We start from the raw sequence: 54,123 nt of genomic DNA, 5'->3' as shown, positions 1-54,123 counted from the left end.
CCTGCTGGCGTTCACCGCTTTCCCGGTCGGGCACTGGAAGAAGATTTGGTCGACCAATCCGCTGGAACGGCTGAACAAGGAGATCAAGCGGCGCACCGACGTGGTCGGGGTCTTTCCCAACCCCGAAGCCCTGATGCGGCTGGCCGGCGCGGTGCTGGTGGAGGCCCACGACGAATGGCAGGTCTCCGACCGCCGCTACCTCGCCGAGGGCTCCATGGCCCTCCTCAACCGCCTCAAGCAGTCCGCCGAGGAGGTGGCGCAGCCGGCCCTGATCGCGTCATAGTCCGACCGCAGAAGCTCTCCGCGGCCGCGAGCTACACCACGCCCGGGGACATCACCGAAGGGTCCGCCGCAGTTCGCGACCGTGTGACCAGTGCAGGTCAGAGGCGTGTGGCATTCGCCGGCGTCCAGCCCGACGCGCCACCGTTCGGAGCGTTGCTGTACCGGTTGCCGCATGCCCCCCGCACTCGGGCGTGTTGTCCACCTCAGCGTCGCTCCGACCCCGACCTGTCCTTCACGGACGTGGTCCGCCCCAGCCGGCCCAGGCTGCGTTGAGAGGAGTTCCACACCTGCGGCCGGAGCCTCCCCAGTTCTTCTCCAGCCAGTCCCCTGAATCGCCGCGAGCGTGGCCACATGTGCCAGCGCCGAGCAAGCCCTCAACCCTGCGAGGTGATCTCGGCTTTGTCCACTGACGCTGGCAGACCTTGAACCAGCTGGTCAAAGCGGGAGTGAATCAAGGGGCGGGTTCGGTCGACCACGGCTGTCGACGGCAGTATTGGACGAGTAAGGAATGCACGGGCGGGGCAGGTGGACGGCGTCCCAGGACAGGCACAAGATGGTCCTCAGCGGCCTCACGACGTCGCCGGTGACGGACAGGGCGACCGCCCGTCCCCGCCTGCCTGACTGTCGAGTACGTGTTCGAGGACGCGCTCGCCGACCTCGAGCTGGATGTGGGTGAGGTACGTCGCCGAGCGGGGCCACCGTCCAGGCCGGCGGCTCGAGGCCGCGAGAAGCAGCTGAGGACGGCGGAGGCTCGCCAGGTCGGTCAGCCGACGCGCAGACAGTCACCGACCGCGACGGTCCCCGGCTCCAGCACCTCGCAGTACCGGCCGAAGGTCGCTCCGACTCCGAGCTCGGATTCCCGGCGGCCGCGGTAGGCCGTGATCAGGCGGAGCGTCTGCAGATCGACAGCACCGGAAGCAGGGTCGCGCGTGGTCGCCGCACAGCGCTTCACCGGGCCACCGCCCCGCAGCACCGCGCCGCCGATCCGCAGCAGCGTGCCACCCCACGAGTCCTCCAGGTGCGGCGTCCCGCCGGAGAACTCGATCAGCATCCGGAAGCGCCGGGGATCGACCGAGGCCAGGCCCGACCGGCGGGCGAGCTCGGCGACGGAACTGCTGCCGAGGATCGTCGCGGGGTGCACGTCGTAGGCGGACTGCCGGGCCCGCACCAGGCGGACCCGTCTGCCGAGCAGATCGGAGAAGAAGGTGCTCCACTGCGGGCCCGCCACGACATCGGCGACGATGCTGCGCAGGCCCCACATGTCGACGTCGACGGCGCCGGCGGAGTCGACGGTGCCAGCGCACAGCACCTCGTCGCCGCGGACGACCTCGAGGCGTCGGCTGTCCGGGTCGAACCGCGCCGCCAGGGGCAGCAGCTCGGCGTTGGCGGTGCAGCTCTGGAGCCGCCCCTCCTCGTCGACCAGGAAGAACTGCCGGTCGCCGACGGCACCGTGCGTCGTCAGCTCGATCGAGGAGGGATGGTCCAGCGCAAGCCCCTTGATCGGCGTGGTCGACAGACGGACGACGCTCAGTGCGGCCGGCATGCCGGCACCCTTCCACGCACGCGCCGCTGTGCGCTCGGAACGGGCCAGTGGGGTCCGACCATGGGCAGACCCGAAGACGCCAGGGGCGGCTGCGTGCACCCGGTCGACCGGGTGGTGTCCATCCTGCACGTGCTTCCTCGACGCCTGGGATGTTGCCGGCACCGCCGTACTGCACGGCCAGCTTGCCGCCGCTGCGGAGCAGGCCATGCAGGTACGGCCACAGGCGCGCGTGGTCCGGAACCCAGTGCAGCGTCGCGGTGGAGAACAGCACGTCGGCCGGCTCCGGCCAGGTGAAGTGGTGCAGGTCGGCCACGACCACCTCCCTCCGATCGCCGAGGCGGTCCTTCGTGGCGCGCGCCATGGCCGGCGAGGCATCGACGGCGATGACCCGTCCGCGCGGCACCCGGGCAACCAGCCGTTCGGTGATGAGCCCGGCACCGCACCCGAGGTCGACGACCGTCTCGTCGCCCGTCAGCTCCAGCCGGGCCAGTACCTCCTCCGCCCAGGATTGCTGCGGTGTGGACAGCCGCACGTACGCTGCGGCGTCCCAGCCGATCGTCCGCGCACCTCGCTCGTCCCTGTGCTCCTCCATGCCACGTTCCTCCTGACGTCGCGCCGGACCAGCTGAGCCGGTCACGAGGCCGGCCCGGGCCGCCCGGTGCGGTGGTCGTGGCCCGACCCGCCGGTGGAGAACCCACATCGCGTCGGCGCGACCTACATGTAGCCCGCCGGGGACGAGGACCGCCTCTGGCCGCCGCCCACCTCCCGCGAGTCGGGCGAGTACGGCGACGGCGTCCCGTCGTCCGCTGCCCGGACACCGCGCCCGCGATGGTGTGCGTTCCGCCGCTGGGCCGCCGGCGGCTACGCCGCTGAGGCCCGCCGGATCCTGCGCGGCCATGACCTCGCCTGCCGGTGCCCGCTCGACCAGCCCTGTCACGCCGACGTCCTGCTCGAGTTGGCCAACCGATGACCGCCGGCGACTCGAGGCTCGCAAGAGGCAGCCGAGGACGCCGGAGCCCGTCGTCAACCCGGCCTACCAGTCCGGCACCCGCTGACCGGACACAGTGAGCTCAGTTACCGGCGGCCCGGAACTGCTCCACGACGGCTGCCCTGATGCGCCCGCGGGCGTTGACCTCGATGCCCTGCCCGGCCGCCCACGCGCGCACAGCCGCCGGGTCGTAGCCCGAGTGAGCGGGCTTCGGCGCTTGCGCGCTGCGGCGCCCAATGCCCGACACCTTTCGCGCTGCGTTGATGTACCGCGAGAGCGCCTGCCGCATCTCAGCGGCATTCTCATCCGACAGGTCGATCTCGTATCCGGTCTTGTTCAGGGCGAACTTGACCGTGGTGGTGGCCAGGTCGCCGGTCAGGTCGTCGACCAGTACAACCTCAGTCTTGGTAGCCATGGAGCCGAGGGTTCGAATAAGTCACCATATCGTCAACAGGAACAGCACCATGATGAGTGACACGAGTCAGTAACACACGATGTTCACTTGGGAGTTGGAGGAGAAACCCACCGACTGCTGCGCAGGACTGAAGACCGACGAAGGCCGCACCCAGGCCGCCTTACTCCGAGGGTCATCAATCGGACGCTGGACTACACGTTCTATGGCAGGTGTCATGGTCGTCGGCCTGCTCATCGTGGCGGTCGCTCGGGCGGCTGCTGAAATCGGCAGTGACCAGGCGGGTCATGCACAGCGCCAGCCGCCAGCTGACCGCCGCCCAGCGCGCCTGGACTTGCCGCTCGCGGCCATCCGCGCCCCGCCGTGGCCAATCCTGATGCACGACGCCGCCCGGCATCCGGAGACGGAAGAGGCCGACCCGGTCACCATCTCATGGCCGTCCCCTCACCCGCCGTTGACGAAGGGATCGACGGGCACGAGGCGGCCGACTGCAGCCTGGATCACCTCCGCCGCGTCGAGGGCGCGGTCGTCGCGGAACGGTGCGGCCATGCACTGCACGCCGATCGGCATGCCGTCGACCAGGCCGCCGGGAGTGGCTGCGGCGGGCAGGCCCAGCAGATTGGCCGGCATGACCGGCCGAAGCAGCTCGATGGTGGCGACCGCGTTCTGCTCGGACTCGGCGTCCCATCCGTGCCGGAAGGCCGGCCGGGTCCAGACCGGGGAGAGGATCACCGGGTACTCCACGAAGAAGTCCCCCCACGCGCGCGCCAGCCGGCGGCGGCGGACGAAGGTGTCGACGTAGGCCTCCAGGTCCAGGCGCGGCTCGCTGTCCAGAACCGCGGTGAGGAAGCGCTGCGCGGTCTCCCCCATGACCTGCGAGAGCACCGGCTGCAGGGCGCGAAGCTCGGTGAAGAGGAACGAGTGCCACAGCTCGACGGCGGTCTCGTAGTCCGGCGGGGTCACCTCGGCGACCTCGTAGCCGGCGGCGGCCAGGTGCGCGCCGGCCTGCCGGACGACCTCGGACACGCGGGCGTCCGTGCTGCCCCCGGGCGGCTCGGGCAGCATCGCCACCCGCACCGGGCCACCGGAGCCGGGGAGGGCGAGCGGTGCGGGCACCGACGCCGGATCCCGCCGGTCCGGCCCGTTCATGATCTCCAGGCCCAGGCGCACGTCGGCGATGTCGCGGGCCATCGGACCGTTGACGGCCATCAACTGGAACGACAGCGGCCCGTCCTCGGGCGGGATCACGGTGGCGTGCGGTACCCGGCCGGTCGTGGGCTTGAGCGAGGAGACCCCGCAGCAGTGCGCCGGGTTACGCAGCGACCCGCCGATGTCGTTGCCGGCGCCGAGCGGGGACATGCCCGAGGCGAGCGCCGAGGCCTCGCCACCGGACGAGCCACCCGCGGTGAGATCCGGGTGCCACGGGTTGCGGGTCAGACCCCACAGGCTGCAGTCGGTCGAGATGCGCAGGCCCATGTCGGGCAGATTCGTGCGCCCGATGACGATCGCTCCTGCGGCACGCAGCCGCTCCACGAGCGGTGCATCCACCGGCGCCACCGCCTCCCGCAGCGCGACCACGCCGTTGGTGGTGGGAGTCCCCGCGACGTCGATGTTCTCCTTGATCGTCACCGGCACCCCATGCAACGGCCCGAGCTCGCCGTCGCCGGTGGCCTTCCGCTGATCGGCGAGCTTGGCCGCCTCCAGCGCCTGGTCGGCGAGGACCAGCACCACGGCGTTGAGCTCGGGGTTGACCGCCTCGATCCGCTCGAGATGCGCCTCCACGACCTCCACAGAGGAGACCTGGCCGCTGCGGATCAACTCCGCGAGCTCGCTCGCAGTCCTGCGCCACAACGCGTCCGCCATGTCGCCTCCCTGTGTCGCGGTGCGCGGACCGTACTGCTCCCCTGTCCACCGGGAAAGGCTCGGATCACCGACCTGCGGAAGACCTCTCGGCACGGATGTCAGCGGGCAACGGGAGAAGGACGCGCGCAGGTCGCCGGGCCCGACGACCCGCAGCCGTGACTGGCCGACGCCGACCAGCTCCGCCTGCTGCTGCGGTGTTCGCCGCGGCCGGCGGCCGGCATTGGGTGTCGCGAACGGCGGCGTCGAGCTGGCCTTTCAAGCTGGCCATGTGGGTTCGATTCCCGTCACCCGCTCCACGCATGACCGCAGTCCAACCCGCCTGTCAGGCCCTCCGGACGACTACTGGAGGACCGCCCGGAAGGCCCGTTCCAGGCCCCTGCAGACCCCTGTCTTCCGCTCCATCAGTCATGAACTGGTCACGCGGGGCGGCCCATACGGGCAGGCCGCTGCCCTCGTGCACCTCTCCCGGGGCCGCGTGACCACGAATTGGTCGCGCGGTGAGCTCCCGGCGTGCCGAGTTGCGATCAGCCGAGCGACCCTCGGCAGGAGACCGGCGTGCCGACGCCGAGCTTCGCGCCCGCGCCGCCGACCGTGCGCTCCTGTCGGCACACGACCGGGCAGCAGCCGACGCCTGGTTTCCCCCCCCAGCTGACCGCGAACGACCCGGCCACCGTCACCGTCGCTGTCTCGGCCGTGCGTTGCGCCTTCGGCGAGCTGAACTGATGGTGGCGGTTGCTGGACGCCGGCTTCGCCGAGGACGGCGGCGCGCTGCCCCAGCGGCTGACCGCACTCCGCGACGCCAACGGACTGAACCTTGCCGACACACCGCTGCGGGCGCTCGACGTCATCGTGTGGATGCGTCCCGACGGCTCGAGCATCAAGACCGCGGCTGCGCCGGACGCAGTGGGCACAGACACCTACTGCCGTATCAGGCGATGTTCGACCGGACAGCGCCGCAGGCCAAAGGTCTGTTCGAGACCTGACTGGTCAACGCGCACGACGTCGAGCACCTGCCCGGGCGGCCCAAGACCGACCGGCTCGATGCCATCTGGCTGTGCAAGGTCGCCGAGCGGCAGATGCTGCGGCCGAGCGTTGTCCCACCGCCGGCGATCCGGCAGTTGCGCGACTGACCGGACCGAGGTCGCGCGGCTCCGTGGACTCGGCGGTCGCGCGGCTCCGTGGACTCGGCGGTCGCGCGGGAGTGGTGCAACGGCAGCCACACCAGACTTCGGCTCTGGTGCCTGTGTGCGTGCGGATTCGACTCCCGCCTACCGACCGACGCGGCGAGGGCTGGCGCCGGAGTCCCGGGGTTCCTGGTGGTCCGCCGCGGCGCGGTGACGCCGCTGTGACGGCCCGGTGATGCAGCGCCCGGGACCCTGGCCGGGCCGAACCCGCCCTGCTCGACCTCCGGTCGCCGGGTCGGCCGTCGCCAGAAGGGATCGCGCCGTGACCGTCCCCCTCCGCTTCCGCCAGGTCAACGACTACGCGTGGGCCCACCGTTTCCTGTCCGGCTTCCCCAACTTCCACGAGGCGAACTACGGCCAGGGCGTCGTGCGCGGCACCTTCCTGCTCGGCGGCGACGTGGCGGAGTGGCGCGACATCCGGGCGGCCGACCTGGGCAACCCGCCTCCGGACGACGTCGGCGCCCGGTTCCGCGCCACCAACGACTGGGCAGCACGCAACGGCTACGTCAGCGGGTTCCCGAACTTCCACCAGGCCAACTACGGAGCGGGCACGGTCTACGGAAGCATCCTCATCCGCCGGGGCGGCGCCGAGTGGCGCGACGTGCCGGCCGCCCAGCTGGGTAACCCGCCGGCCGGGGACGTCCCGGCGCGCTTCCGTGCCACCAACGACTGGGCGGTGCGCAACGGCTTCGCCGCGGGCTTCCCGAACTTCCACCAGGCGAACTACGGGGCGGGGATCGTCTACGGCACCATCCTCTTCCGGCCGGGGAGCATCCAGTGGCGTGACGTCTTCGCCTACGTCACCGACATCTACAGCCGCTTCCGCTTCGACCCGGCCATCACGGCGGCCCAGCGGCAGCGGTTGTTCGAGCGACACAGCTTCGCGCTGACCAGGCACGCGAGCTGCGGGAACCTCACGCCATCGGAACGGGCCAACCTCCTGTCGGCCTACGGGCGCGAGATCTGGCACGGCATCAACACCGACCCCAGCGCCAACGCGTCGGCGCAGGTCGGCGGCTCCCAGATCTGGGTGAACTTCACCAACCTGTTCCCGCAGAACGACAACGAGGTCGCCCAGACCCTGATCCACGAGATGATGCACTGCGCCGGGTACTCGCACCCGGTCCGCCGGGACCCGCCGAACCCCACCCCCGACGTCCCCGGCGACAACGGGCCGTACTACGGCACCCCGCCGCTGCGGTCCGAGTTCTGCATCGCCGGGTTCCAGAGCGACCGCACGCTCGCGCTGGGCCAGGACACCATCAGCGCGGCCCGGCCGCGCGCCTGCACCCCCGACGGCGACGTCTTCACGGTCGCCAGCGAGGTGAGCCCGTCCATCCAGCACTTCTCGGACCGGCCCGAGGACGAGGGACCGGCAGAGGGCTATGCGACCGAGGCTGCCGCCGAGGGTGCCGGGGACGGTCACCCGGCCGAGATGCCGTCGCCTCGGGCCGCCTCCGCCGCACCCGGGGACGGCGAACCCCTCCGGGTCCGCGTGCGGGAGCTCGCGCGCCAACTCGAGCAGCTGACCGACCCGGGCTGATCCCGGCGCCCGTCCCGGACGGCGCGGAGGACCTCCCGGTCCACACGGCGGGGGCCTCCGCGTCGTCGGCGCCGCGAGCGCTGCCACCAGCGTTCTCCCAGCGGCCTCGGGGCAAGGGCCCATCGGGCGAGGGTCCACTCGGTCGTGCACGCGGAGGAGCGCAGACGGCACCCAGCCGGACCGGTGCGACACCGCCGGGGAACGCAGTCCTCGTTGGCACCGTCTGACGTGAATCGCGAACTGTGAGTTCGTGTCCAACTGCAGGGTCTGTGCACCGATGGTCCCGACTGAGCCGCGCTGGGCTCCGCTTCAGGGCCGCTCAGGTCGAACCGGATTCCACCGTGCTCCGTAAGGCCCGTGGCGCCTTCGTCACGTGGGACACCCTCGCGTGCTACATCCACCGACTGGGCCCTCCGCTCCGTCGAGGACCGAGTGCTGCGACCATCCTCAGGCGAGCCAGCCCCGGATACGGGCAGGCTCGCGGTAGCACCGTCCTCGGCGCTGAAACTCCTCTCGTGCGACCGTCCCGGCCGCCACCGGGGGGTGCCTGATCTCTCGGGCTTGAGACGACCGCCCACGCTTGAAGGCGGGCCCGGAGCGAGAGGAGAACAACCAGGATCAAGGGCCACACAGGTCTCAGACCTCGAGTCCGTGACCGGTTGTGACGGGATACTAGAGGCTCGTCTTCGAAGCCGTGGGCCGTGCGTCCCTCGGATGTCGAAGCGCTCGTCTCCATCAAACGGGACGCCGGCCTGTCTCCGTCGACGGTCCGGACCATCTACACCGTCCTGCGGGCGGCGCTGGACATCGCCTCGCGTGACGGACTGATCCGCAGCAACCCCGCAGCAGCAGTGAGACGGCCCGGCGTCGAGCGCAAGGACGCGCCTCACCTGACCGCGAAGCAAGCGCAGGCGCTCCTCGAGGCGATCCGGGGCGACCGGCCGGAGACCTTGCTCCGATCGATTGATGCTCGCCACCGGGATGCGCCGCGGGGAGGCGCTGGCCGCCCTGCACTGGCCGGACGTCGACCTCGACGCCGGGCTGCTGAGGGTCCGCTGGACCCGCTCCCGGACGTCCCTGGGACTGCAGCTCGACGAGCCCAAGACCGACAAGTCCCGCAGGACCGTGCCCCTCCCCCGCTCGGCGATCGAGACGCTCCGGGCCCACCGGACCCGACAACTGGAGGAACACCGCACGGCCGCCGGAGCCTGGCAGGAGCACGGGCTGGTCTTCACCACCGAGATCGGGACACCGCTGGAGCCCCGCAACGTGCTGGGGCGCTTCGAGGTCCTCGCGGAGCGAGCCGGCCTGCGCGGCGTCACCCTGCACACCCTCCGGCACTTCGCCGCGAGCTTCCTGCTGGCGGCCGCCAGTCACACCAAGGTCGTCCAGGAGCACCTGGGCCACTCGTCCTACGCGATCACCGCCGACATCTACGGCCACGTCGGGCTGGCGCAACGGCGCGAGGCCGCCGACCGGCTCGACCAGGCGCTCCGCTGGTGACCGTTGCTGTCCCTCGGGCCGCGTTGCTGTACGCGTTGCTGTAGTCATGAAAGAGGCGGGCCGGTCTTCTCGACCGACCCGCCTCTCACCTGCGGTTTCACTGTCGGGCTGACAGGATTTGAACCTGCGACCCCTTGACCCCCAGTCAAGTGCGCTACCAAGCTGCGCTACAGCCCGAGCGCCAGGCGGCTCGCACCGCCCGGACGCTTGCGTAGAGCAGGTTACCGCACCCGGGATCGCGTCCCGACCGGTGGTCAGCTGCCGGCCGCCACCGGGTCCCGGTCGCCGGCCAGCACCGCGCGCAGCCGCTCGGCCACCGCGTCGACGTCGTGAGGCGGGCCGTAGCCGGCGTCGAGGAAGCTGCCGTGGTCGCCGGGGAACTCGACCGCCGCCGTCCCCAACCGCTCGGCCAGGGCGAGACCGCCCCGGTGCGCCAGCTGCCCGGCCGAGCCGACGCCGACGGCGGCCACGATCCGGGTGGACGCGCGGCGCAGCGCCTCGACGTCGTGCTCGTACGAGGTGCAGGTCAGCAGGTTCTGCGCGAGGAGCACGTCGTCCCGCGAGCCGTCGTCCTCGGCCGGGAGACCGAAGGCGGCCGGATCCGGAGCCGGCTGGGCGGTGTAGTCGTCGGTCACCGGCCCCGAGTGCATGACCAGCCGGATGAACTCCGCCATCCCGGCGCCGAACCCGGCGCGCACGTACGTGTCGTGCACGTGCCGGTTCGCGGCCAGCGCGGGCTCGCGGTCGGGCAGCAGCTGCACCGCGGGCGGCTCGTGCGCCACCAGGGTGCGCACCTGCTCGGGGTGGCGGGCGACGAGCACCAGCGCGTTCACCGCTCCCCCACTGCTGGCGAACACGTCGACCGGCCCGGCGTCCAGCGCGTCGACGAGCCGGGACAGGTCGTCGGCGTGCTCCTCGGGCGTGGACTCGACCGCGCCGTCGGTGCGCCGGCTGCGGTCGGCCCCGCGCGGGTCGTAGGTGACGACGGTGCGGTCGGGGAAGCGCGCGGCCAGCGAGGCGAAGCCCGAGGCGGCCATCGGGGAGCCGATGAGCAGCAGCGGCGGCTCCGAGGCCGACGAGCCGGGCCGGACGTCGTAGGTGAGGACGGCGCCCTGCGTCTCCAGGGTGTGCGTCTGCGGTGCGGTCATGCCAGGGAGACCGCCGTCGACGGCCGGACTCATCGGTGCGGGGCGTCGAGGTCGACCACCCGCCACCGGGCGTCCAGCGCGGCCGTGTCGTGCGTCACCAGCAGGACGGTGCGGGGGTCGCGGGCGAGCCGGTCCAGGACGCGGGCCGACAGCGCGGTGTCGAGGTGCGCGGTCGGCTCGTCCAGCAGCAGCACGTCGGCCCGGCTGAGCAGCGCCCGGGCGAGCGAGACGCGGGCGCGCTCGCCGGCCGACAGCCGCTCCCCCGCCTCCCCCAGCCAGCCGTGCAGCCCGGGGTCCGCGAGCAGGCCGGCCAGCCCGACGTCGGCCAGGACGGCGGTCAGCTCCTCGTCGGGAGCGTCGTGCCGGCCGAGGCGGAGGTTGCCGGCCAGGGTGCCGCCGAGCACCTGGGGTGCCTGGGCCGACCAGGCCAGCCGGGACCGGACGCCGTCGAGGGCCAGGTCGCGCAGGTCGGTGCCGCCCAGGGTGACCCGCCCGGTGTCGGGGTCCCGCGCGCGCAGGGCGAGGGCGAGGACGCTGCTCTTGCCCGCGCCGCTGCGCCCGGTCAGCGCCACCTTGGCGCCGTCCGGCACGGCGAGGTCGAGGCCCGCGACCGCGGCCTCCGCGGCGCCGGGGTAGCGCAGGCCGACGCCCTCGAGGCGCAGCCCGGACCCGGCGGGCAGCGGCCGCGGCGCCTCCGGGTCGGTCACCGCGGGACGCAGCGCGCCCAGGGCCCGCACCCGCTCGGCGGCGGCCCGCACCCCGCCCGCGGCGCTCCACGCCGCACCGAGCCCGCCCACCGCCTCGAAGGCCCCGAGCACCCCGAGTGCGCAGGCCGCGAGGAGCAGCGGGCCGGTCGTCCCCGCGGCGACGTCGGCCCCGACCAGCCAGAGCGCCGCCACGAGCCCCAGGCCCGGCACGCCCTCCCGGCACGCGGTCGTCACCGCGGTGAGCCGCGCCCTGGCCCGTTCGGCCTCCTCCTGCCGCAGGAGGGCCTCGTCCAGCGCGCGCAGGGCCGTGGCCCCGCCGTCGCCGCTGAGGTGGTCGGGCAGGCCGCGGACCAGGTCCAGCGTGTCGGCCGCGACGTCGGCGTCGGCCAGCGCCGCGGCCACCGCCGCCCGCCGTCCGGCGCGGGCCGCGGCGGCCGGGACGGCCACCCCCAGCACCAGCAGGAGGACGGCCAGGACGCCGGCCGTGGCCGGTGACACCAGCGCGGTCAGCCCCACCGCCGCCCCGCCGGCGAGCACGGCGACCCCCGCGGGCACCAGCAGCCGCGCGACGACGCCCTGCAGCTCGTCGACGTCCGTGCGCACCCGGGACAGCAGCTCGCCGCCCCGGGCGCCGGTGAGCGCGGCCGGCGCGAGGGGTGTCAGCCGCTCGAGCAGCCGGCCGCGCACCCGCGCGACCACCCGCAGGCTGACGTCGTGGGTGACCAGCCGCTCGGCGTAGCGCAGCGCGGCCCGGGCGACGCCGAACAGGCGCACCCCGGTGATGAGCGGCATGAGGACCAGCAGCGTCGAGGGCCGCTGCGCCGCGCCGGTGATCAGCGCCCCCGACGTGGCCAGCAGCGCCGCGCCGGACAGCACGGTCAGCGCCCCCAGGACGACGGCGAGCGCCGCCCGCGGGCCCCCGGCCAGCGCGAGGACCTCCCTCATCGCGGCACCGCCGCACCGCGGACTCCGCCGTCGACCACCGCGCCGTCCTCGATCACCACGACCCGGTCGTGCAGTGCCAGCGGCGCGGTCCGGTGCGTGACGGTGACGACGGTGCGCCCGGCCGCGAGCTCGTCGAGGGCGGCCAGCACCGCGGCCTCGGTGGCCTCGTCGAGCTGGCCGGTGGGCTCGTCGAGCACGAGCAGCGCCGCGTCCCGGACGAACGCGCGGGCCAGCGCCAACCGCACCCGCTCCCCGCCGGAGAGCCGGGCGGCGTCCTCGCCCAGCGGTGTCCTCACGCCCTCCGGCAGCCGGCGGACGACGTCGAGCAGCCCCGCCCGGGCCAGCGCCTCCTCGACGTCGGCGTCGGGAGCGCCGGGCCGCCCGAGCCGCACGTTGTCCGCGACGCTGCCCGGCAGCAGCCACGGGCGCTCGGGCACGTAGGCGACCCGGGCCCGCCAGCTGTCGGGGTCGATCTCGGCCAGGCGGACGCCGCCCACCAGCACGCTGCCCTCGTCGGGGACGGCGAAGCCGAGCAGCAGCCGGACCAGGCTGCTCTTGCCCGCACCGCTCGGCCCGACGAGCGCGGTCCGGGACAGCGGCGGCAGGTCGAGGTGGACGCCGTCGAGGGCGGCCCGCTCGCCGTACCGCAGGGTGACCCCGCGCAGCTCGACGTGGGGCACCCCCGCCGGCGCCGGCCGGGTGCCGCGGTGGGGCGCGGGCGCGTCCAGCAGCGCGAACACCCGCTCGGCGGCCGGCGCCCCCTCGAGGCCGGCGTGCCGGTCGGCCCCCAGGGCGCGCAGCGGCGCGAAGAACTCCGGCGTCAGGAGCAGCACGAGCAGGGCGCGCTGCAGGGTCAGCTCGCCCTCGAACAGCCGCACGCCGACGGTGACCGCGACCAGGGCCGTGCACAGCACCGCGCCGAACTCCAGCACGAAGCCGTTGAGGAACGCCGTCCGCAGCAGCCGCAGCGTGCTCCGCCGGTGGGCCTCGCTGACGTCGGCGAGCCAGCGGGCGCTGCCCCGCGCGCGGCCGTAGGCCACCAGCGTGGGCAGCACCCGCAGCGTGTCGACCAGCGCGGCGCCGAGCCGGGCCAGCGTCTCCCACTGCGCCCGCGACGCGCGGGCGGCCAGGGTGCCGGTCAGCCACAGGAACAGCAGCACCAGCGGGCCGGTCAGGAGCAGGAGGGCGCCGGCGGCCGGGTCGAGCACCAGCACCGTCGCGGCCACCAGCGGCGGGACGACGGCCGCGGTCACGGCGCCGGGCAGCAGCCGCCCGACCACGCCGTCGAGCCTGCCGACGCCCTCGGTGACCGTGGTGACCAGCTCGCCCGCCCGCTCGCCGGCCACGGCGGCGGGGCCGAGGACGGGCAGCCTGCGCAGCAGCGTGGCCCGCAGCGTCCGCCGCACCCGAGCGGAGGTCCGGGCCGCCGCCCGGTCGCGCACGCCGGCCACGGCGGCGCGGGCGCCCCAGGCCGCCAGGACCCCGGCCAGCAGCCCGGCCAGGGTGCCGGGTGTCCGGCCGTCCTCGACGACCGCCGTCACGAAGGCCGCGACCAGCGCCCACTGCACGACCAGCAGCGCCCAGGTCAGCAGCCCGAGCACCCCGCAGACGACCGCCAGCCGCCGGGGGGCGGGCAGGCTCAGCAGGCGGGCTGCGGGGCCGCGAGCCATCAGTACCCGTGGGTGAGGGCGCCCTCGTCGGGGCGGACCCGCTCCCGGAAGACGTAGTAGTTCCAGGTCTGGTAGCCGATGATCAGCGGCAGGAAGATCCCGCCGACCCACGTCATCAGCACCAGCGTGTAGTGCTGGCTGGCCGTCTCCTGCAGCGTGAGGCCGAAGCCCGGGTCGAGCGTCGAGGGCAGCACCTCGCCCCGGGTGAACAGCGCGATGAACACCGTGACGGTGGCGAACAGGACGGTCAGGCCGCTCATGGTGAACGCCAGGGTGTCCCGGCGGCGCGACAGCGCCAGCCAGATGCTGGCCAGCGTCAGGAAGGCCGCGACCGGGAACACCCAGGACGCGAACCCGAAGTCCTCGAACAGGTCCTCGGTCACGTAGCCCATGACGACGAACGCCACGATCGCCACCGTCGCCAGCGCTCCCCACCGCAGCGCCGCCGTGCGCGCCCGGTCGTAGAGGACGGTGTCCTTGTGCAGGCGCAGCAGCAGGAAGTTGGCGCCGTGGAGCATGAACAGCAGCAGCGTGGTGACGCCGCCGACGATCGAGAACGGCGTGAACATCTCGGCGAAGCCGCCCTGCACCCGCCCCTCGGCGTTCACCGGCAGCCCCTCGATGATCTTGGCCATGATCACGCCCCACAGGAACGACGGGACGACGCTGCCGCCGAAGGACATCCAGTCCCAGAAGGAGCGCCACCGCTCGCTGTCGACCTGGTTGCGGTACTCGAAGGAGACCCCGCGCAGCAGCAGGGCCAGCAGGATGAGCACGAAAAGCGGGTACATGCCGCTGAACACCGCGCCGTACCAGACCGGGAAGGTCGAGAACATCAGCCCGGCCGCGGCGATCACCCAGACCTCGTTGCCGTCCCAGAACGGCCCGATGGTGCCGGTGAGCGCCCGCTCCTCCGCCTCGGTCCGCGCCAGCGTCGGCCGCAGGATGTCGACGCCGAAGTCGAAGCCCTCCAGGAAGAAGTAGAGGGTGAAGGCCAGCGCGATGAGCCAGAACCACAGCGTGACCAGGTCCACCGTCAGTCCCTCTTCTCGTACCCCTGGAACCCGACGCCCTCGTAGTCCGGCGCCGGGGCGGCGACCAGCTGGGCCTCGGGCTTGCGGTGGATGCCGGCCCGCGCGGTCACCGTCAGCAGGTAGACGTCCAGCCCGATGAGCGCCAGGTACACCGCCCACAGCCCGATCAGCCCCGCGAGCACCTCGCCGGCGGAGTTGGGGCTCACCCCCTCCTGGACGGTGAGCAGGCCGTAGACCATGAACGGCTGGCGGCCCATCTCGGTGACCATCCAGCCGGTGAAGTTGGCGATCCAGGGCAGCGGGATGAACAGCACCAGCGCCCGCAGGAACCAGCGGGTGGTGTCCAGTCGCTGCCGTCGCCGCCACCAGAGGAACAACCCCAGGAACGCCGTCGCCAGCAGCAGCGAGCCGATGGCCACCATGATCCGGAAGGACCAGTACACCCACGCGACCGGCGGGATGTAGTCGCCCTCGCCGTAGAGCTCCTGGTACTCCTCGTTGAGCGGGATGAGCCCCTCGTAGCGGCCCTCCAGGCTGTTGTAGGCCAGCACCGACCCGACGAACGGGATCTCCACGTTGAACGTGTTCTGCTGCCCCTCCTGGTCGATGACCGCCACCAGCGACCACGGGGCCGGCGAGTCGGAGGTCTCCCACTGGGCCTCCATGGCCGCGAACTTCATCGGCTGGTCCTCGCGCGCGACCTGGGCCTCGGTGTGCCCGCTGACGATCGAGAACACGGTGCCGATGGCGGCGAAGACCAGCCCGAGCCGCAGCGACCGGGAGTAGACGTCGGTGTCCTGCCGGCGCAGCAGGTGGAAGGCGCTGATGCCGAGCACGAAGAAGGCGGCGACGACCCAGGCGCTGCCCTGCACGTGCGCGAAGTAGAGCCAGGCCTTGTAGTTGAAGACGACCTCGGAGAAGGAGGTGAGCCGCGCCTGGCCGTCGACCACCTCGTAGCCGACCGGGTGGTGCATCCAGGCGTTGGCCAGCACGATCCAGAACGCGCTGATCTGCGTGCCGATCGCGACCAGCCAGATGCTGGCCAGCCGCATCCACGGCTTGAGCCGGTCCTTGCCGAACCACCACAGCCCGATGAAGGTGCTCTCGAGGAAGAACGCCATCAGCACCTCGAGCGCCAGCGGGACGCCGAAGATGTTGCCGACGAAGTCGGAGTACTCGCTCCAGTTCATCCCGAACTGGAACTCCTGGACGATCCCGGTGACCACGCCCACGGCGAAGTTGATGAGGAAGAGGTGACCGAAGAAGTTCGTCATCTTCCCGTAGAGCTCGCGCCGGTCCTCGCGGACGAAGGCGATCGTCTCCATCACCGCGATCAGGAACGCCAGCCCCACGGTGAGCGAGACGAAGAAGAAGTGGAAGATGCTGGTCGAGGCGAACTGGAACCGCGAGAGCTCCACGACGTCCACGCGCACCACCTCGGTCCGGGACCGGGAAGGGGGGAGGCGCGGGGCTGACGCCTCGGCACCGGCGACCGGGGCCACAGACTCGCACGCGACCGGCCGCGTGGCACCCCCAGCGGGCGCCCGGCTCCGGCCGGGCGGAGCCCGCCCGGCCGCTGGTCAGCCGCGCGGCCGCTCGCGGCCCTCGCGGACCCGGACCGAGATCTCGATGGGCGTCCCGTGGAAGCCGAAGCGCTCGCGCAGCTTGCGCTCCAGGAACCGCCGGTAGCCGGCCTCGAGGAACCCGGTGGAGAAGACGACGAACCGCGGCGGGCGGACGTCGGCCTGCGTGACGTACTTGATCTTCGGGGCGCGGCCACCACGGGCCGGTGGCGGGGTCTCCTGCACCAGCGCGCGGACGTAGGTGTTCAGCTCCGCCGTCGGCACCCGGGTCTCCCAGGAGTCCAGCGCCTGGCGCAGGTGCTGGGCGAGCTTGTCCACGCCGCGGCCGGTCTTCGCCGAGACGTTCACCCGCGACGCCCACCTCACCCGGGCCAGGTCGCGCTCGACCTCCCGCTCCAGCTGCAGGCGGCGGTCCTCGTCGAGGACGTCCCACTTGTTGAAGGCGATGACCAGCGCGCGGCCGGCCTCGATCACCTGGGTGATGACCCGCTGGTCCTGCTCGCTGACCACCTCGTCGGCGGCCAGCAGGACGACGGCGACCTCGGCGGCCTGGATGGCGGCCTCGGTGCGCAGGCTGGCGTAGTACTCCATGCCGCTGGCGGTGTTGACCTTGCGGCGCAGGCCCGCGGTGTCGACGAACCGCCACTCCTCGCCGCCGAGGGTGACGATCGAGTCGACCGGGTCGACGGTGGTGCCGGCGACCGAGTCCACGACCGAGCGCTCGTCGCGCGCCAGCCGGTTGAGCAGGCTGGACTTGCCGACGTTGGGGCGGCCGACCAGCGCCACCCGGCGCGGGCCCTCCTCCTCCTCCTGCTCCCGCGGGGCCTCGGGCAGCGCGTCGAGCACGAGGTCGAGCAGGTCGCCGCTGGCCCGGCCGTGCAGGGCGCTGACCGGCTGGGGCTCGCCCAGGCCGAGCGACCACAGCTCCGCGGCGCCTGCCTCGCTGCGCTCGTCGTCGACCTTGTTGGCCACCAGGACCACCGGCCGGTCGCTGCGGCGCAGGATCCGCGCGGCGGCCAGGTCGGTGTCGGTGGCGCCCACCTGGCTGTCGACGACGAAGACGATGACGTCGGCGGTCTTCATCGCGTACTCGGCCTGGCGGGTGATCGACGCGCCCAGCCCGCTGGCCTTGGGGTCCCAGCCGCCGGTGTCGACGACGGTGAAGCGCTTGCCGTTCCACAGCGCCTCGTAGGCGATGCGGTCGCGGGTGACGCCCGGGGTGTCCTGCACGACGGCGGCGCGGCGGCCCAGGAACCGGTTGACCAGCGTGGACTTGCCGACGTTCGGCCGGCCGACGATCGCGACGACCGGCAGCGGACCGGTCTGCTCGGTCATCGCGCGACCCCCACCGTCGAGAGCGCGAGCTCCACCACCCGGTCGACGACGCCCTCGCGGTCCAGGTGCGTGCTGTCGACGACGACGGCGTCCTCGGCCGGGCGCAGCGGGCTGTCGGCGCGGCTGCTGTCGTACTCGTCGCGGCGGCGCAGGTCGGCGGCGAGCTCGGCGATCTCGTCGGGCGTGGTGAGGCCGAGCTGGGCGGCCCGTCGCTGGGCGCGGGCCTCGGGCGCGGCGGTCAGGTAGACCTTCAGGGTCGCGTCGGGCAGGACGACGGTGCCGATGTCGCGGCCCTCGACGACGACCGCGTCGGCCGCCGCCACCAGCGCACGCTGCTGGTCGACCAGCCGGCGGCGCACCGCGGGCACCGCCGAGACCGCCGACACCGCGCGGGTGACCTCCGGGCCGCGGATGCGCACGGCGACGTCCACGCCGTCGACCTGCACCAGCTCGGTGTCGGCCGCCGTCCCGACCTCGACCGCGGCCGCGGCGACGGCGGCGGCCACGGCCTCGGCGTCCTCCGGGTCCACGCCGGCGTCGAGGACGGCGACGGTGGCGGCGCGGTACATCGCGCCGGTGTCCAGGTAGGCCGCGCCCAGCCGCGCGGCGACCGCGCGCGCGACGCTCGACTTGCCCGTCCCCGACGGCCCGTCCAGCGCGACCTGGCCGGTGAAGTCCGCGCTCACTGGGCGATGTCCCGCCGCAGCGCCACGGCCCCGCGCAGGTACACGTGCTGCACCTCGGCGCGCGGCCGGTCGGTCTCCACGTGGGCCATCAGCCGCAGCACCCGCGGCAGCGCGTGCGGCACGCCGATCTCGGTGGCGCACATCAGCGGCACGTCACCGAAGCCGAGCTCGCGGGCGGCCAGCGCCGGGAACTCCGAGACGAGGTCGGGGGTGGCGGTGAACAGGATGCTGATGACGTCGTCGTGCTGCAGCTGGTTGCGCTCCATGACCGCGGTGACCAGCTCGCGGGTCGCGTCGAGGACCAGCTCCCGCTCGTCGGCGTCCACCTGCGTCGCGCCCCGGATGGCTCGGACGGCCACTACCACTCTCCTCGATCGGTGCGGGGCGACGGGTCGCCGTGCCCCTCGGTCGAGTCTAGGTACCCCCTCCGGACCGTCCTCCGCCGTCCCGGGTCGGTCGAGGACGTCGGCGTCAGCCGAGCCGCTCGGCGGTGAGGTCGCGGACCTCGGCGTAGCGCTCGCGGACGGCGGGCACGGGGTCGGCCTCGTGGACCTCGGTGGCGGCGCTCGGCCAGACCGGCGGAGTGTCGCTGCCGGCGAGCACCCAGGCGGCCTGCCGGGCCGCGCCGTCGGCCACGTACTCCCCCGGCGGCGGGACCAGCACCGGCACCCCGAGGACGGCGGGGGCGATCCGGCGGACCGCCTCGGAGCGGGCGCCGCCGCCGACGAGGAACACCCGCCGCACCGGCGTCCCCCCGGCGGCCACGGCCGCGAGCCCGTCGGCGAGCCCGCACAGCAGGCCCTCGACGGCGGCCCGGGCCAGGTGCGCCGGCTCGGCGGTGGCCAGGGTGAGGCCGTGCAGCGCCCCCGTGGCGTGGGGCTTGTTCGGTGTCCGCTCACCCTCCAGGTAGGGCACGAGCACCAGGCCGCCGGCCCCGGGCGGCGCGGACAGCGCCAGCCGGGACAGCTCCGCGTGGTCGACCCCGAGCAGCCGGGCCGTCGCGTCCAGCACCCGGGCGGCGTTCAGGGTGGTGACCAGCGGGAGGAAGTACCCGGTGGCGTCGGCGAACCCGGCGACGGTGCCGGTCGGGTCGGTCATCGGCGTGGTCGAGACGATGGAGACCACCCCCGAGGTGCCGACGGAGACGACCACGTCGCCGGGCTCGGCGGCCAGGCCGAGGGCCGCGGCGGCGTTGTCCCCCGTGCCCGGCCCGAGCACCGCTCCCCCGTCGGCGACCAGGTCACCGGCGGCGACCGTGCCGGCCGGCTCGGCCGGGCCGAGCACGCGCGGGACGACGGGGGTGCGGCCGAAGGCCCGCTCGAGCAGGTCGAGGCGGTACTCGCCGGTGAGGGGCGACCAGTAGCCGGTGCCGCTGGCGTCCCCGCGGTCGGTGACGAGGGCGTCCACGCCGGGCGCCCCCGCCAGCTCCCAGGTCAGCCAGTCGTGCGGCAGGCACACCGCCGCCGTGCGCGCGGCGTTCCCCGGCTCGTGCTGCGCCAGCCAGCGCAGCTTGGTGACCGTGAACGACGCGACCGGCACCAGGCCGACGGCGTCGGCCCACGCCTGCCCGCCGCCCAGCTCCGCGGTGAGCTCCCGCGCGGCACCGGCCGAGCGGGTGTCGTTCCACAGCAGCGCCGGGCGGACCACCGCGCCGTCCTCGTCGAGGCAGACCATCCCGTGCTGCTGCCCGCCGACCGCGACGGCGGCGACGTCGCCGAGGCCGCCGGCCCCCTCGATCGCCGCCTGCAGCGCGGTCCGCCAGGCGGCCGGGTCGACCTCCGTGCCGTCGGGGTGCGGCGCCCGGCCCTCCCGCACGAGGGCGCCCGTCTCGGCGTCCCGGACCACGACCTTGCACGACTGGGTCGACGAGTCGACCCCGGCCACCAGCGTCATGACGGAGTGCCTACCGGACTCAGCGGGCGCCGAGCACGTGCTCGAGCATCAGCTGGTCGAGGCGGACCACGCCGGCACCGCGCTGCGCGACGGTCTCGGCGTCGAAGTCCTCGAACGCCGAGCGGTCGGCCAGCAGGTCCTCGAACGTCTCACCCTCGGCCAGCGTCGGTCGGCGCAGCTCGGGCACCCGCGCGGCAGCCAGCGCCTCCTGCACCTCCGGGTCGGCGCGGAAGGCCGCGGCCCGCTCCTTGAGCAGCAGGTAGGTCCGCATGTTGGCCGCAGCCGACCGCCAGACGCCGTCCATGTCCTCCGTGCGCATCGGCTTGTAGTCGAAGTGCCGGGGACCGTCGTAGGCGCGGCCGCCCTGCGGGCCGCCGTTCTCCAGCAGGTCCACGGTGCTGAACGCCTGCAGCAGGTCGCCGTGGCCGAACACCAGGTCCTGGTCGAACTTGGGCCCGTGCTGGCCGTTGAGGTCGATGTGGAAGAGCTTGCCCAGCCAGATCGCCTCGGCGATGCCGTGGGTGTAGTTCAGGTTCGACATCTGCTCGTGGCCGACCTCGGGGTTGATCCCGACCAGGTGGGCGTGCTCGAGCTTGTCGATGAAGGCGATGGCGTGCCCGATGGTGGGCAGGAAGATGTCGCCGCGCGGCTCGTTGGGCTTGGGCTCCAGGGCGAAGCGCAGGCCGTAGCCGCGGGCCTCGGAGTAGGCCGCGAGGGTGTCGATGGCCTCGGCGTAGCGGTCCAGCGCGGCGATCAGGTCCTTGGCGATGTCGACCTCGGTGCCCTCGCGGCCGCCCCACAGCACGTAGGTCTGCGCGCCCAGCTCCGCGGCCAGGTCCATGTTGCGCATGACCTTGCGCATCGCGAAGCGGCGGACCTCGCGGTCGTTGGCGGTGAGCCCACCCTCCTTGAACACCGGGTGGGTGAACAGGTTGGTCGTCACCATCGGCACGACCAGGCCGGTCTCGTCCACAGCGGCGCGGAAGCGCTTGATGTGCCTGTCCCGCGCGGCGGTGTCGCTGCCGAAGGGGATCACGTCGTCGTCGTGGAAGGTGACGCCGTAGGCGCCGAGCTCGGCCAGCCGGTGCACGCTCTCCACCACGTCCACGGCGGGGCGGGTGGCGTCGCCGAACGGGTCGCGGGCCGGCCAGCCGACCGTCCAGAGGCCGAAGGTGAACCGGTCGTCCTTGGTGGGCTGCAGCGAGCTCATGCCATCTCCCTCGATCGGATTTGTTCTGCCGTAGAACATAAAGCAGTCGGGCGGCTAACCTCAAGGGGTGCGGACGACGGAGCAGACCGGGGCGCGGCAGTCGACGCTGCGCAGCTCCAACCTCGCCCTCGTGCTGCGCACCGTGTGTGCCGCGGATGGGCCGCTGTCCCGTGCTGACGTCGCCGCCCGCACCGGGACGACGCGGGCGACCGCCGCCCGCCTGGTCGACGAGCTCGTCGCCGGCGGGCTGCTCGACGAGGGCGAGCGGCTGGCGCCCCCACGGCGCGGCCGCCCCGCGACCCCGCTGCTGCCGGGCGCCCGGATCGGCGCGCTGGGTCTGCAGGTCGACGCCGGGCTGCTGGCCGCGCGGGTGCTCGACCTGCGCGGCCGGGCCGTCGCCGAGCACGTGGAGGACGCCGACCTGGTGGGCAGCGACCCGGCGCGCACGCTGGCCCGGCTGGGCGGGCTGACCACGGCGCTGCTGGACGGTCCCGCCGGGGAGCTGCGGCTGGCGGGGGCCGGGCTGGCGCTGCCCGGACTGGTGGACGGCGAGGTGCTGCTGCGCGCGCCGAACCTCGGCTGGTCCGACGTCCCCGCCGTCGACCTGCTGGCCGCGCACCTGCCCGGCGGGCTGCGTCCGGTGCTGGGCAACGAGGCCGACCTGGCCGCGCGCACCGTGGCCGAGGCCGCCCCCGGGCGGCCTGGCCCGCTGCGCGACTTCCTCTACGTCTCCGGGCAGATCGGCATCGGCGGCGCCGCCGTCCTCGGCGGGCGGGTGCTGACCGGCAGCGCCGGCTGGGCCGGCGAGGTGGGGCACGTCTGCGTGGACCCCGACGGGCCGACGTGCCGTTGCGGCTCGACCGGCTGCCTGGAGCAGTACGCCGGGCGGCACGCGCTGCTCGCCGCCGCCGGGCTGCCGCGGGGCACGCCGCCGGCGGAGGTCGTCGCCCGCGCCGGGGACGCCGACGTGCAGCGCGCACTCGACGCCGCGGCCGGCGCGCTCGGCGTGGCGCTGGCCGGCGTGCTCAACGTGCTCGACCTGCCGGCCGTCGTCCTCGGGGGGCACCTGGCCGCGCTGGCCGAGCCGCTGCGCCCGCGGCTGGAGGAGCTGCTGGGCCGGCGGGTGCTCTCGGCGCGGTGGCGCCGTCCGGTGGTCGAGGCCGTTCCCGGTACGCCGGCCGCGGGCGCGACCGGTGCGGCGCTGCGGGCGCTGGACGGCGTGCTCGACGACCCGGTGCGCTGGGTCCCCTAGAGACCCACGGCCTCCTCGAGGGCGCCGACCTCGGCGCGGGTGAGCCGGCGGATCGACCCGCTGCGCATGCGCTCGAGCTTGACCGGTCCGACGGCGGTGCGGGTCAGCCGGGACACCGGCAGCCCGACGTGCGCCAGCAGCCGCCGCACGATGTGCTTGCGCCCCTCGTGCAGCACCACCTCGACGACCGACTGCCCGGCGTGGGTGTCGACGACGCGGAAGGAGTCGACCTTCACCGGGCCGTCCTCGAGCTCCACGCCGCTGCGCAGCCGGCGGGCCAGGTCGCGCGGGATCGAGCCGGACACCTGCGCCAGGTAGGTCTTCTTGACCTCGTACGAGGGGTGCGCCAGCCGGTGGGCCAGCTCGCCGTCGTTGGTGACCAGCAGCAGGCCCTCGGTGTCCTGGTCCAGCCGGCCGACGTGCACCAGGCCGGGCGCGAGGTCGCCGACCATGTCGCCGACGGTCGGGCGGTTGCGGTCGTCGCTCATCGCCGTGATGACGCCGGCGGGCTTGTTCAGCGCGTACGTGACCCGGTCGTCGCGCAGCTCGATGCGGACGCCGTCGACGGCGATCTTGTCCCGCTCCGGGTCGACCCGCATGCCCTGCACGGTGACCGTCGTGCCGTTCACGCTGATCCGGCCCTGGTCGACCATGTTCTCCACGACCCGGCGCGAGCCGACCCCGGCGCGGGCCAGGACCTTCTGCAGCCGCTCCCCCTCCGCCGCGGCGTCGCTGCGGGCGCGGCCGCGGTCACCGGGGTGGACGGGGGCGAGTTCCATGTCCTCCGACCAGCCCTCGCCGGGGCCGGAGGTGGTGTCGTCGTGCGGGGCGGTGTCCATCCGCTCCAGTCTCCCACCCGGCGTCCCGTCGTCCCCGGATGGGCGGACGTCGCCCCGCAGGGTCGCCGCGCCGGGCCGCTGAGCCCGACTCCCGCGCCGCTCCTGCTGCTCGCGCGCGGTTGCAGCAGCGCGAGGACGCGGGGGGCCGCGCGAGAGTGCCCGGATCGCCGGAGTTCCTCGTGGATCGCCGGTCCTGCAGCGCCGGCAACCCACGAGCAACGCCCGCAATGGGCGCCGGACTGCCTCAGGCGTCGGGGTGCTCGTCCAGCACGGCCGACGGGTCGGGCAGCAGCGGCCCCAGCTCGGGCAGCTCGTCGAGGCTCTCCAGGCCCAGCCGCTCGAGGAACAGCGGGGTGGTCGCGTACAGCCCGCCGCCGCTGTCGGGGTCGGTGCCGACCTCGGACACCAGGCCGCGGGAGATGAGCGTGCGCATGACGCCGTCCACACCGACGCCGCGGATCGCCGACACCCGCGCGCGGGTCACCGGCTGGCGGTAGGCGATGACCGCGAGGGTCTCCAGCGCCGCCTGGGTGAGCCGGCTGCGCTGCCCGTCGACGAGGTAGCGCTCGACGACGCCGGCGTGCTCCTCGCGGGTGTAGAGCCGCCAGCCCTCGCCCACCCGGCGCAGCGTGATGCCGGCGCCGCGGCGGTCGTAGTCCTCGGCGAGCTCGGCCAGCAGGGTCCGCACCCGCGGCACGGGGCAGCGCAGCGCGCCGGCCAGCGTGACCTCGTCGACCGGGGTGTCGACGACGAAGAGCAGCGCCTCCAGCCCACCGCGCAGCGCGGCCGGGTCGAGGTCGGGCTCCGGCGCGTCCTCGGGCTCCGGTCCGTGTTCCGGCTCGCGCGGCGGGACGGCGGCGACAGGCGGGGCCAGGGGCGCCGGTTCCTCGACCGGGGCGGGCTCGGCCACGGGTGCCGGCCGCTCGGCGACCCGGGCGGCCAGCTCCGCGGCGACGGCGTCCCACGTGGCGGGGTCGGCGCCGTCGCGCTGCTCGGCCTCCTCACGGGTGGCGGCCAGCTCGGCGGCCAGCGCGTCCCACGAGATTGGCGGGCGGTCCTCCGTCACGTGCCCTCCTCGCTGACGCTCGTCGGCCACGTGCCGAGCGGTGCTGTGCTCCTGCGTGACCTCGCGGGCTCGGTCACGCGTACTCCCCGTCGACGAGGAGGTCGGGCCCGGCGTCCGCGCCGCCGACCCAGCGCACGTGCAGCTCACCGAGCGGGGTGAGCTGCTCGAACACCACCCGCTGCTGGCGGTAGAGCTCCAGCAGGGCGAGGAACCGGGCCACCACCTCGAGGGTGTGCTCGCAGTCGGCGGTCAGCGCCCGGAAGCTCGCCGTCCCGGCCTCGAGGAGCTGGTTGCGCACCAGCAGGAGCTGCTCGGAGACGCTCACCGGAGGTGCGTGCAGGTGCGAGACGCCGACCGTCGGCGGCACCTTCGGGGTCAGCGCCCTGGTGGCCAGCGCCGCGAACTGCTCGGGGGTGACGCCGAGCAGGACCTCGGGCAGCAGGTCGGCGAAGCGGGGCTCGAGCGCGACGTCGCGGGGGTACCGGCGGACGGCGTCGGCCTCCCGCTCGCGCAGGAAGGCGGCGGCCTGCTTGTAGGCGCGGTACTGCAGCAGCCGGGCGAAGAGCAGGTCGCGGGCCTCGAGCAGCTCGAGGTCCTCGTCGTCCTCCACCTCGGCGGCCGGCAGCAGCCGGGCGGCCTTGAGGTCGAGCAGGGTGGCGGCGACGACGAGGAACTCGCTGGCCTGGTCGAGGTCGAGCTCGTCGCCGAGCGCGTTCAGGTGCGCGATGAACTCGTCGGTCACCTGCGACAGGGCGATCTCGGTGATGTCGAGCTTGTGCTTGCCGATCAGCTGGAGCAGCAGGTCGAACGGGCCCTCGAAGTTCGTCAGCCGGACGGTGAACCGCCCACCGCCGACCTCCGGCGCGCTCGTCGCTGTCACACGTTCAGCTTAGGAGCGGTCACCGACGGTGCCGGACACCGCGGTCCTCTACTTCTTCAGCCGCTGGACCAGGACCGAGTCCTCGCCGCGCTCGGCGAGGTCGGCCAGCAGCACGCTGATCGCCTCGCGGACGATCCGACCCCGGTCCGCGGCCACCCCGTGCTGGCCGCGCAACGTCAGCCGGGCGCTCTCCAGCGCCAGCAGCTCCTCGGCGGAGATGTAGACGGTGATCTTCTCGTCGTGCTTGACGCGCTCGCTGCGCTGCGCCTTGCCGCGGGTGGGCCGGACCGGCGTCACGGTCGGCGCGGGCTGGCGGAAGGACGCCAGAGGGTCGGCGTCGTCGGCACCACCGGGGACCAACGTCAGCGGCGTGGCCGGTGCAGCCGGCTCGGCCGGGTCCCCGCCCCGGCGGGCGGCCCCGCCGCGCAGCGCCGGCGAGCTCACCGTGGCACTGATGCTGGGCAGCTCGGTGACCTCCGGCGCCGGGGCGGCGTCGGTGCGGCGGAACAGCTCCGCCGCGCCCGGCAGGGTCGGACGGCGCGTCACGCCGCCACCTCGCCGGCGCTCGGCGCCTGCGTGCCGCGGCGCGCTGTGCTCATCGGTGAGCTCGCGAGCTCGCTCACAGTGCCAGGACCTCCTTGGCCAGGTCGCGGTAGGCCGACGCGCCCGAGGACGTCGGCGCCCAGGTGGTGATCGGCTGACCGGCGACCGTGGTCTCCGGGAAGCGCACGGTCCGCTGGATGACGGTCTGGAACACCGTGTCGCCGAAGGCCTCGACCACCCGGCTGAACACCTCGCGGCAGTGCACGGTGCGCGCGTCGTACATCGTGGCGAGGATCCCGGAGATTTCCAGCTCGGGGTTGAGCCGCTCCTTGACCTTCTCGATGGTGTCGACCAGCAGGGCCACGCCGCGCAGCGAGAAGAACTCGCACTCCAGCGGGATGACCACGCCCTGCGCGGCGGTCAGCGCGTTGACCGTCAGCAGGCCCAGCGAGGGCTGGCAGTCGATGAGGATGTAGTCGTACTCGTCGCGGACGTCGGCCAGCACCCGCAGCAGCGTCTGCTCGCGCGCCACCTCGCTGACCAGCTGCACCTCGGCGGCCGACAGGTCGATGTTGCTGGGCACCAGGTCCAGGCCGGGGATGTCGGTGGACACCCGCACGTCCTTGAGCGAGGTGCGCCGCTCCATGAGCGCGTTGTAGACCGTCCGGTCGAGGTTCTGCGCCGGGACGCCGAGGCCCACCGACAGCGCACCCTGCGGGTCGAGGTCGATGAGCAGCACCTTGCGGCCGTACTCGACCAGCGCGGCACCCAGGTTGATGGTCGACGTCGTCTTGCCGACGCCGCCCTTCTGGTTGCACATCGCGATGATCCGCGCGGGGCCGTGCTGCGTCAGGGGCTTGGGGTCCGGCAGCCGGCGCATGCGCGCGCGGGCCGGGTCCAGCCGCGGGGCCGCGGCACCCATCTCGGGCTCGGGGTCGGTCGGGAGCGCGAAGGCCTGGCCGGCCGCGTCCCCTCGGATCGCCATCGCTGTCGTGTCCTCCACCTCGTGCCCGTTCCGGCTCTCGCCGGGTGCGGTCAGCCGTTCTGCCGCGCGGGATGTACCGACGGTAAGGAGATAGACACGAACGACCGAGGAGGCACGCCGCACGTCGTGTCGACTTGGCGACCCATGCCAACACAGACGTCGCGTCCGGCCGAAACCGCTGGCAGAAGACGCCGAGGAAGTCCCCGGGCATCTGTCAGGTGAACGCCCGCGGGTGGCTGCTGGCGTACACCTCGCGCAGCCGGTCGACGGTGACGAGGGTGTAGACCTGCGTGGTGGTCACCGAGGCGTGGCCGAGCAGCTCCTGGACGACGCGGACGTCGGCGCCGCCGTCGAGCAGGTGGGTGGCGAAGGAGTGCCGCAGCGTGTGCGGCGACACCTCCGCCGTGAGGCCGGCCCGCTCCGCCGCCGTCCGCAGGATGGCCCAGGCGCTCTGCCGCGACAGCGTGCCGCCCCGCGCGTTGAGGAAGAGCGCGCCGCCGCGCACGCCGGTGCGGCCGGCCGCGGCCAGCGCCGGACGGGCGCGCACCAGGTAGTCCTCGACCGCCGCGAGCGCGTAGGACCCCACCGGCACGATCCGCTGCTTGCCGCCCTTGCCGGCCAGCCGCACCACCGACTGGCCGCGGTCGAGGTCGTCGACGGCCAGCCCGACCGCCTCGGAGATCCGGGCCCCGGTGCCGTACAGCAGCTCGAGCAGCGCCCGGTCGCGCAGCCCACGCGGCCCCTCCAGCGCGGCGGCGGCCTCGATCAGCGCGACCACCGACTCGACCGGGATCGCCTTGGGCAGCCGCCGCGCGGGCGCCGGCGGGCGCACCTCGTGGGCGACGTCGTCGGGCACCAGCCCGTCGAGCAGCGCGAACCGGTGCAGCCCCCGGACGGCGACCACCGCGCGCGCCGCCGACGTGGCCGACAGCGGCGGGTGGTCGTCGTCCCCCTGCCGGAGAGCGGCGAGGAACCCGGCGACGTCGGACTCGGCCACCTCACCGAGCCCGCGCACGCCGGCGGCGTCGAGGAACTCGGTGTAGCGGCGCAGGTCGCGGCGGTAGGCCGAGACGGTGTTGGCCGACAGCCCGCGCTCGACGGTGAGGTGGTCGAGGTAGCCGGCCACCACCCGCTCGACCGGGGACCTCGTGGCGGTGGCCGTCAGCGGAGCACCTCCTCGAGGGGGACGGCGGTCATCCCGTGCGCCTCGGCGACCTCGGGCAGCACCACCTGCCCGGAGACGACGTTGACGCCGTGCGCCAGCGCCGGGTCCGAGTGGACGGCGGCCGCGGTGCCCTCGTTGGCCAGCGCCATGACGTAGGGCAGCGTCACGTTGGTCAGCGCGTGCGTCGAGGTGTTGGGCACCGCGCCGGGCATGTTGGCCACGCAGTAGAAGACCGAGTCGTGCACGCGGAACGTCGGGTCGTCGTGCGTGGTGGGGCGGGTGTCTTCGAAGCAGCCGCCCTGGTCGACGGCGATGTCCACGAGCACCGACCCGGGCTTCATCCGCGACACCAGCTCGTTGCTGACCAGGGTGGGCGCCTTCGCGCCGGGCACCAGCACCGCCCCGACGACCAGGTCGGCGTCGAGGACGGCCCGCTCGACCTCGTAGGCGTTGGAGGCCACCGTCTGCAGGTGCCCCTGGTAGATGCGGTCGGCGGCGCGCAGCTTGTCGATGTCCCGGTCCAGGACGACGACCTCGGCCTGCATGCCCAGGGCGATCGCGGCGGCGTTCATGCCCGACACCCCGGCGCCGATGACGACCACCTTGGCCGCGTAGACGCCGGAGACGCCGCCGAGCAGCACGCCGCGGCCGCCGTGCGCGCGCTCCAGGCTGTGCGCGCCGACCTGCGGCGCCATCCGCCCGGCGACCTCCGACATCGGGGCCAGCAGCGGCAGCGCGCCGCCGGCGGTCTGCACCGTCTCGTAGGCGATCGCGGTGGTGCCGGAGGTGACCAGCGCGTCGGTGCACTCCTTGGACGCCGCCAGGTGCAGGTAGGTGAACAGCGTCTGCCCGGCGCGGAGCCGGGAGTACTCCTCGGCGACCGGCTCCTTGACCTTGAGCAGCAGGTCGGCGTCGGCCCAGACGTCGTCGGCGTCGGCCACGATCGTCGCCCCGGCGCCGGTGTAGTCGCCGTCCGGGATGGACGAGCCCTCCCCCGCGCCCCGCTCGACGAGCACCGTGTGCCCGGCCCGCACCAGCTCGGTCACCCCCGCAGGGGTGAGCGCCACCCGGTACTCCCGGTTCTTGACCTCTCGGGGAACCCCGACCCGCATCGTCCGCTCTCCTGGTCCCGGTGGGACGTCCCGAGGGTGACGGGCGCCGCACCGCGTCGTGGGCCCACCCGATCGGGGCGCGCCTCGCGCGGAGTCTAAGCAGGTGGAGGACCCCTGGGGATCACCCCGCGGTGGTGGCGAACCCGCAGGCGGTGACGGCGGCGCTGCAGACGTCCTCGTCCTGCTGTCCGGTGCCGCCGCTGGCGCCGAGCGCCCCGACCAGCTGCCCGTCGGCGTAGACCGGGACGGCGCCCGGCTGCGGCGTGAAGCGGCCCCCGGTCATCGTGGTCAGCGCGGTGGAGAAGTTCGGCAGGCTGTCCATCTTGGCCTTCTGGCCGGCGCTGGGCATGCCGTAGGCCGCCGCGGTCCAGGCCTTGCCCTGGGCGACGTCGGTGGAGATCCACGGTGCGCCGTCGGTGCGCAGCAGGGCCACGAGGTGGCCGCCGGCGTCCATGACGGCGAAGGACATGGGCACGCCGACCCGGGCGCACTCCTCCCGGGCGGCGGAGAGGAGGGCCAGGGCCTGGTCGGAGGTCAGCACGGGGTCAGCCTGCCAGCGCCCCCGGGGTCTGCGCCTGCGGGGAGGGCGGCCGGGGCGGAAGGTGGTCGGGTCCCCCGTCCGGCAGGAGGAGTGCCCGTGCCCCTGTACGCCCCGTCCCCCGCACTGCGCGGTCGCCAGCTGGCCGCCGACGTCGGGCTGCTGGCCTGGCTGGTGCTCTGGGTGCTGCTGGCCCGGACGGTGCACGGCGCGGTGCTGGCCCTGGCCGAGCCCGGCCGCGCCGTCGAGGACCTCGGCGCGTCGGTGGCCGGCAGCATGTCCTCGGCCGCGCAGGCCGCCGAGGACGTCCCCGTGGTCGGCGACGAGCTGGCCGCGCCGTTCGAGGCCCTGGGCTCGGCCGGCGGGTCGGTCGGCGGCGCGGGGCAGGCCGCGCAGGACGCCGTGGGCACGCTGGCCGCGGTGCTCGCTGTCGTCCTCGTCGTCCTCCCGGTGGGCTGGCTGCTGCTGCGCTGGCTGTCCTGGCGGCTGAGCTGGGTGCGGGCGGCCGGCGCGGCCCGGCGGCTGGCCACCGCCGACCCCGCGGTGCTCGCGGCGCGGGCGCTGGCCACCGCGCCGCTGGGCCGGCTCGCCGACCTGCCGCCCGGCACCGCCGACGCGTGGCGCGCCGGCGACCCGGCCGCGACCCGCGCGCTGGCCGCCGTGGAGCTCGCCCGCCTGGGGCTGCCCGCGGACACCCTCGAGCGGGACGAGCGCCGGTTGGGGTTGAGGTGACGCCTGGGACTGCCGATGACCGGGAGGACACCAGGAGGTACCGCGTGGCACGACGGGCACGACGACGGGGACGCGGGACCGGCACGGTCGCCGCGGTGGCGGCGGTCGGGCTGATCGCGCTCAGCGGGCCGGTCACCGAGGTCGCCGCGACGGTGACCGCCTCCCGGACGGCGCTGCCCGCGGTCCCGGCGCCCGCGGCGGCGCTCCCCCGCCCGGTCACCGTCGTCGCCCCGCCCCCGGCCGCGCCGGCCGCCGTTCCGCCGGTGAGCGGAGTGGACGTCCCGCGTCCCCGGCAGGTCGAGGTGCGGGTGCGCCCCGGTGTCCCCCACGGCGTTCTGCCCGACACCGACCCGCCGCCCTCGTCGTGCGGCGGCTACGCCAATCCCCGGCAGATCCTCCCCGGCGTGGTGCCCGGCGTCGCGTCGGCCACGGTGAGCTGGCAGGCCGACGGGCACACCGAGGTGCGGCGGTACCGGGTGCAGGCGGTCAGCCAGCGGCTGGTGCCCGGCCTGCAGCCCGAGCCGCCGTCGTCGATCGCGCCCCAGCCCGCCGACTGCGTGCCGGTCACGGTGGCGTTCGCCGGGCTGACGTCCGGCGTCCCCTACGTGTTCTGGCTCGAGGAGGAGGTGCCCGACACGTTCGGCGTGCTGCGCTGGGTCCAGGTGGGCACGTCGCAGCCGGTGACCATCGGCTGAGAGGACCACAGCGGCCCCGTCCCGGGTCCCGCCGCGAGCGTGCGAGCGGTGGGGAGGACGGGGTCCTCCCCCTACGTGGCGTCGGCGGGGCGCAGCCGCGGCGCGGTCGCCCGGGCCTGCGCCGCGGCGAGCACGCCGATGACCGCCGAGGAGTTGCGGATCCCGCCCGAGAACACCCGCTGCACCGCCTCGTCCAGCGGCACCCGCTCCACGGTCATGTCGAGCTCCTCGTGCTCGACGACGAAGCCCTCCGGCCGGTCGACGGCCGAGAGCCCCTCGGCGAGGTAGATGAGGATCTGCTCGTCGCAGAAGCCCGGCGTCGAGTAGTTGTTCGCCAGCAGCGACCAGCGTTCGGCCGCCAGGCCCGCCTCCTCGGCGAGCTCGCGCTTCGCGGTGGCCAGCGGGGCCTCGCCGTCGGCGTCGCGCAGGCCGGCGGGCAGCTCCCAGAGGTAGCCGCGGACCGGGTGCCGGTACTGGCGGACCATCACGACCCGTCCCTCGTCGTCCACCGCGGCGACGCACACGGCGCCGATGTGCCGGACGATCTCCCGCACGCTGTCCCCGCCGCCGGGCATCGCGACGGTCTCCTGGACGAGGGTGATGATGCGGCCCTCGTGCACGGTCTCGGTGGCGAGGACCTCGTACTCCCCCGGCCGGGCGGGCTCCACCATCAGATCCCGACCTTCTCGTCCTCGTCCAGCGGCACGGGCAGCCGCGCGGACTCGGAGAAGTCGATCGCTGCCTGCACGAACGCCGCGAACAGCGGGTGCGGCCGGGTCGGGCGGCTCTTGAGCTCCGGGTGGGCCTGGGTGCCGACGAAGAACGGGTGGACCTCGCGCGGCAGCTCGGCGAACTCGACCAGCAGGCCGTCGGGCGAGGTGCCCGAGAAGACCAGCCCGGCCTCCCCGATCCGGTCGCGGTAGGCGTTGGCCACCTCGTAGCGGTGCCGGTGCCGCTCGGTGATCTCCGTGGAGCCGTAGGCCTGCGCGACGACCGAGCCCTTCTGCAGGGACGCCGGGTAGCTGCCCAGCCGCATCGTGCCGCCCATGTCCCCCCGGCCCGCGACGACGTCGACCTGGCTGGCCATCGTCGCGATGACCGCGTCGGGGGTGTCCGGGTCGAACTCGGCGGAGTTGGCCTCGGGCAGCCCGGCCAGGTTGCGCGCGGCCTCGATGACCATGCACTGCAGGCCCAGGCACAGGCCCAGCAGCGGGATGCCGTTGACCCGGGCGTGCCGGATCGCGCCGAGCTTGCCGTCGATGCCGCGCACGCCGAACCCGCCCGGGATGCAGATGCCGTCGACACCGGCCAGCGCGCGCTCGGCGCCCTCCGGGGTCTGGCAGTCGTCGGAGGGCACCCAGCGGATCTCCACCCGGCTGCGGTGGGCGAACCCGCCGGCCCGCAGCGCCTCGGTGACCGACAGGTAGGCGTCGGGCAGGTCGATGTACTTGCCGACCAGCGCGATCGTCACCGTCTGCTTCGGCGCGTGGACCCGGTCGAGCAGGTCGCCCCACACGGTCCAGTCGACGTCCCGGAACGGCAGGCCCAGCCGGCGGACGACGTAGGCGTCCAGGCCCTCGCGGTGCAGCACCTTGGGGATGTCGTAGATCGACGGCGCGTCGGGGCAGGAGATGACGCCCTCGGCGTCGACGTCGCACATCAGGCTGATCTTGCGCTTGAGGCCGGTGCCGATCTCCCGGTCCGAGCGGCACACCAGCGCGTCGGGCTGGATGCCGATGTTGCGCAGCGCGGCCACCGAGTGCTGCGTCGGCTTGGTCTTCAGCTCCCCGGACGGCGCGATGTAGGGCACCAGCGAGATGTGCAGGAAGAAGCAGTTGTCCCGGCCGATCTCGTGGCGCACCTGGCGGGCGGCCTCCAGGAAGGGCAGCGACTCGATGTCGCCGACGGTGCCGCCGACCTCGGTGATGACGACGTCCACCCGCTCGGGACCCTCGGCCGCGGCCATGATCCGCGACTTGATCTCGTTGGTGATGTGCGGGATGACCTGCACGGTGTCACCGAGGTACTCGCCGCGCCGCTCCTTGGCGATCACGTCCGAGTAGACCTGGCCGGTGGTCACGTTCGACCGGCCGGTGAGGTCGGTGTCGAGGAACCGCTCGTAGTGCCCGATGTCCAGGTCGGTCTCGGCGCCGTCCTCGGTGACGAACACCTCGCCGTGCTGGAACGGGTTCATCGTCCCGGGGTCGACGTTGAGGTAGGGGTCCAGCTTCTGCATGGTGACCCGCAGGCCTCGGCTGGACAGCAACGCCCCGAGGGAGCTGGCCGTCAGGCCCTTGCCGAGGGAGGAGACGACCCCGCCGGTGACGAAGACGAACTTCGTCGGCTGGGAGTTGTGGAGCAGAGTCCTCGCCCCGAAGTCATGCAGCTCGTAGTCATGGTCACGCGTTCCATGCGGTCGATCCACGGGAGACCACCGTAACACGATCGGCCCCCTCCCCCGCCGGGCCCGCGGCCGTGCCGTCGGCTCCCGTCGCGCCTCCCCCGCCCGGGTCCCGCGGACCCGCCGCGAGCCACACCAGCAGCGGCACCAGCAGGGACGCCGCCGTCGCCGGCAGGGCCACCCCGGAGTCGTTGGCCGCCGCTCCCAGCGCCAGGCTGAGCGCGATGGCCAGCAGCCCGGCCCGCAGCACCGCGCGGTCGCCCGGCGGCAGCAGGTCGCGGCGGCCGCGCAGCAGCCCGGGCCCGCGCAGCGGCCCCGGCAGCCGGCGCTGCAGCCACCTCCCCCACCGTCCCGCCGCCGGGCGCACCAGCCAGACGGCGGCGACCAGCGCGCCCGGCAGCAGCCAGGCCAGCGGGCTGCCGAACAGGATGCCCAGGTTGGCCTCCGCCTTGCGGGTCACCACCGTCCACGCCTCGCCGGTGAGCAACTGCTCGACGAAGCGGCCCAGGTGGCTGCGCTCGGCGGGCGGCCGCAGCCAGTCGACGTAGGCCAGCGAGCCGACCGCCGCCACGGCCAGCGCCAGCACCGCCGCCATCCGGGCCACCGTCACGCGGGTGCCGGTCAGCAGCATCGCCAGCAGCAGGAAACCGGGCAGCGCCGCCAGCACCCCGCCGAAGTCGCGGCCCAGCGCCGGCGACCCGACGACCAGCACCGTGAGCGCCCCGGCGCCGAGCACGACGGCCGCGGTGACCGCCCGCGCCCGGCCCGCGGGGGCCCGGCGGGCGGCGGCGGTGGCGAGGAGGGCGGTGAGCAGCAGCGCGCTGACCGCGAGCAGGCCGAAGCCGAGGTTGCCGTAGCCGGTGAACCGGCCGGCCACGATCGGGTCGTAGCCGAGCAGCCCGTTGAGCTCGAGGGTGGACCCGGTCAGGACGTCGCCGACGAGGGTGCCCAGCGTGACCGCCAGGACGACGACCGGCGGGCCCAGCGGGCGCCGCCGCCAGGGCCCGAGCGCGGCGATCGCCAGCACCGCCAGCGCGGCGAGCAGCACGCTCCCGGCCAGCGCCAGGCGCGGCACGCCGGCGCGCTCCCAGGGCAGCAGCCCGGCGAGGTAGCTGGCGACCGGCACCGCGGCGGCCCCGAGGGCCACCGGGCGCAGCGCGCGACGCAGCCGCTCCCCGCCCGGGCGTGGTGCCCGGTCGCGGCGCCGTCCCCCGGCCGCGAGCAGGCCCAGGCCGACGACGGCGGCGTCGAGCAGCACGAGGGCCCAGAAGAACGTGCCCGTGCTGCGGTAGTGGACGGAGGCGGCGGTGTTGGCCTGCTCGAGCGCCTCGATCGCCTCGGCGAGCGGCGGCCGCTCGCCGTCGGCCTGCAGCGCCTGCCCGTTCATCGACGCAGGCCGCTCCAGGCCCAGGGCGGCGAGGGCGGTGGGCGCGACGTCGATCAGCTGCACGAACGGCGCCCGCCCGGTGCTCGCCGAGGTCAGCCAGCGCGGCTCGCCGAACCCCGGCCCGGAGGCGATGCCGACGTGCAGCTGCGCCCGCCCGTCGTTGACCTCGGAGACGCCCTGGACCAGCAGCAGCGTCTCCCCCGGCGCCGCGGCCACGGCCTCGACCAACCGGCCGAGCGCGGCGTCGATGGCGGCGAGCGCGGCGGCGCGGGGCCGCGGCTCGGTGCCGGTGTCGCTGCCCTCGAGCCCCGGCTCCCCGGCGTCCACCAGGTCGTCGAGGCCGACCAGCACCAGCGGGCAGCCGCTCAGCAGCTCGCCGGGGTCGGCGGGCAGCTCGTCGCGCTGGCCGGTGGTCACGCCGGGCGCGGCGACGGCCAGCGCCGGTGCCCGGCCCACGACGGTGGCGCAGCCGACCGCCGCCCCCAGCGCCGCGGGCTCGGCGCCGAAGCGGGCCGTGGCGGGGTCGTCGGCGGCCGCGGCGACGGCGGCCTGCGGATCGGCCAGCCCGGCCGCGGCCAGCCGCTCCTGCAGGCCGCAGTGCGACAGCGCGGGGCTGGCCGGCGGCACCGGCGGGGTCTGCTCCTGCGACGGCTGGGCACCCGGATCGGCCGGCGCCTCGGGAGGCAGCGGCACGGTCGGCAGCGGCACCGGCGGCATCGACTCGTCGGGGGCCGGGAAGCGGGCCCGGTTGCCCGCTCCCAGGGTCGCCCAGCCGTCGAGCACGCAGCTGGTGGCGCGCGCGGCCCGCACCGACACCGCGCCGATCGGCGACCTCTCCGCCAGCGCCCACAGCGCCGGCGTCGCCTGCGCGTCGACGTCGTCCCACACCAGACCGGGGACGCCGACGACGACCACGCGGTCGGCGCTCGCCCCCTCGGCCGGCGCGGCGGCCGCGGGAGCGGCGGGGACCGGCACGGCGGTCAACAGGACCGCGAGGACGGCGAGCAGCAGCGCCCCGAGCCGGCTCATCGCGGTGCGCCGAGCAGCTCGCGGTAGAGGGCGACCAGCTGGCGGGCGGTGGCGGCCTCGTCGGGCCAGGTCGCCGCCTGCCGGCTGCCGGCCTCGGCCAGCGCCCGGGCGCGCGCCGGGTCGCCGAGCAGGCCGGTGATCGCGTCGGCCAGCGCCGCGGCGTCGCCGACCGGCACCAGGGCCGCGCCGTCGCCGAGCAGCTCGGGCAGGCCGCCGGTGCGGGTGGCCACCAGCGGGGTGCCGGCGCGCAGCGCCTCCTGCGCGGTGAGCGAGCGGGCCTCCCACCGCGAGGGCAGGACGGCGAGGTCGGCGGCGGCCAGCAGGTCGGCGACGTCGCCGCGCCGGCCGAGCAGCACCACCGGCAGCCGCTCGGCGGCGATGCGGGCGGCCAGCTCGTCGTGCAGCGGTCCGTCGCCGGCCACGGCGACCAGCGGGGGGCGCGGACCGGCGGCCCACCGGGCGGCGGCGTCGAGCAGGACGTCGTAGCCCTTCTGCGGGTGCAGCCGCCCCACGGCGACCACCAGGGGGCGGCCGTCGGCGACCCCGAGCTCGGCGCGCACCTCGGCGGCCGGCCGGGCCGGGGCCGGCAGCGGCGGGGCGGAGACGGGCGCGACCCGCACGTCGCGCGCCCCCTGTCGCCAGGCGTTCTCGGCGAGGTCGCCGGAGGCGGCGAGGACGACGTCGGCGCCGCGGATCGTGGCGCGCTCGGCCAGCCGCAGCACCCGGCGCAGCGCGCCCCCGCGCTCGGGCAGGGCGTTGTGCAGCGTGAGCACCAGCGGCCGGCCGCTGCGCCCGCGGGCGGCCGCGGCGAGCAGGCCGGCGCGCAGGCCGTGGACGTGCACCAGGTCGGCGGCGGCGGTGGCGCGGCGCAGCGCGGCGACGGCGCGGGCATCGGCTCCCGGGGAGAGGCCCGCGGAGATCTCGACGGGCGCGAAGGCGGCACCCGCGGCGGTGAAGCCGAACAGCCGCTCGGTCGCGGCGGGCCCGCACACCCGCACGTCGGCGCCGGCCGCGAGGAGGGCGGGCAGCACCGCGCGCACGTGCGTGCCCACCCCACCGGTGCTGGTGGCCAGGACCTCGGCCACCCGGCGGCCCTGCAGCGGGAGCCGCTCAGCCACCGTGCACCTCCTGGGGATCGCTCCGACGCAGCCCGCGCACCGCCGCCACCAGCGGACGCCGCGCGGTTCCCATCATGACCGCCGCGGCGACGGCCAGTGCGGCTGCCGCGGCGAGCGCCCCGGCGCCGACGGTCGCGACGAGGCGGCCCTGCGGGACCGGGTCGGCGCCGAGCGCGCCGGCGACGGCCAGCCCCGCGGCGGCGGCGAGCGCGGCGGCGAGCAGCGCGGGCAGCCCGGTCCGGACGACGCCGGCGAGCCCGGCCGGACCCACGACCCGCGCGACGACGGCGAGCAGCGCCAGCCCGGCCACGGTGACGCCGGCGCTGTGCCCGGCGGCCAGGGCGACGCCGCGGTCGGCCGCGGGCAGCACCGCGGCGAGGACGACGTTCGCCGCCACCGCGAGCAGCCAGCCGCCGAGCACGCACGCCGTCGGCGCCCGCCACAGGCCGCGGGCGTAGAGCGCGCGGGAGAGCACCGCCACCACCCCGTAGCCGGGCAGCCCCGGGGCGAAGGCGACGATCGTGTCGCGCAGCGCGCCCACCACGCCCGCCGGCTCCCCGGCGAGGAACACCCCCGCCATCGGCCCGGCGACCGCGACCAGCACCGCCGCGGCGACGGTCGAGGCGACGACGACGAGGGCGGTCACCGGGGCCAGCGCCCGGCGGAACCCGGCCTCGTCGCCGGTCTCGGCCCGCTCGGCCAGCCCCGGGTAGGCCGAGGTCGCCAGCGGCACCGCTAGCGCGGCCCACGGCACGAGGAACACCGTCAGCCCGGCGGCGTAGACCACCTGGGTGCCGTCGGGCGCGCCGGCGTTGGCCAGCCGGATCGCCACCGCGGCCAGCAGCTGCTGCCCGGCGAGGGTGAGCACGCCGGCCACGGCCAGCCGGCGCACCCGCGGCGCGGCGCCCACCGGGAAGCGCAGCGACGGCCGCAACCCGAGGCGCAGCCGCCGCACCGGCAGCAGCAGGGACAGCGACAGCGCGGCCACGCCGAGCGTCGTCCCGACCGACAGCACCAGCTCCGCGGGGGTGCTCAGCCCCTCCGCCGTCCGGCTGCCGCCGATCGCGGCGAAGGCCAGGTAGGCCCCGGCGACGACCACGCTCGACAGCAGCGGCGCGAGCGCGGGCGCGGCGAAGCGGCGGTGCGCCTGCAGCACGCCGGTGAGCACGATCCCGATGCCGTACAGCACGACCTGGGGGGCGAAGACGACGAGGAAGCGGGCGGCGAGGTCGACCTGCCCCGGGTCCTGCGAGCCCAGCAGCAGCCGGGCGACCGGCTCGGCGCACACCGCGAGCAGCACGGCCAGCGGGGTGAGCACCAGCAGGCTCCAGCCGAGCAGCGCCGAGGCGGTGCGCCGCACCTGCTCGCGGTCGCCGGTGGCGATGCCGCCGGCCAGCATCGGGACGACGAGGCTGGCCAGCGCACCGCCGGCGACCACCTCGAAGACGATGTTCGGGACGCTGTTCGCCGCCAGGTAGGTGTCCCCGGTGCTGCCGGCGCCGACGGCGTTGGTGAACACCAGGGTGCGGCCGAACCCGGCCAGCCGGGCCAGCACGGTGAGGACGGCGATCAGCGCGGCGGCGCCGGCGACCCCCTGGACGACCTGCCGGGGACTCATGCGACCTCCTCGCCGGCGCTCGTCGGCCACGTGCGCCGGCTCGCTCCACCCACTGGTGAGCTCGCGAGCTCGCTCACGCACCGCGGCGGCGGCCGAGCCGGTCCAGTTCCCGCAGGACGGGGGTGGCCTCGATGACCCGCGTGAAGCTCACCCGTTCGCTGGCCAGGGTGAGCCCGACGACCACCGCGAGGGCCCCGGCCCGCGCCGGGCGCCCCGGCACCGCGGCCAGCCGCAGCCCGAGGAGGGCGCCGACGGCGTTGGCGCCGCAGTCGCCGAGCATGACCCGCTCGCCCAGGTCGGCCGGCAGCACGGCGAGGCTCGCGCCGAGCGGCCCGGCGACGAGCGCGCCCGGCGGGCTCCCCAGACCCGCGGCGGCGGCGAGCGCGGCGGCCTTGGCCGCGCGGCCGGGACGCAGGTCGAGCAGGTTGACCAGGTTGGCGGTGCCGGCGACCAGCCCGGTGGTGAGGACGGCGTCGACCAGCCCGCGGTCCCGCCGCGTGAGCAGGGCCGCGGCGGCGGCTGCGGCGCCGATGCCGGCGACCTTCACCGCACCGGCCGACACCCGCCCGGCGCGCAGCGCGCGCAGGTGCCCGGCCAGCCCCTTGTCCCGCGCCTGCTCGGGGCGTGCGCCCGCGAGGTCGTCGTAGCCGCCGACCAGCCCGGACACGCTGCCGACCAGCGCGGCGGCCGCGCGGGCGCCCGCAGGGGCGCCGGCCACCGCGGACGCCGTCGCGGCCAGCGCCAGGGCCGGGCCGCCGAGCAGGGTCACCGGACGGCCGGCGTGGTTGGTGCGCCGCCAGGGCGCGCCGGCCGGGCTCGCGTCGAGCGCGGCGGCACCGGCCAGGCCCAGCCGGGCCGCGGCGGCGCCGGCGAGGGCGAGCAGCGCCCGGCGCCGCCCGCCGCCGTCGGCGCTCCGGCGGGTCACGGGGTCGCGCTGGGGACCGGCGGGACCGGCTGGGCGTCCTCACCCGTGCCGTAGGCACCCGAGGTGCCCGCGCTCTCCCGCCCGAGCGCGAGCACCGTGCTGATCCGGCCGGACGCCGAGTCGACGTTGTCCACGGTCGAGACGGCCACCGAGTTCTCCGGGTCGGCCCGGATGACGCCGACCAGACCGGTCTCGCCGGCCGAGGCCGCGTCCCCCGCGACGACGGCGCCCGAGCCGGCGGCGTCGAGGGCCAGCGCCAGGTCGACGAGCGCGTCGGTGCGCTGCTCGCCGTCCTCCTCGGCCGGGGCGCCGGCGGTCAGCACCACCGCGAAGTCGGCCGGGGTGACCGAGCTGGACTCGACGTCCAGGACGTCGAGGGCCCGCAGGCCCGCCAGCACGGAGGAGAGGGCGGCGGTGTCCGGGGCGGGGGCGCCGGGCGCCGTCGGGCGCATCAGCACCTGGGCCAGGAGCGAGCCGACCAGCTGGCCGGTGTCGTCGGTCTCGGGCAGCGTGACGCCGGTCGGCAGGCCCGGCCCGGTCACGTAGCTCTGCACCTCGGCGGCGGTGGCCGGGTCGCTGTACTCCGGCTGCAGCCGGATGGTGCCGGTCAGGGTGCCGCCGGCCTGGCCGACGAGGGTGGAGACCTCCTCGACCGTGTCGGCGGCGACGTCCTCGGTGGCGACCAGCACGACGCTGCGCCCGGCCAGGCTGCCGGCGACCAGCGCGGGGGCGACGGCCTCCTCGAAGGCGTCACTCGTGTCCAGCTGGGCCTGCAGCTCCCGGGTCTGGGTCTCCAGGTCCCGCTTGTCCTCGGTGAGCGTGGCCACCTGGCCCTCGAGGTCCTCGAGGATCGGCGCGTTGAGCGCCGTGGTGCCGATGACGATGCCCAGCGCGACGGCCAGGAAGACCGCGATCAGCGAGACCAGGTGGTAGCGGAAGTCGATCACGAGAGGAGGTTCTCCAGCCAGAACACGAAGCTGTTCCATTGGTCGACCATCAGGTCGAGGTAGACGCGGCCGGCCGCGGAGACGGCGAGGGCCGACCCGATGGCGATGAAGGCGGCGAGCACCAGGACGACCAGGGTCAGCGTCGAGATGCGGCTGCGGTAGAGCCGGCTCACGCCCTTGGCGTCGACGAGCTTGCCGCCCAGCCGCAGCCGGGTGAGGAAGGTGGAGGCCATGCCACCGCGGCCCTTGTCGAGGAACTCCACCAGGGTGGCGTGGGTGCCGACGGCGACGATCAGCGAGGCGCCCTTCTCGTCGGCCAGCAGCATCGCGATGTCCTCGCTGGTGGCGGCGGCCGGGAAGGTGATCGCCTCGACGCCGAGGTCCTGGACCCGGGCCAGGCCCGGCGCGCGGCCGTCCGCGTAGGCGTGGACGACGACCTCGGCGCCGCTCTTCAGGACCTCGTCGCTCACCGAGTCCATGTCACCGATGATCATGTCCGGGCGGTATCCGGCCTCGACGAGCGCGTCCGCCCCGCCGTCGACGCCGATCAGCACCGGGCGGTAGTCCCGGATGTAGGACCGCAGCGCCTGCAGGTCCTCCTTGTAGTCGTAGCCGCGGACGACGACCAGCACGTGCCGGCCCTCGATCGGCGTGACCACGTCGGGGACGCCGACGCCGTCGAGCAGCAGCGCGCGCTCGCGCTTCATGTACTCCATCGTGTTGGTGGCGAACGCCTCCAACTGGACCGACAGCCCGGCCCGCGCCTCGGCCATCGCCTCGGCGACGGACTCCGCGGTCTGCTGGGTGCCCTCGGCGACGACGGTGCCGTCCTCCAGCAGCAGCTGGTTGCCGTCGACGCGGACCGCCGTCCCCTCCTTGACCGCCGAGAGCACGTCCTTGCCGACGCCGTCGACGAGCGGGATGCCGGCGTTGACGAGGATCTCGGGGCCGAGGTTCGGGTAGCGGCCGGAGGTGCTGGGCGCGGCGTTGACCACCGCGGCGACCTTGCACGCGACCAGGGAGTCCGCGCTGACCCGGTCGATGTCGACGTGGTCGATGACCGCGACGTCCCCCGGGCGCAGCCGCTTGGTGAGGTTCTTGGTGCGGCGGTCCAGCCGCACGGTGCCGGTCACTCCGGGGGCCGCTTCCGGCGCCCGGCCACGGCGGAGGGAGCCGATGCGCATGGCCTGCACTCTCCCACGGAGGCTCGACACCGCTGTCCTCCGACGCGCATCGACGACTTCTCGGTCACGCAGAGTGACCGACACCACGGGGCGGCGACACGCCGGGCCCGAATGGCCGACGATCCCCTCCGGCGCACTCAGGCAGGCTGTCTAGCGTTGTCCGGGTGACTCCAGGGGCGCGGGCGGTCGGTCGTACGGAATCCGACGACGAGGTCCGGCCGGAGGCGCCCGACGCGGTCGTCCACGAGCTGTCCGCGCCCGAGCCGCCGGCCGGGACCGACGACGGGACGCCCCCGCTGCCCGGAGCCACCACCCCGGCCGCTCCCCCCGCGCCGACCGAGCCGGAGCAGCCCGCTCGCGGACGCCGCGGCCGGCGTGCCCTGCGCGGACCGGGCCTGCGCGAGCGGCGCCGCCAGCAGACCCGCGCCACGATCATCGAGGCCGCCGCCGAGCTGTTCGCCGAGCGCGGCTTCGACGCGGTGAGCGTCGTGGAGATCGCCCAGCGCGCCGGCGTGGTCGAGAAGACGGTGTTCAACCACTTCCCGGTCAAGGAGGGGCTGGTCTTCGAGGCCGACCCGCCGATGCGCGCGGCGCTGCTCGAGACGGTGCGCACCCGGCCCGCCGGGGAGTCGGTGAGCGCGGCGGCCGGCACCTTCATCGTCCGGGCGATGAGCGGGCTGGGCGCGCCCGAGGCCGCGGCCGGTGTGGCGGAGATGGCGCAGGTGATCCGCGGCAGCCGCACCCTGCAGGTGCGCGAGCGCGAGATCATCGGCGAGCTGACCACGGCGCTCGCCGAGCTGATCGCCGAGGAGACGCAGGCGGAGCCCGGTGAGCTGGCGCCGTGGCTGGCCGCGCACGCGGTGCTCAGCCTCTACGCCGCGCTGCTGGAGCTGGCTCGCGACCGGGTGCTCGCCGGGGTGTCCGGTCCGGAGCTGTCGGCCGAGCTCCGCGCCCGCGGCGAGCGCGGCCTGGCGCTGCTGCAGTTCGGCCTCGCCGGCTACGCCAAGCGGCGTTGACACCGTCGGCCTACCGGCCGACACCGCGGCCAGGTGCCGTCCCCCAGATGAGCTGAGCCCCGCCCGGCCCTCGTCGCCGGACCCTCCGGGCCCCACTCCTCACGCCGCCTCGCGGGGCGACGCACCTCGAAGCCGCCCCGGGACGGAACCGTCAGGTGGTGATCTGCAGCGTCAGGTGGTGATCTGCAGCGCCCGCAGCAACTGGCCGGCGCGGTCGCCGGGGATGTCCGGGTCCTGGGTGAACAGCGCGACGGCGACCATGTACTCGCCCTCCCCCGCCCAGCCCCGGCCCTCGGCGACCAACCGGCGGATGTGGTCGCGCACCTTGGGCTCGCTGCTGTACTCGCCGTAGTCGAGGCCCATCGCGAGGAAGTTCGCGACCCGGTAGCCGAGGTCCTCCGCCGTCCGGACCGTCGTCTCCGGGTCGGCGTAGCTGGGCACCGCGGTGACGACGTTGCGGTAACCGGCCTTGAGCAGCTGCAGCACCAGGTCGTTGCCGTACACCCCGCCCCACAGCTCGGGCATGAGGATGTCGCGGTCCGGTGCCGGGATGTAGGGCGGGTTGGCGATCACCGTGGACGCCACTTCCCCGGCTGCGGAGTCGGCGCCGTCGAAGAAGTCGCCGAGCTCCACGGTGTACCGGTCGGCGACCCCGCGGGCGGCGATGTTCTCCCGGGCCCGCTCGACCGACGTAGCGCTGATGTCGAAGCTGCGCAGCCGCAGCTCCGGCAGACCGGCCACCACGTCGGCGATGGCGGTGGCGTCACCGGTGCCGAGCTCGACGACGCCCTCGCGCGCCCAGCCCAGCTGTTCCCGGTACTGCGTGAGCAGCATGCAGACACTGAACCCGTAGTGCGCCGACTCGTCGGCGGAGGAGAAACAGCTCACCGGGCGGCGCCGGTCAGCGGGCGGTGGGCGAGAGGCCGCGCAGCTGCGGCGGTGCGACGTCGGTGGGGCACGATCCGGCCCTACCCCACTCGTTCCGCCGTCACTCCTGCCATCCCTCCACCTGGTCACGCCGCTGCCCGGGCCGTGGCCGCCACGGCCAGCAGCTCCCGGGCGTGCGCCTGACCGGTGTCGCTGTCGGCGAGCCCGGAGAGCATCCGGGCCAGCTCGCGGACCCGGTCCTCGCCGTCGACCGCCCGGATGTCGGTGGCGGTCACGCCCGCACCGGTGTCCGGGGACTTGTCCACGACCAGGTGGGTGTCGGCGAACGCGGCGACCTGCGCCAGGTGGGTGACGACGACGACCTGGTGCCGCCGCGCCAGCCGCGCCAGCCGCCGGCCGATCTCCCCCGCGGCCTGCCCGCCGACCCCGGCGTCGACCTCGTCGAAGACCATCACCGGCACCGGGTCGGCCCCGGCGAACACCACCTCGATGGCGAGCATCACCCGCGACAGCTCACCGCCGGAGGCGCCCTTGTGCACCGGCCGCGGCGGGGCGCCGGGGTGCGCGGCCATCAGCAGCGCCACCTCGTCGATGCCGTCGGGGCCGGGGGCGTCCGGGTCGCTCTCGATGGAGAACGAGACGCGGGCGCTCTTCATGGCCAGCCCGGCCAGCTCCCGGCCCACCTCGGCGGCGAAACCGTCGGCCGCCGCCCGTCGCCCGGCCGACACCTGCGCGCCGAGGTCGTCGACCTCGGCCCGGGCGGCGTCGCGCGCGGCCTCCAGCGCCTCGAGCGCCTCGTCGGAGACGTCGAGCTCGTCCAGCCGGCGGCGGGCGTCCTCCGCCCAGGCCAGGACGCCGGCCACCCCCTCGCCGACGTCGGCGTACTTGCGCACCAGTGCGGTGATCGCCGCCCGGCGGTCCATCACCTCGGCCAGCCGCGCGGGGTCGGCGTCGAGGTCGGCGACGTAGCTGGCGAGCTGGCCGGCGACGTCGGAGACGACCGCGACCGCGTCGTTCAGGTCCTGGGCCAGCATCACCAGCGTGGGGTCGTCGGAGGCGGCCAGCGCCCGCTCGGCGATGGCCAGCGCGGCGCTGGCGTCCTGCGGCAGGTCGTTCCCGAGGTCGCCGGTGACGTCGCCGACCAGCGCGGTGCGGGCCTCGTCGGCGGCGGCGCGCAGCGCGTCGGCGTCGCTGAGCCGCCGCGCCTGGGTGTCCAGCTCGTCGTCCTCTCCCGGCTGCGGGCCCACAGCGTCGATCTCCTCCAGCCCGTGCCGGAGGACGTCGGCGGCCTGCGCCAGCTCCCGGGCCTGGCTGCGGCGGCGCTCGAGGTCGCCGGCCAGCTGCCGCCACCGGCCGTACGCCTCGCGGTAGCGGTCCAGCAGCTCCAGGTGGTCGGTGCCCGCGTAGCGGTCCAGTGCCCGGCGCTGCTCGGCCGGGCGGGACAGCCGCAGCTGGTCGCTCTGCCCGTGCACCGCGAGCAACCCCTCGGCCAGCTCGGCGACGACACCGACCGGGACGCTGCGCCCGCCGAGGTGGGCGCGCGACCGTCCCTCGGCGCTGACCGTGCGGGCCAGGATCAGCGTGCCGTCGTCGTCGGGGTCGGCGCCGGCGTCGGCCGCCCGCTCCCACACCGGGGAGTCGGCGGGCAGGGCCAGCCGTCCCTCGACGCCGGCCCGCCCGTTGGCGCGCACGCGGCCGGGGTCGGCCCGGCCACCGAAGAGCAGCGTCAGCCCGGTGACGACCATCGTCTTGCCCGCGCCGGTCTCCCCGGTGACCACCGTCAGGCCGTCACCGAGCTCGAGGGTGACGTCGTCGATGGCCCCGAGGCCGCGGATGCGCAGCTCGGTCAGCCGGCCCTGCGTCGTCCCGCCGTCGGCCGGCTCGGGAGCGGCGACCGGCTCGGCCGGCCGCGCCGCGCGGGCCGGCCGCCGGGTCTCACGCGTCGTCGTCCGTGCCGCCACCGCGGCCTCCCTCCTCCCCGTCCCCGCGGACCCAGCCGCGGGTCAGCACGTTGCGGTCCGGAGCCATCTCGTGGCCCGGGTCGTGCCGGCGGGCGTCGCGGAACCCGCGCACCGGCAGGCCGAACTTGGCCACCAGCCGGTCGCCGAACGTGGTCTTGTGCACCCGCGCGATGCGCACCGGCCGGGCGGCCCGGCGGACGTCGACCCGTCCGCCCTCGGGCACCTCCAGCGCGCGCCGCCCGTCGGCGGACACGCGGGCGCGGTTGCCGTCGGCCGGGATGGCCACGGTGAGCACCGAGTCCGGTGAGGTGACCAGCGGGCGGGAGAACAGCGCGTGCGCGTTGGACGGGACGACCAGCATCGCCTCGACGTCGGGCCACACGACCGGCCCGCCGGCGGAGAACGCGTAGGCCGTGGACCCGGTGGGCGTGGCGAAGAGGACGCCGTCGCAGCCGAAGCTGGTGAGCGGGCGGCCGTCGATGGCCACGACGAGGTCGAGCACCCGCGAGCGCTCGGACTTCTCCACCGACGCCTCGTTGAGCGCCCAGGTGCCGCCGACGACGGCGCCGGTCGCGTCGAGGACGTCGACCTCGATGGCCAGGCGCTTCTCGACCGAGTACTCGCACTGCTCGATCGCGGTGAGGGTCTCCTCGACCGCCTCGGGCTCGGTCTCGGCGAGGAAGCCGACCCGGCCGAGGTTGACGCCCATGAGCGCGGCGTTGCTGTAGCGGGCGAGCTCGGCGGCGCGCAGGAAGGTGCCGTCGCCGCCGAAGACCATGACGATCTCCGCGCCACGCGCGGCCTCGGCGTCCGCGGACACCACCTGGGCGCCCTCGATGCCGAGCGCCTCCGCCTCGTCCTCCAGCACCCGCACGGTGATGCCGCCCTTGGCCAGGCGGGCGGCGGAGCTGCGGGCGAGCTCGACGATGTCCTGGCGGCCGGTGTGCACGGCGAGCAGCACGTGCCGACTGCCGCTGGGTGCCCAGACGGTGGGGCTGACCTCTGTCACGCTTCCTCCTCGCTGGCGCTCGTCGGTCGCGTGCCAGGCCCTGCTGTGTCCCTGGGTGACCTCGCGAGCTCGATCACTGGTCCTCCTCGGGGGGTGCTCGCCGGCGGGGTGCCGGCGCGGCCGCGGTGCTCGCTGGCCGACGGGTGGTGGGTACCCGTCACGACGGGCCCTCCTCCACGGCGCGGCGCACCTCGTCCTCCCGCGGCGGCGCGGCGTCCCGGCGCAGCCAGAGGAAGAACTCGACGTTGCCGGCCGGCCCGGGCAGCGGGCTGGCGACGACGCCCGCCGTCCCCCACCCCAGCTCGGCGGCTGCCCGCGCCACCGTCAGGACGGCGTCCTGCCGGTGCGCCGGGTCGCGCACCACGCCGCCGGCGCCGAGGCGCTCGCGGCCGACCTCGAACTGTGGCTTGACCATCGGCAGCAGGTCGGCCTCGGGGGTGGCGCAGGCGGTGAGGGCGGGGAGCACCAGGCGCAACGAGATGAACGACAGGTCGGCGACGACGAGGTCCACCGGGCCGTCGACCTGCTCGGGAGTGAGCGTGCGGACGTTGGTGCGCTCCAGGACCCGCACCCGCTCGTCGGTGCGCAGCGACCAGGCCAGTTCCCCGTAGCCGACGTCGACCGCCACGACCTCCCGGGCGCCGCGGCGCAGCAGCACCTCGGTGAAGCCGCCGGTGGAGGCGCCGGCGTCGAGCGCGCGCCGGCCCTCGACCGGGACGGGGAAGGCCTCCAGCGCGCCGAGCAGCTTGTGGGCCCCGCGGGAGACCCAGGTGGGCTCGTCGGGATCGGTGCGCACGACGACGGGCGTGTTGGCGTCGACCCCGGTGGCGGGCTTGGTGGCGGCCCGCCCGGAGACGGCGACCCGGCCCTCGGCGATGAGGGCGACGGCGTGCTCCCGGGAGCGGGCCAGACCCCGTCGCACGAGCTCCGCGTCGAGCCGGCTGCGGCGGACCATCAGAGCTGGTCGATCGTGCCGAGCTCGCGCTGCAGCCGGGCGTGCTCGGCCTCGAAGACGGCGACGTGCTCGACCACCGGTCGCAGGGCGAGGTCGGCGAACGGCGCACCCTCGTCCGCGGCCGGCGCCTCCACCAGCACCGCGACCGGCACCGCGACCGGCACCGCCTCGGGGGACGCCGTTGCGGCGGGGACCGGCGCCGGACCGCCCCACGGGCCGGGCCGGGGCGGCCCCGGGACCGGTCGCGGTCGGGACGGGTCGGTCATCGCGGTCCTCTCGGGTGGACGGGCGCGGCGCGAGCGGGCGCCGGCAGGACCTCGGGGACCGGCGGTCCGGGCACGGCCCGGTGCTGTTCCCCCGGCCCGCGAGGGTACCGGCCGGGGGCGACGCACACGGGCCGGCGACGGGCGCTAGCGTTCGGCCGCCCGGTCCCCGAACGCGATGGAGGCGTGCCCGCGTGGCGACGATGGAGCAGTGCATGACCGCCCTCGAGGGCATCCTCGGCGATCTCGCGGCCAAGCCGGCGGCCCAGGGCCTCGACCGCAGCCTGTCCTGCCGGCTGACCGACCTCGGGCAGGTCGTCCGCGGCCGGCTGGCCCGGGGCTCGGTGCGCGAGCTGCGGACCGAGTCCGACGGCTCGTCGGTGGAGAAGGCCGACATCCGGCTCACCATGACCAGTGACGACCTCCTCGCGCTGACCGACGGGCGCTTGTCGTTCGGCCCGGCCTGGGCGTCGGGGCGGGTGAAGCTGGAGGCCGGCCTGCGGGACATGCTCCGGCTGCGCTCCCTGCTCTGAGGGAGGCCCTCCTGCGCCCCTCCGCTCGCAGGCCGGCGACGGGCCCCTGCAGGAGGGCCGTGCGGCTCAGCGGGCCACCTCAGGACGGCAGGCCCCACTGCCGCAGCACGACGGCGGCGGCCTCGTCGTCGGCCGTCACCTGCACCGGTGCGGCGGCCTCGGGGTGCCGCCCCCAGTGCGCGACGCAGAGGGCACGGAGTCCGTCGAGGCCGTCGGCGCTCGCGGGTGCCCCGACGCCGTCCCGGCGCAGCCGCAGGGGTCCGTCGCCGCACCGGACCGTCCACGCCCCGCAGCGCCACCCACCGTCCTCGGCGACCACGCCCGGGTGGGCGGTGAGCAGTCCGCCGGCGTCCGGTGCGAGCAGGTCGGGCCGCTGGTCCGGGCCGGCGGCGAGCAGGACCGGCGGATCGGTCACGCCGGTGAGGACCAGCAGCGTCGCCGCGCCGGCCCGGCGCCCGCCCTCGACGTCGGTGTCCAGCCGGTCGCCCACGACCAGTGGACGGCGTGCGCCCGTCCGCCGGACGCACTCGGCGTGCATGGCCGGGTCCGGCTTGCCGGTCACCAGCGGACGCCGGCCGGTCACGGCGCTGACCACGCCCACCAGCGCGCCGTTGCCGGGCAGCGGGCCGCGCGGCGAGGGGATGGTCGCGTCGGCGTTGGTGGCGACGTGTTCGGCGCCGTTGCGCACCGCCACCACGGCCTCGGCCAGCTCGGTCCACCCGACGTCGCGGCCGTAGCCCTGCACCACCGCGAGCGGCTCGTCCTCGGCGCGGCTCACCACGGTCAGTCCCGCGGCCTCGAGCGCGGCGGCGACCCCGGGACCGCCGACGGGCAGCACGCGGGCGCCGGCGCCGAGCCGCTGCGCGACGACGGTGGCCGCCGCCTGCGAGCTGGTGATCACCTCGGTGGCGTCCGCCGGGACGTCGAGGGCGGTGAGGTGCCCGGCGACCTCGTCCGGCGTCCGGGAGGCGTTGTTGGTGACGAAGCCCAGCCGCATGCCTGCAGCGCGTACCGCCGCCAGCGCCCGGGGCACGCCCGGCACCGCCTCGGGACCGACGTAGACGACGCCGTCCAGGTCGAGCAGCGCGACGTCGTAGGCGTGGCAGGGCGGCTCGGCGGCGCCGGCCGACAGCGGGACCGGTGCGCCGCTCACGAGGGCTCCCCGCCGCGGCGGGCCCGCACGCCGCGCAGTGCCCGGGAGTAGTGGCCGAGGTCGGGCCGCATCGCCACGGCGAGGGCCAGGTGCTCGGCGGCCAGGTCCAGGTCGCCGGCCCGGCTGGCCGCCAGACCCAGGCCGAACTGCGCGTAGTCGTCGGCCGGGTTGCGGACGGTCAGCTCGCGGAAGGTACCCACGGCCTCGGCGTAGCGGCCGGCGTCGTACTGGGCGCGTGCCAGGGCCTCCAGCAGGCTGCGCGACCCGGGTTCGGCCTCGGCGGCGCGCGCCAGGATCGTCGCGGCCGCGGCCGGGTCCCGGTTGGCCAGCAGCTGCAGTCCCCGCTGGTACCAGTCGTAGACGTCGCCGTCGGGCACCCCCGCGTCGGTCACCGCCGCTCCCTCGGTCCGGGTGCCGCCGGACGGTGTCGACGCCGCCGGCTCTCCCCCGCAGCCCGCGACCGGCACCGAGCGGAGCGCACCGCTCCTACGATTCCCGTCGTGCTCTCGTCGTCGGCGGACTCCGCGCACCCAGCAGCTGCGACGGGACTCGAGGTCCGGCCCTTCCGCGCCCTCACCTACCGGCGACGAGACCCCGGCCACCTGGCCCGGGTGAGCTCGCCAGCCTACGACCTGGTGACCCCGGAGGGGCGGGACCGGCTGACCGCCGCCGATCCGCACAACATCGTGCGCCTCATCCTGCCCGGCGTCGCGTCCGGCCCCGATGGCGCCGACGCGACGCGCCGCTCCGTCGCCGGGGCCGCCGCCACGCTCCGCGACTGGGAGACCAGCGGCGTGCTGGAGCGCGACCGCGGCGCGGCGCTGTGGGTGTACACCATGCGCCCCGGCGACGGCGCTCCCGAGACGGTCGGCTGGCTGGGGGCGGTCGGGTTGCCGCGGGCCGGCTCCCGCGCCGTCCTGCCGCACGAGGACACCTTCCCGGTCGCCGTGGAGGGACGCCGCGCCCTGCTCGCGGCCACCGCGACCGACCTGGAGCCCATCGTGCTGGCGCACGACCCGCAGCCCGATGTCCCGGCACTGACCGCCACGGCCCAGGACGGCGCGCCGACGCTCGAGGTGACCGACGCCGACGGCGTCCGGCACGCCCTGTGGCGGGTCGCCGACCCGGCACTCAGCGCGGCGGTCACCACGGCGCTCGCCGAGACCGGCGCGGTCATCGCCGACGGGCACCACCGCTTCGCCGCCGCGCGGGCCTACGGGGCGCACGCCATCCTCGCCCTGGTCACCCCCATGGGACCGGGTGGGCTCCGGGTGCAGCCGATCCACCGGGTGGTGCCCGACCTGGCCCTCGACGAGGCGCTCCCCGCGGCCGCGGCCGGCTTCCGGGTCACCGAGCTCGCGGGGGTCGGCGGTGCCGCCGAGGTCGTCGAGGGGTGGATCACCGACCCCGCCGAGTCGGGCCTGCTCGTCAGTGACGGCTCCCGGGTGGTGCGGCTGGACTCCCCCTCGGACCAGGTGCTCGCCGCCGTCCCCGCGGAGGCGCCCGCGGCCTGGCGCGGCCTGGACGTCGTGCTCGCCCACCACGGCCTGGTGCAGCGGCTGTGGGGCCGCGACGACGACCACGGGGGTGTGCTCATCGCGCACGGTGTCGGGGAGGCGCTCGACGGCGCACGGAACCGCCGCGGCGTGGCCGTGCTGCTGCGCGCTCCCTCGCCGGCCGACGTCGCCGCCGTGGCCCGGGCGAACGCCCGCATGCCGCGCAAGTCGACGCTGTTCGTGCCCAAGCCGCGCACGGGCCTGGTGCTGCGGCCGCACGGGGACTGACCGGCCGCTCAGGCGGTGCGGGCGTCAGGGCCCGCCGACCGGGGCACCTTGCGCCCGCGCCGGCAGTTGACCTCCGTCACCGACGCGGTGCCGGAGGCGGTCCGCCAGAACCGTCGCTGCAGCGCGCCCTCGACCTCGACGACGTCACCGGCCTGCCAGGCCGTGATCCGCCGCTGCAGCGCACGGTCGTAGGTGATGCAGGGCAGCGTGTCGGTCGACTGCCCCCTGGCCCGAGGCTCGGGCCGGCGCACCACCAGCCGGAAGCTGACCAGCGTGTCACCGCTGGGCAGGGTCCTGACCTCGGCGGGGGCGGACAGCCTCCCGCGGAGCACCACGTCGTTCCGGTCGATGACAGCCACGCTCATGACGGCAGCCTCGCCGCGCGCTCCGGGCCGGACCAGGCCCGTCGGCGGGCTGTGGACCGAGGACGGCGGTGTGGACGACACCGCTGGAGCTGTCGGTGGTCAGTGCTCGGCGTCGTCCTCGGTCGCGTCGGTCTCACCCAGCAACTCGGCGACCTCGGCCTCGACGTCCTGGTCGAAGTCGTAGTCGCCGGCCGCCACGTCCTCGTCCACGTCCTCGTCCTCGTCCTCGTCGTGGTCGCCGACGTCGACGCCGTCCCGGTCGTCCGCGTCCTCGGCCGCGTCGGCCGGCACGGCGGACTCCGACCCGGTCCCCGCCGCAGCGGAGTCCTCGTCCGGAGCCATATCGGCTCCGGACAGCTCCTCCTCGGAGAACTCGACGTCCTCCTCCGGCGTGTGGACGGCCACCGCGGCGCGCCACTGCTCGGCGGCCGCTGCCTCGCCGGCCGCCTCGAGGAGGTCGGCGTAGGCGCTCGTCAGGCGCAGCACCGTGGGGTCGGTGAGGTCGACCGAGTCCGGCCGCGGGGAGCCGCCCAGGGCAGCCTCCAGGACGAGCCGGGCCGCCGGGAGCTCACCCAGGTCCTGCCGCGCCCCAGCCTCGACCAGGCGGAGCTCGACGGCCTCCTCGGCATCGGGCTGCCCGGCCAGCGCCTCGCGCACCAGCCGCAGCGCCACCTCGGGACGCCCCAGCGCCCGCTCGCAGTCGGCGAGCACCGCCCGATACCCGGGGTCGCCGCTCATCCGGCGGTAGGCGCGCAGCTCGCGGGCTGCCTCGGCGTAGTCGCCGGCGTGGTACGCGGCCACGCCGACGGCCTCCCGGACGACGGCGATGCGCGACGCCCGGTCCCGGGCCGCCCGCGCGTGGGCGAGCGCCTCCTCGGGCTGGTCGTCGACGAGCGTGCCGGCGACGACGAGGTGGCCGGCCACCTTCTGGGCGTTCCGCGGGTCCAGGCCCCGCAGCGCCGCCCGCACCGACTGGTCGAGGTCGCGCGGGTCCGCCCACTCCGGGACCTCCGGGCCCGCCGGCACCGGTGGCGTGCGGTCCCCCCCATGGCGGGGCCGCTCTGCACGCTCGGGGCGCCCGCGACGGTCGTCGCCGGGACGGCGGTCGCGCCAGTCGCTGCGCGGTGCGCCCGAGCGGCCCTCCCGGGGCTGCCACTCGCTCCTCGACCCGCCGGGACGCTGCGGACGCCGGTCCGGCGCGGCGCCGTCGGCGCGCGCCGCGCGGGGTCGATCCCGCCACCCGGTGCGGGCACCCTGGTCCCGCTCCCCGGTCGGGCGACGGTCCTGCCAGTCACTGCGCTCTCGTGCCGGGCGCCGGTCCTGCCAGCCCCCTCCCCCCGGGCGGTTCCGCTCCGCACGGGCGGGGCGGTCGTCCTGCGTCCGGTCCCCCTGCGGACGCCGATCGCGCCAGTCGGCGCGCCCACCGGTGGGCCGGTCGCCCTGCGGCCGACGGTCCTGCCACTCGCGACGGGGACCGCTGGCTCCCGGACCACCCTCCCGCTGCGGTCGTCGGTCCCGCCAGTCGGACCGCCCGGCCCTCTCCGGCCGGTCGCCCTCACCCTGGGGACGACGCTGCGACCGGTCACCCTCGGGCCGGCGCTCCTGCCACCCCCCTCGGCTGTCCTCGGAACGGCCACCGGTGCGTCGCCGCCCCTGCCAGGCGCCCTGTCCGCCGCGACCGGCCGCGCCTCCGCCCGCGCCCCGTCCCTGCGGACGGCCCTGTCCGGAGCCGCCACGGCCTCCTCGGGGTCCCTGTCCGCCGGTACCGCCGGCGCCTCGTCGCGGTGAAGTCATGACCGTGTGCGTACCTCAGAACTGGGAGCAGCACGCGCGGGTGCTGCAGGAGTGTGCGGAAATGACAGAACGGGGGCCAGAGCACGTGGCTCTGACCCCCGTTCTGGAGTGGTTGTCCGGCGGCGTCCTACTCTCCCACCCCGTCTCCGGGGCAGTACCATCGGCGCTGAGAGGCTTAGCTTCCGGGTTCGGAATGGTGCCGGGCGTTTCCCTCTCGCCATGGCCGCCGTAACACTGTGCACCTGTCGACCCCCCGGGGGCGCCCGCATTTCGGGCGTGGGGTTGGTGCGTTCAGAACCGCACAGTGGACGCGTGACTGCTTTCTGCTTCGACCGCCCCCGCGCGCAGGTGGGGGATGGTGTGGTCGTGTGGTCAAGCCCTCGGCCTGTTAGTACCGGTCAGCTCCACACCTCGCGGTGCTTCCACCTCCGGCCTATCAACCCGCTGGTCTGGGCGG

Annotated in this window: 49 protein-coding genes, 1 tRNA gene, 2 rRNA genes and 2 pseudogenes; 12 read left to right on the top strand and 42 right to left on the bottom strand. The window is 75.4% G+C overall.

What is annotated here, in order from left to right; all coding sequences use genetic code 11:
- On the top strand, nucleotides 1-283 hold a 283-nt coding region (locus tag BLS21_RS23575), incomplete at its 5' end, for a transposase (RefSeq protein WP_175479726.1).
- 762 nt (nucleotides 284-1,045) lie between these two features.
- On the opposite strand, the gene BLS21_RS23570 is transcribed toward BLS21_RS23575, so the two are convergent.
- Complete coding sequence (locus tag BLS21_RS23570; protein ID WP_175479725.1) at nucleotides 1,046-1,825, bottom strand: MOSC domain-containing protein; 780 nt, start codon at nucleotides 1,823-1,825, stop codon at nucleotides 1,046-1,048.
- 175 nt (nucleotides 1,826-2,000) lie between these two features.
- Nucleotides 2,001-2,417: pseudogene (locus tag BLS21_RS26505) on the bottom strand (class I SAM-dependent methyltransferase); the annotation flags it as partial.
- A 282-nt stretch (nucleotides 2,418-2,699) separates the two neighbouring features.
- On the opposite strand from BLS21_RS26505, the pseudogene BLS21_RS26500 reads away from it, so the two are divergent.
- Nucleotides 2,700-2,795: pseudogene (locus BLS21_RS26500) on the top strand (DUF4326 domain-containing protein); the annotation flags it as partial.
- 100 nt (nucleotides 2,796-2,895) lie between these two features.
- On the opposite strand, the gene BLS21_RS23555 reads toward BLS21_RS26500, so the two are convergent.
- Nucleotides 2,896-3,228 carry a histone-like nucleoid-structuring protein Lsr2 gene (locus BLS21_RS23555; RefSeq protein WP_091224218.1) on the bottom strand — a complete coding sequence of 111 codons (333 nt, stop codon included), beginning with the start codon at nucleotides 3,226-3,228 and terminating at the stop codon, nucleotides 2,896-2,898.
- A 441-nt stretch (nucleotides 3,229-3,669) separates the two neighbouring features.
- Nucleotides 3,670-5,088: an amidase gene (locus tag BLS21_RS23550; RefSeq protein ID WP_091224217.1), complete on the bottom strand. Its 1,419-nt coding sequence runs from the start codon at nucleotides 5,086-5,088 to the stop codon at nucleotides 3,670-3,672.
- Between the two features lie 555 nt (nucleotides 5,089-5,643).
- Here BLS21_RS23550 and BLS21_RS25435 point away from each other — a divergent pair.
- The 4 genes from BLS21_RS25435 (at nucleotide 5,644) to BLS21_RS23535 (ending at nucleotide 9,318) form a co-directional block, all read left to right on the top strand.
- Nucleotides 5,644-5,811 (top strand): hypothetical protein, encoded by a 168-nt coding sequence (locus tag BLS21_RS25435; protein WP_175479724.1) that lies wholly within the window; start codon nucleotides 5,644-5,646, stop codon nucleotides 5,809-5,811.
- A 9-nt stretch (nucleotides 5,812-5,820) separates the two neighbouring features.
- The gene (locus BLS21_RS26535) at nucleotides 5,821-6,426 is read left to right on the top strand and encodes a hypothetical protein (protein ID WP_483866615.1); all 606 of its coding nucleotides are present in this window, start codon (nucleotides 5,821-5,823) and stop codon (nucleotides 6,424-6,426) included.
- A 108-nt stretch (nucleotides 6,427-6,534) separates the two neighbouring features.
- Entirely contained in the window at nucleotides 6,535-7,815 is a 1,281-nt protein-coding gene (locus tag BLS21_RS23540; protein ID WP_091224215.1) for a hypothetical protein, read from the top strand.
- Nucleotides 7,816-8,781: 966 nt separating this feature from the next.
- Nucleotides 8,782-9,318 carry a site-specific integrase gene (locus tag BLS21_RS23535; RefSeq protein ID WP_091224213.1) on the top strand — a complete coding sequence of 179 codons (537 nt, stop codon included), beginning with the start codon at nucleotides 8,782-8,784 and terminating at the stop codon, nucleotides 9,316-9,318.
- Between the two features lie 103 nt (nucleotides 9,319-9,421).
- Here BLS21_RS23535 and BLS21_RS23530 read toward each other — a convergent pair.
- The 11 genes from BLS21_RS23530 to xylA all read right to left on the bottom strand — a co-directional run bounded on the left by BLS21_RS23530 (nucleotide 9,422) and on the right by xylA (nucleotide 21,529).
- Nucleotides 9,422-9,495, bottom strand: a tRNA-Pro gene (locus BLS21_RS23530).
- A gap of 77 nt (nucleotides 9,496-9,572) precedes the next feature.
- Nucleotides 9,573-10,466 carry an alpha/beta fold hydrolase gene (locus tag BLS21_RS23525; RefSeq protein WP_091224211.1) on the bottom strand — a complete coding sequence of 298 codons (894 nt, stop codon included), beginning with the start codon at nucleotides 10,464-10,466 and terminating at the stop codon, nucleotides 9,573-9,575.
- Between the two features lie 29 nt (nucleotides 10,467-10,495).
- Nucleotides 10,496-12,118 (bottom strand): thiol reductant ABC exporter subunit CydC, encoded by a 1,623-nt coding sequence (gene cydC, locus BLS21_RS23520; protein WP_091224209.1) that lies wholly within the window; start codon nucleotides 12,116-12,118, stop codon nucleotides 10,496-10,498.
- Nucleotides 12,115-13,788, bottom strand: coding sequence for a thiol reductant ABC exporter subunit CydD (cydD, locus tag BLS21_RS23515; protein ID WP_091224207.1), 1,674 nt, complete (start codon nucleotides 13,786-13,788; stop codon nucleotides 12,115-12,117). The genes cydC and cydD overlap by 4 nt, the downstream gene beginning before the upstream one ends.
- Nucleotides 13,788-14,822, bottom strand: a complete 1,035-nt coding sequence (cydB, locus tag BLS21_RS23510) for a cytochrome d ubiquinol oxidase subunit II (protein WP_091224205.1) — start codon at nucleotides 14,820-14,822, stop codon at nucleotides 13,788-13,790. Before cydB ends, cydD begins: the two co-directional genes overlap by 1 nt.
- A gap of 2 nt (nucleotides 14,823-14,824) precedes the next feature.
- Nucleotides 14,825-16,249 carry a cytochrome ubiquinol oxidase subunit I gene (locus BLS21_RS23505; RefSeq protein ID WP_091224203.1) on the bottom strand — a complete coding sequence of 475 codons (1,425 nt, stop codon included), beginning with the start codon at nucleotides 16,247-16,249 and terminating at the stop codon, nucleotides 14,825-14,827.
- A 153-nt stretch (nucleotides 16,250-16,402) separates the two neighbouring features.
- Nucleotides 16,403-17,740: a ribosome biogenesis GTPase Der gene (der, locus tag BLS21_RS23500; RefSeq protein WP_091224201.1), complete on the bottom strand. Its 1,338-nt coding sequence runs from the start codon at nucleotides 17,738-17,740 to the stop codon at nucleotides 16,403-16,405.
- Nucleotides 17,737-18,426 carry a (d)CMP kinase gene (cmk, locus tag BLS21_RS23495; protein ID WP_091224199.1) on the bottom strand — a complete coding sequence of 230 codons (690 nt, stop codon included), beginning with the start codon at nucleotides 18,424-18,426 and terminating at the stop codon, nucleotides 17,737-17,739. The genes der and cmk overlap by 4 nt, the downstream gene beginning before the upstream one ends.
- Nucleotides 18,423-18,785 (bottom strand): chorismate mutase, encoded by a 363-nt coding sequence (aroH, locus tag BLS21_RS23490; RefSeq protein WP_091224197.1) that lies wholly within the window; start codon nucleotides 18,783-18,785, stop codon nucleotides 18,423-18,425. Before aroH ends, cmk begins: the two co-directional genes overlap by 4 nt.
- Before the next feature lie 112 nt (nucleotides 18,786-18,897).
- On the bottom strand, nucleotides 18,898-20,319 hold the full coding sequence (gene xylB, locus BLS21_RS23485; protein ID WP_091224195.1) for a xylulokinase: 1,422 nt from the start codon (nucleotides 20,317-20,319) through the stop codon (nucleotides 18,898-18,900).
- Between the two features lie 19 nt (nucleotides 20,320-20,338).
- Nucleotides 20,339-21,529: a xylose isomerase gene (gene xylA, locus BLS21_RS23480; protein ID WP_091224193.1), complete on the bottom strand. Its 1,191-nt coding sequence runs from the start codon at nucleotides 21,527-21,529 to the stop codon at nucleotides 20,339-20,341.
- A gap of 67 nt (nucleotides 21,530-21,596) precedes the next feature.
- Between xylA and BLS21_RS23475 the strand changes: the two genes are divergently transcribed.
- Complete coding sequence (locus tag BLS21_RS23475) at nucleotides 21,597-22,781, top strand: ROK family transcriptional regulator (RefSeq protein WP_091224191.1); 1,185 nt, start codon at nucleotides 21,597-21,599, stop codon at nucleotides 22,779-22,781.
- Here BLS21_RS23475 and BLS21_RS23470 read toward each other — a convergent pair.
- The 8 genes from BLS21_RS23470 to BLS21_RS23435 all read right to left on the bottom strand — a co-directional run bounded on the left by BLS21_RS23470 (nucleotide 22,778) and on the right by BLS21_RS23435 (nucleotide 29,912).
- Nucleotides 22,778-23,620, bottom strand: coding sequence for a pseudouridine synthase (locus BLS21_RS23470; RefSeq protein ID WP_175479723.1), 843 nt, complete (start codon nucleotides 23,618-23,620; stop codon nucleotides 22,778-22,780). The genes BLS21_RS23475 and BLS21_RS23470 overlap by 4 nt on opposite strands.
- Before the next feature lie 244 nt (nucleotides 23,621-23,864).
- Nucleotides 23,865-24,686: an SMC-Scp complex subunit ScpB gene (gene scpB / locus BLS21_RS23465; RefSeq protein WP_091224189.1), complete on the bottom strand. Its 822-nt coding sequence runs from the start codon at nucleotides 24,684-24,686 to the stop codon at nucleotides 23,865-23,867.
- Nucleotides 24,687-24,759: 73 nt separating this feature from the next.
- A complete protein-coding gene (locus tag BLS21_RS23460; RefSeq protein WP_091224187.1) occupies nucleotides 24,760-25,566 on the bottom strand; it encodes a segregation and condensation protein A in 807 nt (268 codons plus the stop codon).
- A 48-nt stretch (nucleotides 25,567-25,614) separates the two neighbouring features.
- Nucleotides 25,615-26,112 (bottom strand): hypothetical protein, encoded by a 498-nt coding sequence (locus BLS21_RS23455; protein ID WP_091224185.1) that lies wholly within the window; start codon nucleotides 26,110-26,112, stop codon nucleotides 25,615-25,617.
- Between the two features lie 73 nt (nucleotides 26,113-26,185).
- Entirely contained in the window at nucleotides 26,186-27,094 is a 909-nt protein-coding gene (locus tag BLS21_RS23450; protein WP_091224183.1) for a ParA family protein, read from the bottom strand.
- 214 nt (nucleotides 27,095-27,308) lie between these two features.
- Nucleotides 27,309-28,220, bottom strand: a complete 912-nt coding sequence (xerD, locus tag BLS21_RS23445; RefSeq protein WP_281241971.1) for a site-specific tyrosine recombinase XerD — start codon at nucleotides 28,218-28,220, stop codon at nucleotides 27,309-27,311.
- A gap of 35 nt (nucleotides 28,221-28,255) precedes the next feature.
- Nucleotides 28,256-29,371, bottom strand: coding sequence for an alanine dehydrogenase (gene ald, locus BLS21_RS23440; protein WP_091224179.1), 1,116 nt, complete (start codon nucleotides 29,369-29,371; stop codon nucleotides 28,256-28,258).
- Nucleotides 29,372-29,492: 121 nt separating this feature from the next.
- The gene (locus BLS21_RS23435) at nucleotides 29,493-29,912 is read right to left on the bottom strand and encodes a GlcG/HbpS family heme-binding protein (RefSeq protein ID WP_091224177.1); all 420 of its coding nucleotides are present in this window, start codon (nucleotides 29,910-29,912) and stop codon (nucleotides 29,493-29,495) included.
- A gap of 96 nt (nucleotides 29,913-30,008) precedes the next feature.
- Here BLS21_RS23435 and BLS21_RS23430 point away from each other — a divergent pair, with 96 nt between their 5' ends.
- Nucleotides 30,009-30,641: a hypothetical protein gene (locus BLS21_RS23430; RefSeq protein WP_091224175.1), complete on the top strand. Its 633-nt coding sequence runs from the start codon at nucleotides 30,009-30,011 to the stop codon at nucleotides 30,639-30,641.
- A gap of 44 nt (nucleotides 30,642-30,685) precedes the next feature.
- Entirely contained in the window at nucleotides 30,686-31,336 is a 651-nt protein-coding gene (locus tag BLS21_RS23425) for a hypothetical protein (RefSeq protein ID WP_139177270.1), read from the top strand.
- Nucleotides 31,337-31,407: 71 nt separating this feature from the next.
- Here the strand turns inward: BLS21_RS23425 and BLS21_RS23420 are convergent, their stop codons facing one another.
- From BLS21_RS23420 to steA, 8 genes are all read right to left on the bottom strand, one after another.
- The gene (locus BLS21_RS23420) at nucleotides 31,408-32,007 is read right to left on the bottom strand and encodes an NUDIX domain-containing protein (protein WP_091224171.1); all 600 of its coding nucleotides are present in this window, start codon (nucleotides 32,005-32,007) and stop codon (nucleotides 31,408-31,410) included.
- On the bottom strand, nucleotides 32,007-33,761 hold the full coding sequence (locus tag BLS21_RS23415; protein ID WP_245700721.1) for a CTP synthase: 1,755 nt from the start codon (nucleotides 33,759-33,761) through the stop codon (nucleotides 32,007-32,009). Before BLS21_RS23415 ends, BLS21_RS23420 begins: the two co-directional genes overlap by 1 nt.
- Nucleotides 33,736-36,153, bottom strand: a complete 2,418-nt coding sequence (locus BLS21_RS23410) for a hypothetical protein (RefSeq protein WP_091224169.1) — start codon at nucleotides 36,151-36,153, stop codon at nucleotides 33,736-33,738. The genes BLS21_RS23415 and BLS21_RS23410 overlap by 26 nt, the downstream gene beginning before the upstream one ends.
- The gene (locus BLS21_RS23405; protein ID WP_091224167.1) at nucleotides 36,150-37,271 is read right to left on the bottom strand and encodes a glycosyltransferase family 4 protein; all 1,122 of its coding nucleotides are present in this window, start codon (nucleotides 37,269-37,271) and stop codon (nucleotides 36,150-36,152) included. Before BLS21_RS23405 ends, BLS21_RS23410 begins: the two co-directional genes overlap by 4 nt.
- Entirely contained in the window at nucleotides 37,264-38,889 is a 1,626-nt protein-coding gene (murJ, locus tag BLS21_RS23400; RefSeq protein WP_091224067.1) for a murein biosynthesis integral membrane protein MurJ, read from the bottom strand. Before murJ ends, BLS21_RS23405 begins: the two co-directional genes overlap by 8 nt.
- A gap of 73 nt (nucleotides 38,890-38,962) precedes the next feature.
- Nucleotides 38,963-39,814 (bottom strand): hypothetical protein, encoded by an 852-nt coding sequence (locus BLS21_RS23395; protein WP_091224065.1) that lies wholly within the window; start codon nucleotides 39,812-39,814, stop codon nucleotides 38,963-38,965.
- Nucleotides 39,811-40,761 (bottom strand): copper transporter, encoded by a 951-nt coding sequence (locus tag BLS21_RS23390; protein ID WP_091224063.1) that lies wholly within the window; start codon nucleotides 40,759-40,761, stop codon nucleotides 39,811-39,813. Before BLS21_RS23390 ends, BLS21_RS23395 begins: the two co-directional genes overlap by 4 nt.
- The gene (gene steA, locus BLS21_RS23385) at nucleotides 40,758-41,894 is read right to left on the bottom strand and encodes a putative cytokinetic ring protein SteA (protein WP_245700719.1); all 1,137 of its coding nucleotides are present in this window, start codon (nucleotides 41,892-41,894) and stop codon (nucleotides 40,758-40,760) included. Before steA ends, BLS21_RS23390 begins: the two co-directional genes overlap by 4 nt.
- Before the next feature lie 215 nt (nucleotides 41,895-42,109).
- On the opposite strand from steA, the gene BLS21_RS23380 reads away from it, so the two are divergent.
- Nucleotides 42,110-42,961 (top strand): TetR/AcrR family transcriptional regulator, encoded by an 852-nt coding sequence (locus BLS21_RS23380; RefSeq protein WP_091224060.1) that lies wholly within the window; start codon nucleotides 42,110-42,112, stop codon nucleotides 42,959-42,961.
- A 171-nt stretch (nucleotides 42,962-43,132) separates the two neighbouring features.
- Here BLS21_RS23380 and BLS21_RS23375 read toward each other — a convergent pair whose 3' ends face one another.
- From BLS21_RS23375 to BLS21_RS23355, 5 genes are all read right to left on the bottom strand, one after another.
- Nucleotides 43,133-43,795: a class I SAM-dependent methyltransferase gene (locus BLS21_RS23375; protein ID WP_245700717.1), complete on the bottom strand. Its 663-nt coding sequence runs from the start codon at nucleotides 43,793-43,795 to the stop codon at nucleotides 43,133-43,135.
- A 179-nt stretch (nucleotides 43,796-43,974) separates the two neighbouring features.
- The gene (recN, locus tag BLS21_RS23370) at nucleotides 43,975-45,810 is read right to left on the bottom strand and encodes a DNA repair protein RecN (RefSeq protein WP_217636255.1); all 1,836 of its coding nucleotides are present in this window, start codon (nucleotides 45,808-45,810) and stop codon (nucleotides 43,975-43,977) included.
- Nucleotides 45,785-46,819, bottom strand: a complete 1,035-nt coding sequence (locus BLS21_RS23365; protein WP_091224056.1) for an NAD kinase — start codon at nucleotides 46,817-46,819, stop codon at nucleotides 45,785-45,787. Before BLS21_RS23365 ends, recN begins: the two co-directional genes overlap by 26 nt.
- Nucleotides 46,820-46,976: 157 nt before the next feature.
- Nucleotides 46,977-47,774 carry a TlyA family RNA methyltransferase gene (locus tag BLS21_RS23360; RefSeq protein WP_091224054.1) on the bottom strand — a complete coding sequence of 266 codons (798 nt, stop codon included), beginning with the start codon at nucleotides 47,772-47,774 and terminating at the stop codon, nucleotides 46,977-46,979.
- Nucleotides 47,774-48,040 (bottom strand): hypothetical protein, encoded by a 267-nt coding sequence (locus BLS21_RS23355; RefSeq protein WP_091224052.1) that lies wholly within the window; start codon nucleotides 48,038-48,040, stop codon nucleotides 47,774-47,776. Before BLS21_RS23355 ends, BLS21_RS23360 begins: the two co-directional genes overlap by 1 nt.
- Before the next feature lie 212 nt (nucleotides 48,041-48,252).
- On the opposite strand from BLS21_RS23355, the gene BLS21_RS23350 reads away from it, so the two are divergent.
- Nucleotides 48,253-48,570 carry an alkyl sulfatase C-terminal domain-containing protein gene (locus BLS21_RS23350; protein ID WP_245700715.1) on the top strand — a complete coding sequence of 106 codons (318 nt, stop codon included), beginning with the start codon at nucleotides 48,253-48,255 and terminating at the stop codon, nucleotides 48,568-48,570.
- A gap of 79 nt (nucleotides 48,571-48,649) precedes the next feature.
- Here BLS21_RS23350 and BLS21_RS23345 read toward each other — a convergent pair whose 3' ends face one another.
- Both BLS21_RS23345 and BLS21_RS23340 read right to left on the bottom strand, forming a co-directional pair.
- Complete coding sequence (locus BLS21_RS23345) at nucleotides 48,650-49,723, bottom strand: HAD-IIA family hydrolase (protein WP_091224049.1); 1,074 nt, start codon at nucleotides 49,721-49,723, stop codon at nucleotides 48,650-48,652.
- Nucleotides 49,720-50,115: a tetratricopeptide repeat protein gene (locus BLS21_RS23340; RefSeq protein ID WP_091224047.1), complete on the bottom strand. Its 396-nt coding sequence runs from the start codon at nucleotides 50,113-50,115 to the stop codon at nucleotides 49,720-49,722. Before BLS21_RS23340 ends, BLS21_RS23345 begins: the two co-directional genes overlap by 4 nt.
- Before the next feature lie 108 nt (nucleotides 50,116-50,223).
- Between BLS21_RS23340 and BLS21_RS23335 the strand changes: the two genes are divergently transcribed.
- Nucleotides 50,224-51,507, top strand: coding sequence for a DUF1015 domain-containing protein (locus BLS21_RS23335; protein WP_091224045.1), 1,284 nt, complete (start codon nucleotides 50,224-50,226; stop codon nucleotides 51,505-51,507).
- 8 nt (nucleotides 51,508-51,515) lie between these two features.
- Here BLS21_RS23335 and BLS21_RS23330 read toward each other — a convergent pair whose 3' ends face one another.
- The 4 genes from BLS21_RS23330 to BLS21_RS23315 all read right to left on the bottom strand — a co-directional run.
- Nucleotides 51,516-51,872: a single-stranded DNA-binding protein gene (locus BLS21_RS23330; protein ID WP_091224223.1), complete on the bottom strand. Its 357-nt coding sequence runs from the start codon at nucleotides 51,870-51,872 to the stop codon at nucleotides 51,516-51,518.
- A 99-nt stretch (nucleotides 51,873-51,971) separates the two neighbouring features.
- Nucleotides 51,972-52,898, bottom strand: coding sequence for a tetratricopeptide repeat protein (locus BLS21_RS23325; protein ID WP_091224042.1), 927 nt, complete (start codon nucleotides 52,896-52,898; stop codon nucleotides 51,972-51,974).
- Between the two features lie 882 nt (nucleotides 52,899-53,780).
- Nucleotides 53,781-53,897, bottom strand: a 5S ribosomal RNA gene (rrf, locus tag BLS21_RS23320).
- Between the two features lie 137 nt (nucleotides 53,898-54,034).
- Nucleotides 54,035-54,123, bottom strand: a 23S ribosomal RNA gene (locus BLS21_RS23315); the annotation flags it as partial.

This window comes from Geodermatophilus siccatus, assembly GCF_900103785.1.
Classification (GTDB): Bacteria; Actinomycetota; Actinomycetes; order Mycobacteriales; family Geodermatophilaceae; genus Geodermatophilus; species Geodermatophilus siccatus.
Note: the sequence above shows the minus strand (reverse complement) of the source record. Positions and strands in the feature narration are given on the sequence as shown.

Coding starts and splice junctions, on each gene's coding strand:
- BLS21_RS23570 (WP_175479725.1), bottom strand. CDS start 1,825: ATGCCGGCCGCACTGAGCGTCGTCCGTCTGTCGACCACGCCGATCAAG.
- BLS21_RS23555 (WP_091224218.1), bottom strand. CDS start 3,228: ATGGCTACCAAGACTGAGGTTGTACTGGTCGACGACCTGACCGGCGAC.
- BLS21_RS23550 (WP_091224217.1), bottom strand. CDS start 5,088: ATGGCGGACGCGTTGTGGCGCAGGACTGCGAGCGAGCTCGCGGAGTTG.
- BLS21_RS23535 (WP_091224213.1), top strand. CDS start 8,782: ATGCTCGCCACCGGGATGCGCCGCGGGGAGGCGCTGGCCGCCCTGCAC.
- BLS21_RS23525 (WP_091224211.1), bottom strand. CDS start 10,466: ATGACCGCACCGCAGACGCACACCCTGGAGACGCAGGGCGCCGTCCTC.
- cydC (WP_091224209.1), bottom strand. CDS start 12,118: ATGAGGGAGGTCCTCGCGCTGGCCGGGGGCCCGCGGGCGGCGCTCGCC.
- cydD (WP_091224207.1), bottom strand. CDS start 13,788: ATGGCTCGCGGCCCCGCAGCCCGCCTGCTGAGCCTGCCCGCCCCCCGG.
- der (WP_091224201.1), bottom strand. CDS start 17,740: ATGACCGAGCAGACCGGTCCGCTGCCGGTCGTCGCGATCGTCGGCCGG.
- xylB (WP_091224195.1), bottom strand. CDS start 20,319: ATGACGCTGGTGGCCGGGGTCGACTCGTCGACCCAGTCGTGCAAGGTC.
- xylA (WP_091224193.1), bottom strand. CDS start 21,529: ATGAGCTCGCTGCAGCCCACCAAGGACGACCGGTTCACCTTCGGCCTC.
- BLS21_RS23470 (WP_175479723.1), bottom strand. CDS start 23,620: ATGGACACCGCCCCGCACGACGACACCACCTCCGGCCCCGGCGAGGGC.
- BLS21_RS23450 (WP_091224183.1), bottom strand. CDS start 27,094: ATGGCGATCCGAGGGGACGCGGCCGGCCAGGCCTTCGCGCTCCCGACC.
- ald (WP_091224179.1), bottom strand. CDS start 29,371: ATGCGGGTCGGGGTTCCCCGAGAGGTCAAGAACCGGGAGTACCGGGTG.
- BLS21_RS23420 (WP_091224171.1), bottom strand. CDS start 32,007: ATGGTGGAGCCCGCCCGGCCGGGGGAGTACGAGGTCCTCGCCACCGAG.
- BLS21_RS23410 (WP_091224169.1), bottom strand. CDS start 36,153: ATGAGCCGGCTCGGGGCGCTGCTGCTCGCCGTCCTCGCGGTCCTGTTG.
- murJ (WP_091224067.1), bottom strand. CDS start 38,889: ATGAGTCCCCGGCAGGTCGTCCAGGGGGTCGCCGGCGCCGCCGCGCTG.
- BLS21_RS23375 (WP_245700717.1), bottom strand. CDS start 43,795: ATGCTGCTCACGCAGTACCGGGAACAGCTGGGCTGGGCGCGCGAGGGC.
- BLS21_RS23360 (WP_091224054.1), bottom strand. CDS start 47,774: ATGGTCCGCCGCAGCCGGCTCGACGCGGAGCTCGTGCGACGGGGTCTG.
- BLS21_RS23355 (WP_091224052.1), bottom strand. CDS start 48,040: ATGACCGACCCGTCCCGACCGCGACCGGTCCCGGGGCCGCCCCGGCCC.
- BLS21_RS23350 (WP_245700715.1), top strand. CDS start 48,253: ATGACCGCCCTCGAGGGCATCCTCGGCGATCTCGCGGCCAAGCCGGCG.
- BLS21_RS23330 (WP_091224223.1), bottom strand. CDS start 51,872: ATGAGCGTGGCTGTCATCGACCGGAACGACGTGGTGCTCCGCGGGAGG.